The organism is Microbispora triticiradicis (assembly GCF_005864065.1).
GTDB classification, from domain to species: Bacteria; Actinomycetota; Actinomycetes; order Streptosporangiales; family Streptosporangiaceae; genus Microbispora; species Microbispora triticiradicis.
Genome location: NZ_VANP01000004.1, coordinates 1 through 57,070, shown reverse-complemented (window position 1 = coordinate 57,070; position 57,070 = coordinate 1). Strand labels below are relative to the sequence as shown.

At 73.6% G+C, this 57,070-nt stretch carries 49 protein-coding genes (1 of these 49 cut by a window edge); 21 read left to right on the top strand and 28 right to left on the bottom strand.

Annotated features, from left to right (window positions below; translation table 11 throughout):
* Nucleotides 1-334, top strand: partial view of a pyridoxamine 5'-phosphate oxidase family protein gene (locus FED44_RS11560; protein WP_138460650.1) — the end only. The gene continues 671 nt to the left of window position 1, outside the view; 334 of the gene's 1,005 nt are visible here — the last part of the coding sequence; its start codon lies off the left edge, out of view; it ends in the stop codon at nt 332-334.
* Nucleotides 335-359: 25 nt separating this feature from the next.
* Here the strand turns inward: FED44_RS11560 and FED44_RS11555 are convergent, their stop codons facing one another.
* Nucleotides 360-1,112 (bottom strand): hypothetical protein, encoded by a 753-nt coding sequence (locus FED44_RS11555; RefSeq protein ID WP_244301846.1) that lies wholly within the window; start codon nt 1,110-1,112, stop codon nt 360-362.
* Between the two features lie 124 nt (nt 1,113-1,236).
* Between FED44_RS11555 and FED44_RS11550 the strand changes: the two genes are divergently transcribed.
* From FED44_RS11550 to FED44_RS11540, 3 genes are read left to right on the top strand one after another with little or no spacing between them, the layout of a single operon-like run.
* Entirely contained in the window at nt 1,237-2,280 is a 1,044-nt protein-coding gene (locus FED44_RS11550) for an AAA family ATPase (protein WP_138460648.1), read from the top strand.
* Nucleotides 2,277-3,197, top strand: a complete 921-nt coding sequence (locus FED44_RS11545) for a DUF58 domain-containing protein (protein ID WP_111697567.1) — start codon at nt 2,277-2,279, stop codon at nt 3,195-3,197. Before FED44_RS11550 ends, FED44_RS11545 begins: the two co-directional genes overlap by 4 nt.
* Nucleotides 3,194-4,141, top strand: coding sequence for a VWA domain-containing protein (locus FED44_RS11540; protein ID WP_111697566.1), 948 nt, complete (start codon nt 3,194-3,196; stop codon nt 4,139-4,141). Before FED44_RS11545 ends, FED44_RS11540 begins: the two co-directional genes overlap by 4 nt.
* Before the next feature lie 5 nt (nt 4,142-4,146).
* Here FED44_RS11540 and FED44_RS11535 read toward each other — a convergent pair whose 3' ends face one another.
* From FED44_RS11535 to FED44_RS11525, 3 genes are all read right to left on the bottom strand, one after another.
* Nucleotides 4,147-5,562, bottom strand: coding sequence for a hypothetical protein (locus tag FED44_RS11535; RefSeq protein WP_244301845.1), 1,416 nt, complete (start codon nt 5,560-5,562; stop codon nt 4,147-4,149).
* A 137-nt stretch (nt 5,563-5,699) separates the two neighbouring features.
* Nucleotides 5,700-6,647 carry a hypothetical protein gene (locus FED44_RS11530; RefSeq protein WP_187406058.1) on the bottom strand — a complete coding sequence of 316 codons (948 nt, stop codon included), beginning with the start codon at nt 6,645-6,647 and terminating at the stop codon, nt 5,700-5,702.
* A complete protein-coding gene (locus tag FED44_RS11525) occupies nt 6,647-7,207 on the bottom strand; it encodes an RNA polymerase sigma factor (RefSeq protein ID WP_138460647.1) in 561 nt (186 codons plus the stop codon). The genes FED44_RS11530 and FED44_RS11525 overlap by 1 nt, the downstream gene beginning before the upstream one ends.
* 144 nt (nt 7,208-7,351) lie before the next feature.
* On the opposite strand from FED44_RS11525, the gene FED44_RS11520 reads away from it, so the two are divergent.
* From FED44_RS11520 to FED44_RS11495, 6 genes are all read left to right on the top strand, one after another.
* Nucleotides 7,352-8,002: a class I SAM-dependent methyltransferase gene (locus tag FED44_RS11520; protein WP_111697563.1), complete on the top strand. Its 651-nt coding sequence runs from the start codon at nt 7,352-7,354 to the stop codon at nt 8,000-8,002.
* Nucleotides 7,999-8,580: a TrmH family RNA methyltransferase gene (locus FED44_RS11515; protein ID WP_244301844.1), complete on the top strand. Its 582-nt coding sequence runs from the start codon at nt 7,999-8,001 to the stop codon at nt 8,578-8,580. The genes FED44_RS11520 and FED44_RS11515 overlap by 4 nt, the downstream gene beginning before the upstream one ends.
* A 57-nt stretch (nt 8,581-8,637) precedes the next feature.
* Nucleotides 8,638-9,435 (top strand): glycerophosphodiester phosphodiesterase, encoded by a 798-nt coding sequence (locus tag FED44_RS11510; RefSeq protein WP_111697561.1) that lies wholly within the window; start codon nt 8,638-8,640, stop codon nt 9,433-9,435.
* 46 nt (nt 9,436-9,481) lie between these two features.
* Nucleotides 9,482-10,831, top strand: coding sequence for an MFS transporter (locus FED44_RS11505; protein WP_111697560.1), 1,350 nt, complete (start codon nt 9,482-9,484; stop codon nt 10,829-10,831).
* Nucleotides 10,832-11,394: 563 nt separating this feature from the next.
* A complete protein-coding gene (locus FED44_RS11500; protein ID WP_138460646.1) occupies nt 11,395-11,622 on the top strand; it encodes a hypothetical protein in 228 nt (75 codons plus the stop codon).
* A 192-nt stretch (nt 11,623-11,814) separates the two neighbouring features.
* Nucleotides 11,815-12,159 (top strand): RNA polymerase-binding protein RbpA, encoded by a 345-nt coding sequence (locus tag FED44_RS11495; protein ID WP_030509898.1) that lies wholly within the window; start codon nt 11,815-11,817, stop codon nt 12,157-12,159.
* Nucleotides 12,160-12,249: 90 nt separating this feature from the next.
* Here FED44_RS11495 and FED44_RS11490 read toward each other — a convergent pair whose 3' ends face one another.
* The 3 genes from FED44_RS11490 to FED44_RS11480 all read right to left on the bottom strand — a co-directional run bounded on the left by FED44_RS11490 (nt 12,250) and on the right by FED44_RS11480 (nt 16,094).
* Nucleotides 12,250-14,406: an MMPL family transporter gene (locus FED44_RS11490; protein ID WP_138460645.1), complete on the bottom strand. Its 2,157-nt coding sequence runs from the start codon at nt 14,404-14,406 to the stop codon at nt 12,250-12,252.
* Nucleotides 14,407-14,430: 24 nt separating this feature from the next.
* The gene (locus FED44_RS11485) at nt 14,431-14,976 is read right to left on the bottom strand and encodes a TetR/AcrR family transcriptional regulator (protein WP_138460644.1); all 546 of its coding nucleotides are present in this window, start codon (nt 14,974-14,976) and stop codon (nt 14,431-14,433) included.
* 95 nt (nt 14,977-15,071) lie between these two features.
* Entirely contained in the window at nt 15,072-16,094 is a 1,023-nt protein-coding gene (locus FED44_RS11480) for a zinc-dependent alcohol dehydrogenase family protein (protein ID WP_111697556.1), read from the bottom strand.
* A 328-nt stretch (nt 16,095-16,422) separates the two neighbouring features.
* On the opposite strand from FED44_RS11480, the gene FED44_RS11475 reads away from it, so the two are divergent.
* Nucleotides 16,423-17,418: an AraC-like ligand-binding domain-containing protein gene (locus FED44_RS11475; protein ID WP_138460643.1), complete on the top strand. Its 996-nt coding sequence runs from the start codon at nt 16,423-16,425 to the stop codon at nt 17,416-17,418.
* Here FED44_RS11475 and FED44_RS11470 read toward each other — a convergent pair.
* Nucleotides 17,415-18,371, bottom strand: coding sequence for an SDR family NAD(P)-dependent oxidoreductase (locus tag FED44_RS11470; RefSeq protein ID WP_138460642.1), 957 nt, complete (start codon nt 18,369-18,371; stop codon nt 17,415-17,417). The genes FED44_RS11475 and FED44_RS11470 overlap by 4 nt on opposite strands.
* A 141-nt stretch (nt 18,372-18,512) precedes the next feature.
* Here FED44_RS11470 and FED44_RS11465 point away from each other — a divergent pair, with 141 nt between their 5' ends.
* A complete protein-coding gene (locus FED44_RS11465; RefSeq protein ID WP_138460641.1) occupies nt 18,513-19,097 on the top strand; it encodes a TetR/AcrR family transcriptional regulator in 585 nt (194 codons plus the stop codon).
* A 75-nt stretch (nt 19,098-19,172) separates the two neighbouring features.
* Here the strand turns inward: FED44_RS11465 and FED44_RS11460 are convergent, their stop codons facing one another.
* Nucleotides 19,173-22,019, bottom strand: coding sequence for a BTAD domain-containing putative transcriptional regulator (locus FED44_RS11460; RefSeq protein ID WP_138460640.1), 2,847 nt, complete (start codon nt 22,017-22,019; stop codon nt 19,173-19,175).
* Nucleotides 22,020-22,203: 184 nt separating this feature from the next.
* Here FED44_RS11460 and FED44_RS11455 point away from each other — a divergent pair, with 184 nt between their 5' ends.
* Genes FED44_RS11455 through FED44_RS11445 form a run of 3 tightly spaced genes read left to right on the top strand, consistent with a single transcriptional unit; the run spans nt 22,204 to nt 23,948 of the window.
* On the top strand, nt 22,204-22,710 hold the full coding sequence (locus FED44_RS11455) for a hypothetical protein (protein ID WP_138460639.1): 507 nt from the start codon (nt 22,204-22,206) through the stop codon (nt 22,708-22,710).
* Between the two features lie 53 nt (nt 22,711-22,763).
* Entirely contained in the window at nt 22,764-23,468 is a 705-nt protein-coding gene (locus tag FED44_RS11450; RefSeq protein ID WP_138460638.1) for a hypothetical protein, read from the top strand.
* A gap of 57 nt (nt 23,469-23,525) precedes the next feature.
* The gene (locus tag FED44_RS11445; RefSeq protein WP_167521450.1) at nt 23,526-23,948 is read left to right on the top strand and encodes a hypothetical protein; all 423 of its coding nucleotides are present in this window, start codon (nt 23,526-23,528) and stop codon (nt 23,946-23,948) included.
* 101 nt (nt 23,949-24,049) lie between these two features.
* Here FED44_RS11445 and FED44_RS11440 read toward each other — a convergent pair whose 3' ends face one another.
* The 3 genes from FED44_RS11440 to murQ all read right to left on the bottom strand — a co-directional run bounded on the left by FED44_RS11440 (nt 24,050) and on the right by murQ (nt 26,929).
* Nucleotides 24,050-24,862, bottom strand: coding sequence for a DUF1206 domain-containing protein (locus FED44_RS11440; RefSeq protein ID WP_111697549.1), 813 nt, complete (start codon nt 24,860-24,862; stop codon nt 24,050-24,052).
* Nucleotides 24,863-24,936: 74 nt separating this feature from the next.
* On the bottom strand, nt 24,937-25,998 hold the full coding sequence (locus FED44_RS11435) for a serine hydrolase domain-containing protein (RefSeq protein ID WP_167521449.1): 1,062 nt from the start codon (nt 25,996-25,998) through the stop codon (nt 24,937-24,939).
* A gap of 28 nt (nt 25,999-26,026) precedes the next feature.
* A complete protein-coding gene (murQ, locus tag FED44_RS11430; protein ID WP_111697547.1) occupies nt 26,027-26,929 on the bottom strand; it encodes an N-acetylmuramic acid 6-phosphate etherase in 903 nt (300 codons plus the stop codon).
* 30 nt (nt 26,930-26,959) lie between these two features.
* On the opposite strand from murQ, the gene FED44_RS11425 reads away from it, so the two are divergent.
* Nucleotides 26,960-28,066, top strand: coding sequence for an exo-beta-N-acetylmuramidase NamZ family protein (locus tag FED44_RS11425; protein ID WP_138460636.1), 1,107 nt, complete (start codon nt 26,960-26,962; stop codon nt 28,064-28,066).
* A gap of 38 nt (nt 28,067-28,104) precedes the next feature.
* On the opposite strand, the gene FED44_RS11420 is transcribed toward FED44_RS11425, so the two are convergent.
* The 9 genes from FED44_RS11420 to FED44_RS11380 form a co-directional block, all read right to left on the bottom strand.
* Nucleotides 28,105-29,082 (bottom strand): GNAT family N-acetyltransferase, encoded by a 978-nt coding sequence (locus tag FED44_RS11420; protein WP_244301843.1) that lies wholly within the window; start codon nt 29,080-29,082, stop codon nt 28,105-28,107.
* Entirely contained in the window at nt 29,079-30,107 is a 1,029-nt protein-coding gene (locus FED44_RS11415) for an ABC transporter ATP-binding protein (protein WP_138460635.1), read from the bottom strand. Before FED44_RS11415 ends, FED44_RS11420 begins: the two co-directional genes overlap by 4 nt.
* Complete coding sequence (locus FED44_RS11410) at nt 30,104-31,147, bottom strand: ABC transporter ATP-binding protein (RefSeq protein ID WP_244301842.1); 1,044 nt, start codon at nt 31,145-31,147, stop codon at nt 30,104-30,106. The genes FED44_RS11415 and FED44_RS11410 overlap by 4 nt, the downstream gene beginning before the upstream one ends.
* A gap of 5 nt (nt 31,148-31,152) precedes the next feature.
* Nucleotides 31,153-32,076, bottom strand: a complete 924-nt coding sequence (locus FED44_RS11405; protein WP_111697544.1) for an ABC transporter permease — start codon at nt 32,074-32,076, stop codon at nt 31,153-31,155.
* Entirely contained in the window at nt 32,073-33,107 is a 1,035-nt protein-coding gene (locus FED44_RS11400) for an ABC transporter permease (RefSeq protein WP_111697543.1), read from the bottom strand. Before FED44_RS11400 ends, FED44_RS11405 begins: the two co-directional genes overlap by 4 nt.
* The gene (locus FED44_RS11395; protein ID WP_111697542.1) at nt 33,104-34,924 is read right to left on the bottom strand and encodes an ABC transporter substrate-binding protein; all 1,821 of its coding nucleotides are present in this window, start codon (nt 34,922-34,924) and stop codon (nt 33,104-33,106) included. The genes FED44_RS11400 and FED44_RS11395 overlap by 4 nt, the downstream gene beginning before the upstream one ends.
* Before the next feature lie 137 nt (nt 34,925-35,061).
* A complete protein-coding gene (locus FED44_RS11390; protein ID WP_262367365.1) occupies nt 35,062-36,702 on the bottom strand; it encodes a glycoside hydrolase family 3 protein in 1,641 nt (546 codons plus the stop codon).
* Nucleotides 36,699-37,703, bottom strand: a complete 1,005-nt coding sequence (locus FED44_RS11385) for an N-acetylglucosamine kinase (RefSeq protein ID WP_244301841.1) — start codon at nt 37,701-37,703, stop codon at nt 36,699-36,701. Before FED44_RS11385 ends, FED44_RS11390 begins: the two co-directional genes overlap by 4 nt.
* A gap of 87 nt (nt 37,704-37,790) precedes the next feature.
* Entirely contained in the window at nt 37,791-38,009 is a 219-nt protein-coding gene (locus tag FED44_RS11380) for a hypothetical protein (RefSeq protein ID WP_208758927.1), read from the bottom strand.
* A 156-nt stretch (nt 38,010-38,165) separates the two neighbouring features.
* Between FED44_RS11380 and FED44_RS11375 the strand changes: the two genes are divergently transcribed.
* Complete coding sequence (locus FED44_RS11375) at nt 38,166-38,378, top strand: hypothetical protein (protein WP_138460634.1); 213 nt, start codon at nt 38,166-38,168, stop codon at nt 38,376-38,378.
* A gap of 127 nt (nt 38,379-38,505) precedes the next feature.
* Here the strand turns inward: FED44_RS11375 and FED44_RS11370 are convergent, their stop codons facing one another.
* The 4 genes from FED44_RS11370 to FED44_RS11355 form a co-directional block, all read right to left on the bottom strand.
* Nucleotides 38,506-39,255 carry an ABC transporter permease gene (locus FED44_RS11370; RefSeq protein ID WP_111701471.1) on the bottom strand — a complete coding sequence of 250 codons (750 nt, stop codon included), beginning with the start codon at nt 39,253-39,255 and terminating at the stop codon, nt 38,506-38,508.
* A 17-nt stretch (nt 39,256-39,272) separates the two neighbouring features.
* Nucleotides 39,273-40,232, bottom strand: coding sequence for an ATP-binding cassette domain-containing protein (locus tag FED44_RS11365; RefSeq protein ID WP_111701470.1), 960 nt, complete (start codon nt 40,230-40,232; stop codon nt 39,273-39,275).
* A gap of 180 nt (nt 40,233-40,412) precedes the next feature.
* Nucleotides 40,413-41,162 carry a YcnI family copper-binding membrane protein gene (locus FED44_RS11360; RefSeq protein WP_138460633.1) on the bottom strand — a complete coding sequence of 250 codons (750 nt, stop codon included), beginning with the start codon at nt 41,160-41,162 and terminating at the stop codon, nt 40,413-40,415.
* A 214-nt stretch (nt 41,163-41,376) separates the two neighbouring features.
* Nucleotides 41,377-41,958 carry an MFS transporter gene (locus tag FED44_RS11355; protein ID WP_138460632.1) on the bottom strand — a complete coding sequence of 194 codons (582 nt, stop codon included), beginning with the start codon at nt 41,956-41,958 and terminating at the stop codon, nt 41,377-41,379.
* A gap of 359 nt (nt 41,959-42,317) precedes the next feature.
* Here FED44_RS11355 and FED44_RS11350 point away from each other — a divergent pair, with 359 nt between their 5' ends.
* Entirely contained in the window at nt 42,318-44,246 is a 1,929-nt protein-coding gene (locus tag FED44_RS11350; protein ID WP_138460631.1) for a bifunctional copper resistance protein CopD/cytochrome c oxidase assembly protein, read from the top strand.
* A gap of 41 nt (nt 44,247-44,287) precedes the next feature.
* Here FED44_RS11350 and FED44_RS11345 read toward each other — a convergent pair whose 3' ends face one another.
* On the bottom strand, nt 44,288-46,012 hold the full coding sequence (locus FED44_RS11345; protein WP_111701466.1) for a DEAD/DEAH box helicase: 1,725 nt from the start codon (nt 46,010-46,012) through the stop codon (nt 44,288-44,290).
* 153 nt (nt 46,013-46,165) lie between these two features.
* Between FED44_RS11345 and FED44_RS11340 the strand changes: the two genes are divergently transcribed.
* Nucleotides 46,166-47,350 carry an MFS transporter gene (locus tag FED44_RS11340; protein WP_111701465.1) on the top strand — a complete coding sequence of 395 codons (1,185 nt, stop codon included), beginning with the start codon at nt 46,166-46,168 and terminating at the stop codon, nt 47,348-47,350.
* On the opposite strand, the gene FED44_RS11335 is transcribed toward FED44_RS11340, so the two are convergent.
* Nucleotides 47,317-48,159 (bottom strand): SAM-dependent methyltransferase, encoded by an 843-nt coding sequence (locus tag FED44_RS11335; protein ID WP_111701464.1) that lies wholly within the window; start codon nt 48,157-48,159, stop codon nt 47,317-47,319. The two genes, FED44_RS11340 and FED44_RS11335, sit on opposite strands and share 34 nt — an antisense overlap.
* A gap of 129 nt (nt 48,160-48,288) precedes the next feature.
* Here FED44_RS11335 and FED44_RS11330 point away from each other — a divergent pair, with 129 nt between their 5' ends.
* Nucleotides 48,289-49,692, top strand: coding sequence for an MFS transporter (locus tag FED44_RS11330; protein ID WP_138460630.1), 1,404 nt, complete (start codon nt 48,289-48,291; stop codon nt 49,690-49,692).
* A 127-nt stretch (nt 49,693-49,819) separates the two neighbouring features.
* Here the strand turns inward: FED44_RS11330 and FED44_RS11325 are convergent, their stop codons facing one another.
* Nucleotides 49,820-51,274 (bottom strand): acyl-CoA carboxylase subunit beta, encoded by a 1,455-nt coding sequence (locus tag FED44_RS11325; protein ID WP_138460629.1) that lies wholly within the window; start codon nt 51,272-51,274, stop codon nt 49,820-49,822.
* Nucleotides 51,275-51,734: 460 nt separating this feature from the next.
* Between FED44_RS11325 and FED44_RS37230 the strand changes: the two genes are divergently transcribed.
* Nucleotides 51,735-57,070, top strand: a 5,336-nt coding sequence (locus tag FED44_RS37230) for a type I polyketide synthase (RefSeq protein ID WP_138460628.1), incomplete at its 3' end; no start/stop codon positions are given.

The following is a 57,070-nucleotide window of genomic DNA, read 5'->3' as shown; positions in this document are numbered from 1 at the left end:
CCGCTCGGCCGTACGCACCGAGGCCGGTTTCGACCTGCGCCTGCCCGCGGGGGTCCAGGCGGCCGAGGGGCCGGTGTGCCTGACCTTCCACCGGCACGGCCCGGCCATGGAGTGGCAGGAGAACGTGGTGCTCGTCGGGACCGCGACCGGAGTGGGCGACCGGCTCGGCGTGCGGGTCGAGCGGGCCCTGAACGACTGGAGCCTCTCCGGGAACCGCCGCGAGCGGAACCGCTCGTTCCTCGGCCAGGGCAGGCTGCTCAGGAAGCGCCTGAAGGCCGAGGCCGCCCGCCGCGGCCAGCCCGTCCCCCGCGTCCGCCGCCCCCAGCCTGACTGACACGTCGGCCGGACGTACGCGGGGCTCAGATGGGACCGCGTCCGTCGTCGAGGTCCATCGGCCACGGCGACTCGCTGCCGCTCCCGGACGGGCCGGGGGTGGGCCGCTGCGGCACCGGCGAGGCGGGCTCGGGCGGCGGGCTGGGCACGAACTGCGTGTTCGGCAGCGGCCGGGCCGGTTCCTGCTCGTCCTCGCCGCGGAACAGCAGCAGCCAGGCGGCCACGAGGAGCACGAGCACCAGGGTGGCGAGCAGCGTCGAGGCGAGCACGACCGAGCGGCGGGTGGCGACCGCCGGGGGCGGCGGGGCCGGCGGGCCGGGCACCGCGGGGGTGGCGTCGCCCTGCCAGTAGTGCAGGAAGTCGGGCCCGTGCCGCTGCCCGATGAGCGTGCCGGACACCGTGACGGGGTCGAGGAACCGCTCGGCCCCCGGGGCGTTCGGCACGTACGGCACGGCGACCCAGGGGGCGGGACCGTCGTGCATGGCCAGGACGGTCGGCGTGTCGGGGGCGCCCCGGCCGCGCATCCGGTCCACCAGGGAGGCGCCCCACCCGAGCACGCCCGTACGGCCCTGCCGCTCGGCCTCTCTGATCGCGGTGACGAACCGGTCCCGGGCCGCGGCGTCGAGGGCGGCGCCGCTGCTGAGGACCGCCACCGACACCACCCGGCCGTCGGGTGCCCGACCCAGGTAGACGAGGCCGGCCTGGGCCGTGCGCAGGCGTGCCTGCAACGCGATCGGTCCCACGTGGGACGGGTCGCCGTACTGCAGAGGGGTCACCATCTCCTCCACATCAAAACACACAAGCACGACAACACACGGGCGCGACAGGGGGTGTGGCGCGCGCCGGGACGGGCAAATGGGAGAGAAATGGATTCTCCCGCCGAGTCACGGTTGAATAACGAGCATGACCGTTGCCGATGAACGCAGTGACCCCGAGCCCGGCGAGGGCGTCGCGGAGCAGGAGGACGGGGAGGCTCGGCTGGATTCCCTGATGGACGCGCTGGCCGAGGTCCGCCGTGTGATCGTCGGGCAGGACCACATGGTGGAGCGGCTGCTGGTGGCGCTGCTCGCCCGGGGGCACTGCCTGCTGGAAGGCGTGCCGGGGGTGGCCAAGACCCTCGCGGCCTCCACGCTGGCCACCGTGACCGGCGGATCGTTCGCCCGGATCCAGTTCACCCCCGACCTCGTGCCAAGCGACATCGTCGGCACCCGCGTCTACCATCCCGGCTCCGAGAGCTTCGACGTCGAGCTCGGGCCGGTGTTCGTGAACTTCCTGCTGGCCGACGAGATCAACCGCGCCCCGGCGAAGGTCCAGTCGGCGCTGCTGGAGGTGATGGCCGAGCGGCAGGTCACGCTCGCCGGGCGGACCCACCCGCTGCCCCGCCCGTTCGTCGTGCTCGCCACGCAGAACCCGATCGAGTCCGAGGGCGTCTACCCGCTGCCCGAGGTGCAGCGCGACCGGTTCCTGTTCCGGGTGCTGGTGTCCCACCCGAGCGCCCACGAGGAGCTGGAGATCCTCCAGCGGATGAGCGTCCGGCCGCCGGTGCCGAGGCCGGTGCTGGACCCGGCCACCCTGCTGCGGTTGCAGGACATGGCCGAGGAGGTCTCGGTGCACCAGCTCGTGGCCGACTACGTCGTACGGCTGGTCATGGCGACGCGGACCCCGTCGGAGTACGGTCTGCCCGACCTGGAGGACACGATCGAGATCGGGGTGAGCCCGCGGGCGACGCTGGGCCTGGTCTCCGCCGGGCGGGCGCTGGCTTTGCTGCGCGGCCGCGACTACCTGCTGCCCGACGACATCCGCGACGTCGCCGTGGACGTGATGGCGCACCGGCTGATGCTCACCTTCGACGCGCTGGCCGACGAGGTGGACCCCGCCGAGGTCGTCGGGCGCATCCTGCGGGCCGTGCCGCCGCCCCTCGTGGTGTGGAACCAGGGCATGCGATGAGCGGCGGCAACCCCGACCAGGCGCTCCGGCGGCTGGAGCTCACGGTGGTGCGGCGGCTGGACGGGCTGCTGCAGGGCCGCCACCAGGGGCTGATCCCCGGGCCGGGCAGCGAGCACGGCGACAGCCGGGTGTACGTGCCCGGCGAGGACGACGTGCGCCGCATGGACTGGGCGGTGACCGCCCGCACGACGGTCCCGCACGTGCGGGACCTGATCGCCGACCGGGAGCTGGAGACCTGGGCGCTGGCCGACCTGTCGGCCAGCATGGAGTTCGGCACCGCCGAGGTCTCCAAACGCGACCTGGTCATCTCCGCCGTGGGGGCGATCGGGATCCTCGCCGGACGGGTGGGCGACCGGTTCGGCGCCTACATCCTGTACGGCGACGACGTGCACCGGTATCCGGCCCGGCAGGGCAGGCCCCGGCTCTACGCGTTACTGCACTCGCTGCTCGGCGCGCCGCCCGCGCAGGGCTCGGTCGATCTCGGGGAGGGGCTGGAGATGATGGCGGCGGCGCACCGCAAACGAGGGCTGCGGGTGGTCGTCTCCGACTTCCTCGACCCGGCGGACTCCTGGGAGCCGCCGCTCCGCCGCCTGGCCGCGCGGCACCAGGTGCTGGCCGTCGAGGTGGTCGATCCGCGCGAGCTGGAGCTTCCCGACGTCGGTTTCGTCACCCTCACCGACCCGGAGACCGGTCGTTCGCGCGGCGTCCACCTGTCGCGCGGGATCAGGGAGCGGTACGCCGAGGCGGCGGCCGAGCAGCGCTGGGAGATCCGTACGGCGCTGCGCCGGGCCGGGGCCGCGCACCTGGTCCTGCGCACCGACCGCGACTGGGTGTTCGACCTCGCCGGGTTCGTGCTGCGGCAGCGGCGCACGGCCCATCTGATGCGGCGGGCCGCGGGCAGGAGGGCGGGCGCGTGACCTTCCTGTCCCCCGGCTGGCTCTGGCTGTTCGTCCTGGTCGCCGCGATGATCGCGGCGTACGTGGCGCTGCAGTTCGCCCGCCGCCGCTACACGCTGCGCTTCACGAACCTGGCGCTGCTGTCGCTGGTTGCGCCGGAGCGGCCCTCGTGGCGGCGGCACGTGCCGGCCGTGTTGTTCCTGATCATGATGGCCCTGCTGGTCATGGGCGCGGCCAGGCCCGCGGGCGCGGTCAAGGTGCCCAGGGACCGGGCCACCATCATGATCGCCGTGGACGTGTCGCTGTCGATGGATTCCAACGACGTCGAGCCCACCCGGCTCGTCGCGGCCAAACAGGCCGCCCAGCAGTTCGTACGGGACCTGCCGGACCGGTTCAACGTCGGCGTGGTGGCCTTCGCCCGGTCGGCGGCCGTGGTGATCTCCCCCACGACCGACCACGCGGCCGTGACCACCGCCATCTCCAGCCTGACCACCCGGGCCGGCACGGCGATCGGCGAGGCGGTGTTCAACTCGCTCGACTCGATCAGGTCGTTCGACCAGCGGGCGGTGACCGACCCGCCGCCCGCGGCCATCGTGCTGCTGTCGGACGGCGACAACACCTCCGGCCGGTCGGTCAACGAGGCCGTGGAGGCGGCCGTCGGCGCCAAGGTGCCGGTGTCCACGATCGCGTACGGCACGCCGGAGGGCACCGTGACGATCGACAACCGGGCGGTGCAGGTGCCGGTCAACAAGGCCACGCTGCAGTCGTTGTCGGACGGCACCGGGGGGCGGGCGTACACCGCCGAGTCGGGCAGCGAACTACGGGACGTCTACGCGCAGATCGGCACCTCGCTCGGGTTCAAGGTGGTGCACCAGGAGATCACCCAGCGGTTCCTCGTCGCCGCGATCATCGCCGCGATGCTCGCCGCCGCCGCGGCCATGCTGCTCGGCGCCCGCATCCCCTGACCGGATCACGCCCGCGTCCCGGCGAACGGCGCCTCGCGGGCCGCGCCGCCGGGCACCGCCGGACGACGAGGGGCCCGGCCGAAGGCCAGTCCGGCCGCCAGGCACGCCACGGGCACGACGGGAAGCACATACCGGTGGTCGAAGTCGAGCACGGCCACCGGCGCGACCAGCAGCGTCACGGCGACCGCCCACGGCAGCGCCGCCGTCCGGGGTCGCCGCACCGCGCCCGCGGCGCCCAGCAGCAGGACGGCGGCCAGCAGCGGCCCGCGCAGGTAGGCCGGGTACTGGTAGGCGACGAGCAGGTCCGCGTACGGCCGGACCGACCGCATGCCGGTGAGATCCGGGTCGTACTCCCTTCTGGCCTGCCCGGCGAGCGGCTGATCGGCGGGCAGCGGCCAGGTGCCGCGGGCGAAACCGAACGCGGGGACGGTGCGCGCCGGGTGGGCGACGGGGGTCCAGGCGAACGCGAGCGCGGTGTCCGTCGCCACGTCGCGCAGGTAGTCCATCGGCTGGGCGGCGATGGCGCGCAGCGCGAAGGCGCGGGCCCGTTCGTTGAGCGCGGCGTGCCCGCCGGGGAGCCGGTTGAGGGAGGACTCCCCCGCCCACACGTACTCGCTCGCCGCGTCGAGCGCGAGGCCGTTCGGGCACAGCGGCGCGAGGTCCGGCGGAGGCCGGACGAGCGCGCAGTCCGCGAAGGTCATGGTGCGGGCCCACAGCGCGACCCCGTCCCCGCCGCCGATCGCGAACCTGCCGTGGACCCCGGCGTACCATCCCGCGTACGCGGCGACCGGCAGCAGCCCGGACAGGGCGAGCACGGCCAGGCGGCGCCAGGGGACGCGGCGTACGGCGAGCACCAGCACGGCGAGCAGGATCAGCGGCAGCGCGATCGTCCGCGTGAGGGCGGCTCCCGCGAGGAGCAGGCCGGCGGCCCCGGCGGCGCGCGCGGACGGCACCGGGCGGCGGACCAGCAGGGCCGTGGCCGCCACGACCAGCAGGATGAACAGCGAGTCGGACAGCACCGCGTGCTCCAGGCGGAGGAACGACGCGTCGAACAGCACCGGTGCCGCGGTGGCCACGGCGGCCCAGCCGGGCGCTCCCCTGCCGCGCAGCGCCGCGTAGACGACGACGCCGGTCGCCAGTCCCATCGCGTGCTGCACGGCGACGACCACCTCGACGCTGTGGAAGGGCAGGAGGGCACGCAGCAGCAGGGGGTATCCGATCGGGTGGAACCCCTGCTCGGGCCGCAGGTGGACGGCGTTGTGCAGGTAGGTGAACGAGTCGTACCAGTACAGCCGGGCGGGCGGGTAGCCGAGCATGGTGACCGTCCGGAGCGCGGCCGCGATCGTCAGCGTGACCGTGAAGGCGCGGTGCCGCCCGGCCCGGGCGAGGACCGGGAGCAGGCGGTGAGCGTACGCGAGCATGGCGAATCCGATCGGGGAGGGGAGACGGGCAGGCGTCATCCGCGCACGGCGCCGAGTGGCCGGGTTCCGTGATCGCGGCGGGAGGTCGGTCGCCTCGCCGAGCCGCGTGGTTCAGCGCGACCCGGCGGCTCGGCGGCTCAGGGGTGGGACGGTGACCCGGCGGCCGCCGGGCAGTAGGCGTCCCTGGCGCGTGGCCGGGGGTTGGGGGCGGGGCCGACCAGCAGGAGCGCCTGTCCGTCGGCGACCATGATCCCCTCGTGGACGTACCAGCCGGCGGGGGCGGTCAGCCGGGCGCCGTGGGCGGCGTAGGAGGTGAACTCCGCTCGCACGCCGTGCTCCCGCAGCAGCGGCAGGACCTCGGCGACGGTCCTGTTGAGGAAGTCCACGCAGTGGAAGGGCCGGCCCTCCATGTCGATGTGCTCCATGAGGCCGTACCGCTCCCCCGGCCGGGCGGCGCGGCCGATCAGCACCTCGGCGTGCCCGCGGAAGTCCACCGGGATGCGGAACCCGGCCGGGCAGCCGGCGAGGCGCGCGCACAGGCCCGACGCCGGGATCGCGGTGATGGCGCTGTTGTCGCGGGTGCCGTCGACGTAGAGCGCCCGTCCCGCCGAAGCGGGCGCCGTGGGCACGATCCGCACCTCCACGTCCAGGCCGCGCTGGCGCAGTTCGCGCTGGTACGTCGCGGGATCGGCGAACAGGTCCCGCACCATGACGACGTAGTGGCCGCCCTCCCGCCTGATGTCGAGCGCGGCGGAGGCGGGATCGGGGCCGAGTCCGGCAGCCCCGGGGACGATCCACGACACTGCGAGCATGACGGCGGCGAGCGGGAGGACGACCGCCGCCAGGCGGAGCCGGAGACTCCGGACGGCCCCGCCGGCCGCGCGCCGGAACCGGTTCCCGCGACCGTGCGCCGGAAGCGGCTCCGAGACGATCTCGTCCAGCAACTCCATGGCCGGCGGTGTCAGCCCCGGCCCGGGATCGGGGGCGATGCCGGCGATCAGGCGGCGCAGGTCGTGGTCGCGCGCGGGGTCCTGAGCGTGACCATGTGCGCGGCCGTACGTGCCGCCGTGAGCGTTGTGGTCCATCACGCCTCTCCTCCCGCCAGTGCCGCCATCCGGACCCCGTACCGGGCCATGTCCACTCCCGCGGAGCTCAATTCCGCGGCGAGGCGTTTGCGGGCCCGGTGCAGCCGGAGGCGGGCGGCCCCGCGCGAGCAGCCGAGCACGGTGGCGATCTCCGCCGACGCCAGCCCTTCCCAGCTCGCCAGCGCCAGCACCTCGCGGTCGTCGGCGCCGAGCCGCCGGAACGCCCGGCGTACGGCGTCGAGCTCCCCGTGGTCCGGCGGCCAGGGCGGCTCTTCCCGCCGCCGCGCGTCCCACAGGGCGAGCTCCGCTCCGAGCCGCTCGACGAGCGCGCTCCTGCGGGTCTCGGCCCTGCGGCCGTTGGCCAGCACCCGCCGGGCCACGCCGTACAGCCACAGGCGGGCCGCCGGACCGGCGGGGACGTCGCCGATGCGCCGCCAGGCCGTGGCGAAGGTCTCGGCGAGGGCGTCGGCGGCGTCCTCGGGGGACGTGGTGCGGCGCCGGACGTAGGCGAGGAGATCCGCGTAGTGCGCCACGTAGATCTCCTCGAAACGGCGCCTCATGTCCCCGCGGCCCACCGCTGCTCCCCCTTCACCGTTTTTTCCCGCCATCTCGTACGTGTCCGGAAGGCCGGAAGTGTTTCACCCCCGTCTCCGCGGAGCCGTCCGTGGAGATCACCGCTCCGCGGCGTTGGTACGTTTGGGCACGTGGCCCATTACTTCGAGGAGCGTCCCGAGGCGGACAGCCGGCCGGGGACGGTCACCCTGGTCCTCCCGGATCTGCACCTGCGCCTGGAGACCGACAGCGGGGTGTTCTCCCCCGAGCGGATCGACGCCGGGACCCGGGTGCTGCTGGAGACCGTGCCTCCGCCGCCCCCGGAGGGCGACCTGCTCGACCTGGGCTGCGGCTACGGCCCGATCGCGCTGACCATGGCGTCCCGGGCGCCGGGGGCGACGGTGTGGGCCGTCGACGTGAACCGCCGTTCGGTGGAACTGTGCCGCAGGAACGCCGCGAGCGCCCGCCTTGACAAAGTAAGGTCGGCGCACGCCGACGAGGTGCCGGAGGACGTCAGGTTCCGGGCGATCTGGTCGAACCCGGCCATCCGGATCGGCAAGGCCGCCCTCCACGCCATGCTCACGCGGTGGCTCGACCGGCTCACCCCCGACGGCAGCGCGTACCTCGTCGTGCAGAAACACCTGGGCTCCGACTCGCTGCAGCGCTGGCTGACCGAGCAGGGCTGGCCCGCCTCGCGGCTGGCCTCCCGGTCCGCCTACCGCGTCCTGCGGGTGGACGCCCGCCCCGCACCCTCCCCCGCGCCCTCCACTGTGCGCGGCTCTTCCGGCGACCAGGAGCGATGAGCGCCCCGATGAACACGACCAGGACGACCACGACCAACCCGCGCAGGCAGCTCAAGCCGACCGACGTCAAGCGGCTCAACCGCACCTGGCGCCGCAACACCGAGGGCCGGCTGGCGCTGATCCTCGAATCCGTCACGGGCCCCTTCAACATCGGCTCGATCTTCCGCACCGCCGCCGCGTTCGGCGTGGAGACGATCTGGCTGGCCGGCAACGCCACGCCGCCCACCAACCCCAAGGCGCAGAAGACCGCGCTCGGCACCGAGCGGCTGGTCGAGTGGCACGAGCCGGTCCCGGTGACCGACGCCGTACGCGCCGCCAGGCAGGAGGGCTACCGGGTCGTCGCCGTCGAGCTGACCGGCGACGCCGCGCCGCTGCACGAGGCCGCGCTGGACGGGGACGTCTGCCTGGTGCTGGGCAGCGAGGACCACGGCTGCTCCCCCGCCTGCCTGGAGGCCGCCGACGCCGTGGCCTACATCCCGCAGGTCGGCAGGGTCGGGTCGGTGAACGTGGCGGTGGCCGCGGCGATCGCGATGGCCGAGGCCAGGCGGCGGGAATGGGCGTCGTTGGGCGCCTCGTGACCCAAATGTTCATGTCCGTGCGCTGACGCACTCTCCGAGACCCGGCATACTCCTTTCGTGCACCGCCGTTTCGCGTTCCTCGACCATCCCGGCCCGCTCGCCTTCGCGCACCGCGGCGGTGCCGCCGAGGGCCGGGAGAACACCATGGAGGCCTTCTCCAGGGCCGTCGGCCTCGGCTACACCTACCTGGAGACCGACGCCCACGCGACCTCTGACGGCGTCCTGCTCGCGTTCCACGACCACACGCTCGACCGTGTCACCGACCGCGCCGGACGTGTCTCCCGCCTCCCCTACCGCGAGGTGCGGACGGCCAGGATCGGCGGGCGGCACGAGATCCCCCTGATCGAGGACCTGCTCGGCACCTGGCCGGACGTACGGTTCAACATCGACGTCAAGGAGAGCGCCGCGATCGCGCCGCTGGCCCGGGCGATCCGCCGCACCGGCGCCCACGACCGGGTCTGCCTGACGTCGTTCTCCGACGCCCGGCTGTCGCGCGCCCTGCGCGCGGTCGACGGGGAGGTCTGCTTCTCACTCGGCCCGCGCGGGCTGGCCGCCCTGCGCACCGCCGCGATGGGCGGCGGGTACGGCCGCCTGCTGTCGGGGCTGGCCCGGGCGGGGGTGCCGTGCGCGCAGGCGCCCATCGGGTTCCGCGGCCTGCGGGTGACCACCCGCGCCCTCGTACGGACCGCGCACGCGATCGGCATGCAGGTGCACGTGTGGACGGTCAACGACCCGGTGACGATGGCCCACCTGCTCGACCTCGGCGTGGACGGCATCATGACCGACAACATCAGCGGCCTGCGCGACGTCCTCAAGTCGCGCGGGCAGTGGCACCCCCGCCCGGCGGTCCCGTAACCCGCGGGACCGCCCGGCACGACCGCTCCACAGGCGAGGAGAGACGATGACCGCCCCCCAGGTCGTTCAGGAGGAGCTTCCCGGCGCGCGACGGCGGGAGCAGCGCGGCTGGTACTGGTACGACTGGGCCGACTCGGCGTTCCAGACGACCGTCCTGACCGTCTTCCTCGGGCCGTACCTGACCTCGGTCGCCACGACGGCGGCGGGCGGCCCGGACGGCTTCGTGTCGTTCCTCGGCCTGGACCTGCGGCCGAAGGCGTACTTCACCGCGATGGTGACGATCTCGGTGCTGCTCCAGATCGTGGTCATGCCGGTCGTCGGCGCCGTGGCCGACCACACCGGGCGCAAGAGGCGCATCCTCGGGTCGCTCGCCTTCACCGGCGCGGTGGCGACCTTGGGGTTCTACCTCGTCTCCGGCGACGCGTACCTGCTGGGCGGCGCGCTGTTCCTGCTCGCCAACGTCACCTTCGGCTCGGCGCGGGTCGTGTACGACTCCTTCCTGCCCCAGATCGCCGGGGCGGAGGAACGCGACACGATCTCCAGCAGGGGGTGGGGCTTCGGCTACCTCGGCGGCGGCCTGCTGCTCGCGCTCAACCTGGTGGTCTACCTGTTCGCCGACATCGACGAGGGCCTGGCGGTGCGGATCAGCCTGGCCTCGGCGGGCCTGTGGTGGGGCGCCTTCACGATCATCCCGATGCTGCGCCTGCGCGACCGGCGGGTGCCGGTCCACGAGGCGACCGCGGCGCGGGCGGTCGCCGGCAGCGTGCGCCAGCTCGGCCGCACGATCGCCGAGGCGCGCCGCTATCCCCGCACGCTGCTGTTCCTGGCGGCCTACCTGGTCTACAACGACGGCGTGCAGACCGTCATCGGGTTCTCCGCGACGTACGCCGACCAGGAGCTGGGGCTGGGGCAGACCCACCAGATCGGCGCGATCCTGATGGTGCAGTTCATCGCGGTCGGCGGCGCCCTCGGGCTGGGGCGGCTCGCGGCGGTGTTCGGGACCAAGCGCACGGTCCTCGCCAGCCTGGTGGTGTGGACCGTGGTGGTGGGGGTGGCCTACTTCCTGCAGAAGGGCGCGGCCCTGCAGTTCTACGCGATCGCCTTCGCCATCGCGATCGTCATGGGCGGCACGCAGGCGCTGTCACGGTCGCTGTACTCGCTGGTGATCCCGCCGGGGCGGGAGGCGGAGTACTTCAGCCTGTACCAGGTGAGCGACAAGGGGTCGGCGTTCCTCGGCTCACTGGTGCTCACGCTGGCGCTCCAGCTCACCGACAGCTACCGCACCGCGATCGTCTCGCTGATCGTGTTCTTCGTTCTCGGATTCGTGCTGCTCACGACCGTCAACCTGCCCCGGGCCATCCGCGACGCGGGCAACGAGGTCCCCGACCACATCTGAGAGGACGCGTTCTGGGAGGGATCGTCCGTGCTGCCTGGAGGCATGACCCCCCGACGGGCGGTGTGGCTCGTGCTGACCCATCGCGCCAGGGCCTTCGTTCCCGCCTGGGTGAGGGCCGGCTGGTGGCCACCGCTGCCCGGAGGGTGGGGAGTGCGGCGCTGGACCCGCGTCCCGGGCTGGGTGGACAACGGGCTCGCGCCCGCGCTGGCCGCCGCGATCTCCACGGTGATCGCCTGGCGCCTCGGCCGGCAGGGTGAAGAGCTGATCGTCGTCGCCGGCGTGGTGCTGGTCGCCGTCCGGCTGGTGCCCGTCGTCTGGCCCGCACCGGTGCGAGATCGGCACGTCGCGCGGCGCGCGGACCACCCGGTCCTGCTGGCGGCCGTCGCCGAGGTCGCCGACGCACTCGGAGTCCGACGCCCGTCATCCGCGGACCGCGGCGAACGCGGTTCTGCGCGGCGCGCTCATGAGCGCGTCATTCGACTGGTTCGTGCACCGCTACGCCGCGGATCTGCCCGCCCACCGATACCTACCGCTGGACCTCTACCAGGCATGGCGCTGGAAAGGTGCACCAGGACGACCTTCTGGCCCGGCTCATGCCGCGCTACCTCGAACTCTCCGCGACCGGCTCACTCGGCCTGGACGCGGCCAGCCGCATGGCGGAGCTGGGGATCGTCCTCGACCAGGCGCCCAGGCCGGCCGCGGACCCGATCCTGTCCACGCCTGGTCTCACCGTCGAGGCGCGGTTCGGCTCGCCGAGGCGATCGAGCAGGGCCACCCGTTACCCGAGATGATGCCTGTCCGGTATCGGTCAGCGGTGTGACTCGATCTTGAAGGCGCGGTTTCTACCGCACAGCTGGGACCGGTGGGACGGAAAAAGCGCGATTGGATCAGGTCTCGGCTGGGAATCCCTTCACGGTATCAGGCGTTGTACGCGGTGGCGAACGAACCCCCTCGAAGGCGGGGACCTCAGGAGGCTTAAGAACATGGGCGAGCGTGCACTTCGCGGTACCCGGCTCGGCGCGACCAGCTACGAGAACGACCGCAACACCGACCTGGCCCCGCGCCAGGAGGTGTCCTACACGTGCCCCAAGGGTCATCTCACCACCGTCCCGCTCGCCGTCGAGGCCGAGATCCCGACGACCTGGGAGTGCCGTCACTGCGGCAGCCCGGCGCTGCGGGTGGACGCGGAGCAGCCGCAGCAGAAGAAGGCGAAGCCGCCGCGGACCCACTGGGACATGCTTCTCGAGCGCCGCTCGATCGAGGACCTGGAGGAGGTGCTCAACGAGCGGCTGGCCATTCTGAGGGAGCAGCGGCGCAAGAGCGCGTAGGACGCCTGTGACGCCCCCGGCGGCCCTGGTCTCCAGGGCCGCCGGGGGCGTTTCGCGTGTGCCGGCCTGTCCGCGGGTGCGGGCGAGGCGTCAGGACACCCCGGCCCGCTCCGAGGGCTCGGCGACGGTGAGGTGGTGGCGCAGGCGCTCGCCCTCGACGTCGAGGTCGGGCAGCGCCCGGTCCAGGGCGCGGGGCAGCCACCAGGCGGCGCGGCCGAGCATGGACATCACGGCGGGGACGAGGGTCATCCGGACCACGAAGGCGTCGACGAGCACGCCGACGGCCAGCGCGAAGCCCATCGACTTGATGATGGGGTCGTTCATGAACACGAACCCGCCGAACACGGCCGTCATGATCAGCGCCGCGGCGGTGACGACCCGCGCGTTGTGCCCCATGCCGTTGATCGTCGCCTGGCGGGGAGCGTCGCCGCGCACGTAGTCCTCGCGCATCCGCGAGACCAGGAACACCTCGTAGTCCATGGCCAGGCCGAACAGGATGCCGATGAGCAGGATCGGCAGGAAGCTGACCAGCGGGCCCGGCACGTCCACGCCCAGCAGACCGGCCAGGTGACCCTGCTGGAAGATCGCCACCGTGATGCCGAAGGTCGAGCCGACGGTGAGCAGGAAGCCCAGCGCGGCCTTGACGGGGACCAGGATCGAGCGGAAGACGAGCATCAGCAGCAGCACCGACAGGCCGACCACCAGCAGCAGGTACACCGGCATGGCGTCGGCGAGCTTGTCGGAGACGTCGATGCCCACGGCCGTGGCGCCGGTGACGGCGATCTCGGCGCCGCCGATGGCGGCGACCTTGGCGCGGATGGCGTGGACGGCGTCCTCGGTGGCCGCGTCGGTGGGCCCGGCCTTGGGGATGATGGTCAGCAGCGCGGTGGTGCCCGCGGCGTTCGGCTGCGGCGGGGCCACGGCCAGCACGCCGGGGGTCCGCTGGATCAGCTGGGCGGCCTGCCCGGCGGCGGCGGTCGTGGCCGCGCGGTCGGCGGCGGAGACCACGGCGATCAGGCGGGCGTTGAAGCCCTCGCCGAATCCCTCGCTGGTCAGGTCGTACGCCTCGCGGGCCGGAGTGCCGGGGGCGGCGGTGCCGGCGTCGGGCAGGGCCAGCCGCAGATCCTGGGCCGGTAGCGTGAGCGCGCCCAGGGCCAGCACGCCGGCCACGAGGATCGGCACGCGCAGCCGGGTGACCACCCGTCCCCAGGTGTAGCCGAAGCCGCGGCCCTCCGCGCCGGCGTCGTCTCCGGTGCGCTGCCTGCGGGGCAGAACGCGGGCCCCGGCGTACGACAGGAAGGCCGGCAGCAGCGTGAGGGCGACCAGGACGGCGACGGCCACGGTGCCCGCGGCGGCCAGGCCCATCACGCTGAGGAAGGGGATGCCGACCACCGACAGGCCAGCGAGCGCGATGACCACGGTCGCCCCGGCGAACACGACCGCCGATCCGGCGGTGCCGACAGCCCGGCCGGCGGCCTCCTCCGGCGCCACGCCCTCGGCGAGGAACTGGCGGTAGCGCGAGGTGATGAACAACGAGTAGTCGATGCCGACGGCGAGGCCCAGCATCAGTGCCAGCACCGGCGTGACGGAGGTCAGCTCGACGACGCCGCTGAGCGCGAACAGCCCGCCCATGCCGGCGCCCACGCCGATCAGCGCGTTCAGCAGGGTCATGCCGGCGGCCACCAGCGAGCCGAAGGTGACGATCAGCACCACGGCGGCGATCAGGACGCCGAGCCCTTCCGACCCGCCTACCTCCGGCGCGGCGTTCAGGACCTCGCCGCCGTGCTCGACCCGCAGCCCCGGCGCCGAGGAGCCGGCTTTGAGGTACGCCGCGCGCTGGGCGTCGGTCACGTCCTTGGCCGCATGGGCGAACTGCACCTGGACCAGGGCGTAGCGGCCGTCGGGAGAGACGGCGCCGGTCTTGAACGGGTTGAGGGCGGCGACGACGCCGGGAACGGCGGCGGCCTCCTTGACCACGGGCGCGACCGCGGCGGGCTCCAGCTTCCGGCCCTGCGGAGCGGCCACCACGATGGCCCCGGTGGCACCGCTGGCCTGCGGGAACTCCTTGGCCAGGGCGTCCAGCGCCCGCTGTGACTCGGTGCCGGGCATCGAGAACTTGTCGCCGGCCGGGCCGTGGAAGGCCGCGGCGGCCAGGCCCAGGACCACCAGCAGGAGCAGCCACAGGGCGGCGACGCGCCCGCGCCTGCGGAAGGAGAACCGGCCCAGCCGGTACAGCAGGGTTGCCACAGCAGATCTCTTTCTCGGGGAGGGTCAGCCGGTCGGCAGACCGAGCGTCCGCAACGCGCCGCGGGTGAGTTCCGCGCGCAGTGTCTCTTCGGGGATCACGCATTCACTGGCGCTGGTCAGGATGATCCCGAGCATCGCCATCCAGGCCCAGACGCGGGCCTCGGGGGCGTCCGAACGGCCCGACAGGGCTTCGGTGAGCCGTTCGACGATGTGGTCGGCGTCGGGCAGCTCCGGCCGGTTGATCAGCGCGTCGACGTCCTGAAGGAGGATCTTCACCTGGAGCCGGAAGCGCAGGGACAGGTCGACGAGCCCGGTGACGGCGGCACGGGCGGCCTCCTCACCGCGCAGCCCGGCGAGCCGCCCTTCCAGCTCGGCGAACTCCGGGCCGACGGGCGCAAGCAGCTCGGTGAGGATCGCGTCCTTGTTCGTGAAGTGGTACAGCAAGGACGCCTTGGAGCAGCCCGCGTCCGTGGCGATGTCCTGCAGCGAGGTGCCGCGGAAGCCGTGGGCGGCGAACAGCCGCACGGCCGAGTCGAGGATGTCCGCGCGCGTCGTGGTTGCGCGTGCCATGCGGAACACAATAGCTGACCGATCGGCCAGTATTTGACCGATCGGCCAGCTATGTGATGGATCTAACGGTGGGCGCCTTGCGCGAAGAGGCGGCGTCAGGGGCGCAGCAGGACCTTGACGGCCCGGCGCTCGTCCATGGCCCTGTAGGCCTCGGCGGCCTCCTCCAGCGGCAGTTCAAGGTCGAAGACCTTACCGGGGTCGATCTCGCGGTCCCAGATCAGCCGGATCAGCTCCGGCAGGAAGCGGCGCACCGGGGCCGGGCCGCCGTGCAGGTGCACGGCGGAGAAGAACAGCTCGATGCCGGGCAGCTCGACTTCGTGGGTGACCCCGACGTAGCCGACGTGCCCGCCGGGACGAGTGGAGCGGATGGCCTGCATCATCGACTCCTGGGTGCCGACCGCCTCGATGACCGAGTGCGCGCCCAGCCCACCGGTCAGGTCCTTGAGCCTGGCCACGCCCTCGTCGCCGCGCTCGGTGATGATGTCGGTGGCGCCGAACTCGACGGCGAGCTTCTGCCGGTCGGCGTGCCGGCTGAAGACGACGATCCGCTCGGCGCCCAGCCTGCCGGCCGCCAGCACACCGAGCAGGCCGACGGCGCCGTCACCGACGACCGCGACGGTCCTGCCGGGACCGGCCTCCGCGGCGACCGCGGCGAACCAGCCGGTGCCCAGCACGTCGGAGGCGGCCAGCAGGCTCGGAATCAGGTCCGCGTCGGGCATGCCGGGGGTGGCGACCAGGGTGCCGTCGGCCAGGGGCACACGGGCCCGCTGCGCCTGGGTGCCGATCGCGCCCATCGGCACGGCGCGCACACAGCGGGACTGGTAGCCGGCCCGGCAGATCTCACACGTGTTGTCGGAGGCGAAGAACGAGCCGACCACGAACTGGCCGGGCCTGAGATCGCGGACCTCGCTGCCGACCTCCTCGACGACGCCGACGTACTCGTGGCCCATCGGCGCCGGCCCGTCCTGCCTGGTCACGCCCCGGTAGGGCCACAGGTCCGAGCCGCAGACACAGGCCGCGGACACCCGGATGATCGCGTCGGTCTGTTCGAGGATCCTGGGGTCCTCGCGCTGCTCCACCCGGACGTCGCCGGGGGCGTGCATCACTACGGCTCGCATCTCATCCACTCCTTGAAGCGTCTCTCAGCGGCCTGCCTGCCGGCCGCCGGTCAAACCATCGGGTCGGGGCGTGGTCATGACCCAGTGAACACGCTGGTCAGAGGGCACGAACCGCCGCGGCGAGATCCGCGAGTTCCCGGCCTCCCGCCCGCTCCGCGGCGTGCGGCACCGCGGCTTCCCTGTAAACAGACGCGATCTTGACTACATGTCGCCGCCAAGTCATCATCCTGCTGTTTCCGGTGCAAATTTGATCGTATTCACAGCGTATGGCGGAGGTGCTTCGCGGTGAAGAAAGCCGCCATTCCATGACAACGACCGCCGAGGACACATGAAAATCGCGTGGAACACCAGAGACATGGCCGTCCCGGATCGGTTCACCTTCTGGAACGACACCATGTCGAGAACTCTTATGCCGGTGCGGCTGGCCACCGACCATCCCGCCCGCTTCGACGGATCAGCGCAGGTGTTCGGCCTCGGCGCACTGCAGATGTCGCTGACGAACCACTGCCTGCTGCAGGCGAGCCGGCCTGTGAAGCTCATCCGCCAGTCGGATCCGGAAGTCTTCCAGTTGCATCTCATTCTCCGCGGCCGTGGCCGCGTGACGCAGGCGGGACGGGACGCCGCCTTCCAGGCGGGACAGCTGCTCCTCATCGACTCCTCCCGGCCGTTCGGGGGGTGGCGGGGATCCGCCGACGATCCGGCCAGGTCACTGATCGTCCAGTTCCCCCGGGCCGCGCTCGGCCTGCGGTCCGACATGGTCGGGCAGCTCACCGCCGCGCCGATTCCCGTGCGGAACGGCATCACCGGCGTCCTGGCCGGGCATCTCAAGCACCTGGCGGAGAACGCCGACGGTCTCACATCTCGTGACGCGGAGACGGTGGCCGCCGTCACCTTCGACCTGGTCGCGGCCGCCTGCGCCGACCGGCTGGAGGCCACCGCCCTGCTGTCACCGGAATCGCGACGCCAGGCCCTGCTGTCGCTGATCCACGACTTCGTCCGGCAGCGGCTCGGCGACCCCGGCCTCACTCCTCAGACGATCGCCGCGGCACACCAGATCTCCGTCCGGCACCTGTACAAGCTCTTCGAGGAGCAGGGCGTCACGGTGGCGGCCTGGATCCGCCGATGCCGGCTGGAACAGTGCCATCGCGATCTCGCCGATCCCCGGCAGCGTTCCCGTCAGATCCAGGCCATCGCCACTCGCTGGGGCTTCGCCGATGCCGCCACCTTCAGCCGGGCCTTCCGCTCCGCGTACGGCATGTCACCCCGCGATCACCGCAAGCTGGCGGCGGGCGACGACTCTTCGGAGAATCCCGGGATCGGTTAGAGGTCGAGCAGGTCGGCCGACACCTGCCAGAGCAGGGTGGCCGCCTCCGGGTCGAGTGCGTACTCGGCGACGCCGCGGCGGGTGCCCGGGCGATGCGGCCCGGCCTCCTGGCAGTCCTCGAAGTAGCGACCGGTGACGCCCTCGACCAGCGGCGAGGCCGCGAGCAGCACGGAGGTGGCCGCGCCCTGCTCGACCGTCTTCCAGGCGGGGCCGTCGCCGCCCATCTGCGTGCGCATGCGCTCAAGCTCCTCCTCGGTGACGTGCCGCTGGAGGTTGGTCGGGATCGCGCCGGGCATGAGCGCGTTGACCACGATGCCGTCGCCGGCCCAGCGCCTGCCCGCCTCGACCGCGAACAGCACGTTGGCAGTCTTGGACTGCCCGTACGCCAGCCACGGGTCGTACGGGCGCTCCCGGAACTGGATGTCGTCGAAGACGACCGGCGAGCGCAGGTGGGCGCTGGAGCTCACCGACACGACGCGGGCGCCTCCGGCCGCCGCGAGCGCCGGGTGCAGGCCGACGGCCAGCGCGAAGTGCCCGAGGTGGTTGGTGGCGAACTGCGACTCCCAGCCCTCGGGCGTGCGTGCCTCGGGCGAGGCCATCACGCCGGCGTTGTTGACCAGGATGTGCAGCGGCCCCTCCCAGGTCGCGGTGAACGACGCGACGGACGCCCGGTCCATCAGGTCGAGCGGCGCCACGCGCACCCGCGCGTTGCCGGTGTCGAGGGCGAGGTCGTCGGCGACCCGCTTGCCCGCGCCGAGGTCGCGGACCGCGATCGTCACCTCGGCCCCCGCGGCGGCCAGCGCCCGCGCGGTCTCGACGCCGATGCCGGACGCGCCGCCGGTCACGACGGCCCGCCGCCCGCGCAGGTCGACGCCCTCGATCACCTCGGCGGCGGTGGACCCGGCGGTGAACGGCGTGGTGACGCGCGTGGTCTGAGTCGTGTTCCGAGTCATGTTCGTTCCCCGTCCCGTACGGCGGCGCGGGCCCCTGGGAGTCCGGGCCGCTACAATCAGAACAAACCGGAGGAACCTCCGGTACGCTTGCGACTCTAACCGGAGCTTCCTCCGGTTAGCAACCCGTGCCGTGGAGGAGCCGTGTCCACCCCCGGACCCAAGCCGTTGCGCGCCGACGCCCGGCGCAACCGCGAGCGGCTGCTCGACGTCGCCGTACGGGCGTTCTCCCAGGATGGGCCGGACGTCACGCTCGACGCGATCGCGAAGGAGGCGGGCGTCGGCATCGGCACGCTCTACCGCCACTTCCCCACCAGGGAGGCGCTGATCGAGGCGGCCTACCGCAACGAACTGGCGAAGCTGTGCGACGCGGCGGCCGGACTGCTGGAGGAGATGCCGCCCGACGTGGCGCTGCGCACCTGGATGGACCGCTTCGTCGACTACCTGGCGACCAAGCGGGGCATGGCGGACGCGCTCCGCGCGGTGATCGCCGCCGGCGCCAACCCGTACGCGCACAGCCGCGACCGGCTGGTCGGCGCGATCGGCACGCTGATCGAGGCGGGGGCCGCCGCAGGGGTGTTCCGGCGGGACGTGGCGGCCGAGGATCTGCTCACCGGCATGAACGGCGCCTGCCTCGCCGCGGGTGAGCCCGCGCAGCGCGAGCAGGCCGGGCGGGTGATCGACCTGCTCGTGGACGGCCTGCGCCACGGCGCCGACGGTGCCGGCTGACGCGCGAAGCGGGCCCGGCGGAGCCGGTGAAGGCCCGTCGGCCGTCTCCGGCGCCGTGGCTCGCCTCCGTCCCGGTCATGCGTGACCGCTCCTGCCGACCAGGTGATCCCGCAGCCGGGCGTGCCGGAACTCGTACACCCCTCCCGTCTGCCGCAGAACGCCCCGCCGATGGGCGTCGTCGAGGAACCGGATCAGGCGCAGCGGTGTCCGTCCGGTCAGGGCCAGCCAGATCCGGACGACGGTGAACGCCCCCCAGGCTCTGGACGACGCCACGGTCAGCCCGACCGCGAGTCCGAAGACACCCCCTGCCGCGAGCCCGGTGGCGAGGGTGCCGGCCGGCGTCATCACCTGGCCGCCCATCACGGCGGCCGCGAGCCCGTAGGTCACGCTGCCCAGACGGCCGAACAAGGAGCGGCCCAGTATCGCCGCCGCGATTCCGGCGGGCACGGCGAGTTCGAGGTCGAAGACGCCGCCGAGGACCGGAACCGCCCGGATGTCCCGGCTGAAGGTGTAGGCCGTCGCGTAGAACAGGCCCAGTGTCACCGCGATGGACAGCGCGAACCACAGGGTGGCGACGCGATCCTGTCTCAGGATGGCCGACGGGCTGGACGCCCGGGTCGCGTCAGCCGGGATGTCCAGCCACACATGCGACCCTGTCGCCAGGCCGAAGACCACGCAGAGCATGAGCGTCAGGACCGACGGCAGCGCCCAGCCGAGCCCGAGCGCCACACCGATCGTGAGGCCGATGACGAACCGGCTCAGGAAGCGTCTCGCGGTGCCGCGGAACCGGACCTCGACGCGTACCGGCCCCGGCCGCCCGCCACGTGCGTTCGCGACGACGCCCGCCAGCCCGAACGACAGCCCGTAGACGAGCCCGATCACGGGCCCGGCCGCGAGGCCGCCGGTGAGTGCGCACAGGACCGCGGGTGGAAGTCCGAACACCACCCCTCTGGTGCGGTGCGGAACGGTGTCGGCCAGCCGCCACCACTCGAAGTCGTGGGTGTGCCTGCGCCCCAGGTGACCGGCGAGGAAGGTGAGCCACCGCAGGGCGTGTTCGCTCCGGTACCGGGGGGACGGGTGCGGCCTGGTGCCCGGCGCCGGCGGATGGTGCCGGTAGACGGCGGGCAGGAACGCGTCGAGAAGGTGGTCTTCGATCTCGGCCGGGCCGGGGAAGCGGGCGACGTCCAGCAGCTCGGTGGGGTCGGCGGCGGCGTCGGCGTAGGCGGTGCGCGTGAGGTCCACCATGAGAGGGGTGGACAGCGCGGAGGCCAGCGGTCCCCGAGGGTGTGCCCGCAGATGCTCCGCGACGGGGTCCCAGCGGTCCTCGCCGAGCCGCCGGCGTGCGGTGAGGTAGGCGATGGCGTCCTCGGCCTCCACGGGCTCGATCTCGACGACGGCCGCCCTGGCCAGGATGGCGCCTCCGCGCCGCACCGCTTTCTCGTACTCGGTGCTGCGGCAGGTGACCACGAGAGGGCGGCCACCGGCGACGGCCTCGTCGAGGGCGTCGATCGCGGCCGCGTGCAGGCCGGGCGGGGTTTCGTCGAGGCCGTCGAGAACCGGCAGCACCCGTCCCGTGCTCACCAGGCGCGCCGCGGCGTCCGGTCCGTACGCCGCCTTGTTGGCCAGCCCCGGGTATTCCTCGACCAGCTTGCGGGCGAACCAGGTGTGCAGGTGCTCACGTCGCGGGCTCCAGGACGAGAGCGGCACCAGCACCGGTGTGGGCTCGCCTGGCCGGGCGGTGCGGAGCAGCCCGAGAGTGAGCAGGATCGCCAGCACCGTCTTACCCGCGCCCGGCTCGCCGAGAATGACCAGCTGACGTGCCGGGAGCCGCCGGAACGCGTCGACCAGGTCGTCCAGGTCGCCGCGGAGGTCCACGCGATCGTCGCGGCCGGTCGCGTCGTCGTCACCCAGCACCGCGGACGCCGTGGCGGCGATCGACCGGCCCGTGCTGGACCAGCGCAGCCGGACGGGTGCCGGACGGTGCAGGTACCGGGCCGCGGCCTCCGCCGTCCACTGCTGGGCGACCCCCAGCGCGAGTTCGAGCGCCGCCCGGTCCAGGCGATGCGCGCCGTCCGGGCCGACGGGCTCCGGGCCGCCGCCCGGTCCCTGGGCGAGGGGCCGCACCGTCATGGGCGCGGGCCCGTCCAGCTCCTTGTCTCCGCGCAGGATCCGCTCATGCAGGTCCCGCAGTTCCGGCCCGGGATCGATGCCCAGCTCCTCCGCGAGCAGCCGGCGGACGTCGTGGAACGCCGTCAGGGCGTCCGCCTGACGGCCCGCCCGGTACAGCGCGAGCATCAACAGCCCGCGAAGGCGTTCCCGCAGCGGGAACTCGTCGATCAGCCGCGTCAGCTCGGCGATGGCCGCCGTGTTCTGGCCGAGTTCGACTCTGATCGTCGCCCGCAGTTCCCCGGCGAAACCGTGTCGCTCATGCAGTCTCCGTCGCTCGGCCTCCAGCCGGGGGCCCTGAAGGCCGCCGAAGGGCTCACCCCGCCACAGGGCCAGCGCCGCGTCGACCTTCCCGGCAGCCGCCGCGAGGTCTCCCTGTGCCCGCAGGTCCTCCGCCGCCGTGAGATGCCGCTCGAAAATCGCGACGTCCAGTTCCGACGGGTCGCCGCGCACCTGGTAGCCGGCGTCGGAGGAAACCAGCACCGCGTTCCGCGCGGTCGACGCCCGGCCCGGTTCCACGACACGACGCAACCGGCTGACATATGTCTGCACGGTGCTGCGGGCGTTACGCGGCGGATCGGCGCCCCACACCGCGTCGACGAGCGCCGTGACGGACACCGGCCGATTCATCTCCAGCAGCAGCACCGCCAGAACCGCCTGCTGCCTGGCCCAGCCCAAATCCAGTTCCTCCCCGTCCCGCCACGCTTTCATCGGGCCGAGCAGCGAATACCGGACCCTTCCAACGGCTTCCGTCACGCCACCTCCCAGGGCATGCCCCTGCGAAACATACGCTAGCCCGTCCACCCGACGCGCGATCGCCGCAGATCACACAAACAGCCCTGACCAGCCACTAAGGCGTCATGAAAGCGGCACTAACGCAGCGGTTTGCACACTCGGACCAGTTCCGTAAATGGACAACCCGCGAAGAAGGGGAAGCGAAATGGCACGCACGAGAATCATCGCGGTCGCGACGACGGCGGGGCTGCTGGCCGCTCTGGCCGGACTCACCGCGCCGGCCCAGGCAGGCACCGGCGCGGCCTCGGGAGTGAACGCCGCCACCGCCCGCGCCGCGTCGACGAGCGGCTCCTGCAGCAACAAGGGCGCCTTCATCAACTTCAACGCCTACTACCACAACAGCAGCCGCTACCACGTCTTCACCTCCTTCGACTGGAGCATCGGCGGCAGCGGCGTCCGCAACAAGAACAACGTGGAGCTGCGGGTCAAGCACCACAACACGGCGGGGCACGACACCATCCACTGGACCTGGATCTCGCTGGACAACACCCGCAAGGGCTACTCGAAGCTGACGTCCGCGAACGCATACCGCCCGGTGCCGAAGAGCGGCGTCAAGGTGGCGAAGAACAAGAAGGCCTACGTCGAGTTCAAGGCCGTCTTCGACAAGAAGGGCACCGACCCCCGCTGCGGCAGCCACACCCAGAACATCTGACCACGGGCCGCCCCGCCCCGGGCGGGGCGCCGAACCTCCTGGAGGGCCGATTCGTGTTCCCGCGCCACGCGACGCTCGCCCTGGGCACGGCCGCGGCGGTGATGCTGGCCGCCTGCTCCGGCCGCGGTCCCGCGCCCTCAGCGGCTCCGGCCACACCGTCCCGGGAAGCGTCGGCCTTGGGCGTGCCGCGGGGGCACGCGCCCGTGGCACCGGGCCTCGAAGCGGGCCTCGAACCGGGCCTCGAACCGGGCGCGGCGCCGGGCGCGGTGGTCCTGGCCGCGTCGTCCAGCGGGGCCGTCGTCGCCGATCCGGCCACGAGGTCCTACCGCGGTTACACCTCCGCCGGCGAACTCTCCTGGATCGACCGGGACGCCTACCGGAACGACGCCGAAGTGGTCTGCGCCGCCCGGTGCCCGGACGCGGTGATCACCGCCGCCGGGCGGGACGGGACGAACCGCGTCCGGCTGCGGACCGGGACGCGGGCCCGCCTGATGGCCCCGGCCCGGGCGCCCGTGCAGCGCGTACTGGCCGTACGGGGACCTTCCGACGCGGTCCTCGTCGAGGACGGCCGCGGTGGGCGGGACGCCCGCATCCGGGTGGACCGCACCGACCGCACCCGGGTGCGTGTCGACGTGGCCGACACGGCCGGCGTGCTGTGGGTGGAGGACGCCGGCCGCTCGGCGGCCCTGGCCGTCTACCGGGGACCGGGCCACGCCGGAACGAGCGTGCTGGCGTTCCGCCGGGACGGCCGTGGGTGACGTCCCGGCGGTCCGCCCCGGCCGGTGGCGGAGGCCTGGGGCGGCTGCCTGGGTGGCGTGCGAGGTCCGGCGATCCTGGCCGGTCCGCGCGGAACGCTGCTGGCCCACGGCACACCGGCGCCGCTGACCTCGGACCTGCCGCAGGTGGGGGAGTGCGCCGCGGGCCGGGACGGCGCCGTGCTGCTGGCCCGATGGATCGACGCCGGCGGCACGGCGCACACGGCCCTGCGGGGCGTCGACGCCACCGGGCGGGAGACGTGGGCACGTGACGTTCCGGCAGAGGTGGAGGTGGCGGCTCATCCGTCCGGACGGCAGTTCGCGCTTTCCGGCCAGGCGGGCCTGGAGATCGTCGACCAGGCCGGGCGCACCCTGGTGCGCGCCGCCGGAGTGTCGTCCGCACGCTACACGGAGACGGGACGCCTCGTGGTCGTCGACGGCGCCGGGACGCCTCGGTGGGCGGAACCGCCCCGCGACGGGTGATCGGCCGGCCAAGGGCGCCGCCCGTCACCTGCGGCTACGGCAGAGGCCGGCCGCGCGCTTCGCCGCGCGCGGCCGGCCCCAGGGTGTTCCGGCGAATCCGCTCACACCCGGTGCCAGCGGGCCTCCGCGAAGCAGTAGACGGCGAACAGCACCAGGCCGATCGCGACCACGACCAGCAGCCACGGACCGGCCGGGGTGTCGGCGAGCGCCTTGAGCGCGTCGTCGATGCCGGCCGCCTTGTCCGGGTCGTACGTGAGGGCCGCCTGGCCGATCAGGGCGCCGGCGGCCAGGGCGATGACGCCGCGGGCGATGTAGCCGGCCTTGCCGAGCTTCACCACGACACCGCGGGTGCGGGGCTCGGTCACGTGCATGTCGCGCATGAACTTCTCGGTCCAGCCCTCGTAGATCCAGTACACGCCGAGGGCGATCACGCCGAGAGCCATCAGGCCGACCAGGAACTGCCCGGCGGGCAGGTCGAACAGCGCCTTGGTGGCGTCCTCCGACTGGCTGTCGGACGAGGAGGCGCCCTTGTTCCGCGTGAGCAGCGCCACCATCGAGTACACGAGGGCGGCGTAGACGACGGCCCTGGAGACGGCCTCCACGCGCTCCCTGGCCTCGGGCCGGCCCCAGACGGCTTCGGAGACCTGCCAGATCACCAGCGCGGCCAGGCCGACGGCCATGATCCACAGCAGGGGGTCGCCCAGGGGCGAGTCGCGCACGATCTGGAGCGCGCTGCTCTTGTCGGCCTCCCCGCCGCCGCCGAAGGCGATCTGCAGCGCGACCAGTCCGATGATCGCGTAAAGGACGCCCCGGGCGGCGAAGCCGACCTTGGCGAGTTTCTCAAGAGCGGGATGGTCAGCCGCCCTCCGGGCCGCGCCTTCCAATCGCCGGCCGGTCTGATGCGCGGTCGTCATCACATTACCTCTCCCTCTGGAGGCGGATCGATCTTCCCGCTGACCCAGACGAGGAGGATTAAACGTCCGCCTGCTCAGCCGGACAGGCGCAGGGCCTCGGCGGCGACGGCGTGCCGCAGGTCGCGGATGCCGGGCCGCCCCCGCAGAGGATGGACGTTGTTGGTGAGCAGCACGACGGTCAGGCGGCGGGCGGGGTCGACCACCAGCGACGTGCCGGTGAAGCCCGAATGGCCGAACGCGCCGGTGAGCGGGCCCACGATGGCCGGGTCATCGATCCGCACCCCGAGCCCCTGCCGGAAGGCGGCGCCCGGAACGCCCTGGTCGCGCAGCATCTCGGCGGTCCACTCGGGCGAGAGGATCGGGCCGCCGCCGGTGCGGAGCGCCTCGCCGAAGCGCACGAGGTCGGCGGCCGTGGAGAACAGCCCGGCGTGGCCGGTCACGCCGCCCAGCGCGTGGGCCGTCTCGTCGTGCACCTCACCTCTGACGCAGCCTCCGGCACACCGCTCCCGCTTGAACTCGGTCGCGACGGCCCGCCCCGGCTCGACCGGCCCGTACGTCGTGGCGCCGAGCCCGAGCGGCCCGGTGACCCGTTCACGCACGAGCACGTCCAGCGGCGCGCCGCCGGCGGCCTCCGCCACCCGTCCGGCCGTGATCATGCCGACGTCCGAGTAGAGATGCGTGCCCGGCGGCCCCTGCGCGGGGGTGGACAGCACCAGGTCCCAGCGGGCCTCCTCCGGCTCCCTCTCCACCCGGCGGCTCGCGGGCAGGCCGGCCGAATGCGTCAGCAGGTGCCGTACGGTGATCTCGGGCCGGTGCCCGTAGAACCGGGGCAGCCGCGCGGCCACCGGCTCGTCGAGGCCGAGCGCGCCCTCCTGGGCCAGCGAGACCACCACCGCGGCCGTGAACATCTTGGTCAGCGAGGCGATGTCGAAGAGCGCGTCCGTCACCACGGCCGGCCGCTCGGGTAGCGGTTCTCCGGAGGGTCCGGCGTACCGCACCGCCTCCCCCACGGCGGCCGCGGCGACCGTGCGCCCGTCCAGGGTGATCACGGCGACGGTTGCCGAGGCGACCTCGGGCACGGCCGCGCGCAGGACCTCTTCCAGCACCGAGCCACGCGCCTTTACAAAGTAAGACATCGGGTCGCTTCCGGATCCGCCGGGTTCCTCAGGCGCCGCGCAGCGCCGGGCCGAGCCGGTTGCCGTGCGCGGCGAGCAGCGCCCTTGCGTCGTCGGCCCCGACTCGGCGCTCGATCATCACCACGGCCGTCTTCACGTCGCGTCCGGCGTCCTCCAGGACCTCCCGCGCGTCCGGCACGTCCGCGCCGGTGATGTCGGAGACGATGCGGGCCGCCCGGTCGACGAGCTTGGAGTTGCTGGCCACGACGTCGACCATGAAGTTCCCGTACGTGCGGCCCGACCTGATCATGGTGATCGTGGAGATCATGTTGAGCACCAGCTTCTGGGCCGTGCCCGCCTTGAGCCGGGTCGAGCCGGTGACGACCTCCGGCCCCACGATGACCTCGATCTCCCGTTCGGCGGCCCGGGCGAGCGGGGTGCCGGTGTTGCAGGCCAGGCCCACCGTCAGCGCGCCGCGCCGCCGGGCCTCCTCGACCGCCCCGACGACGTACGGCGCGCGCCCGCTGGCGGAGATCCCGACGACGGAGTCGAGCGGGCCGACCTGCTTGTCGCGGATCACGGCGGCGCCCGCCCCGGCGTCGTCCTCGGCACCCTCGACGGAGCGCACCAGCGCGGCCTCACCGCCCGCGATGATGCCCTGCACCAGGTCGGGGTGGGTGCCGAAGGTCGGCGGGCACTCCGAGGCGTCGAGCACCGCGAGCCGCCCCGAGGTGCCCGCGCCGACGTAGAGCAGCCTGCCTCCGCCGGCCATCCGGGCTGCGATCGCGTCGACGGCCGCGGAGATCGCCGGGACCGCCCGGCCCACCGCGGCCGGGACGGCGGCGTCGGCGGCGTTCATCAGGCGCGCGATCTCCTCCGTCGGCAGGGTGTCGATTCCGCTGTAGCGGGGATCGCTCTGTTCGGTGGCGAGAGCGGCGAGTGAGTGCGTCATGATTCCTCAGCTTCGGAGTGCCTTGTACTGATGGATCGCGTGCGTACGGGACTGGAACGGCTGACGGCCACGCCGCGGCCCGGGCGGGAGCGGGTGGGTCTCGTCACCAACCCCACCGGAGTTCTGCCCGATCTGACCCCCGCCGCACCGGCCCTGCTGGCCGCGGGAACGCGCGTGACCACGCTTTTCGGCCCCGAACACGGGTTGCGCGGCACGGCGCAGGCGGGCGGCGGCGAGGCCGCCGCCGTCGATCCCGTCACCGGCCTGCCCGTGGCCGACACCTACGGCCGTACGGGCGCCGAGCTGGACGCGCTCGTCGCGGCGTCCGGCGTGCAGGAGCTGGTCTTCGACATGGGCGACGTGGGCGCCCGGTTCTACACCTACGTGTGGACGATGTGCGACCTGATGGGGTCGGCGGCCCGCCTCGGGCTGCGGTTCACCGTGCTCGACCGGCCCAACCCGATCGGCGGCGCGGTGGCCGAGGGCCCAGTGCTCGACCCCGCCTTCGCGAGCTTCGTCGGCCGCGCCGCGCTGCCGCTCCGGCACGGGCTCACGGCGGGCGAGATCGCGCTGTCCGTCAACCGCGCGGCCGGCGCCGCGCTGGAGGTCGTGCCGATGGAGGGCTGGCGCCGGGAGTGGCACTTCGACCGGACCGGGCTGCCCTGGGTGATGCCGTCGGCGAACATGCCAACCCTCGACACCGCGCTGGTCTACCCCGGCACCGGGCTGCTGGAGGGCGTGAACGCCGCGGAGGGCCGCGGCACGACCCGGCCGTTCGAGCTGGTCGGCGCGCCGTACGCGGACGGGCGGCTCGCCGCCGCGCTGAGCGATCTCGGCCTGCCGGGCGTGCGCTTCCGCGACACGTCGTTCACCCCCGCGTCCGGCAGGCACGCGGACGTGCCGGTGCGGGGGGTCCAGCTGCACGTGACCGACCGGGAGACCTTCCCGCCGGTGCTGACCGGGGTGTCCCTGCTGCACGTGCTGCGCACCCTGTATCCGGGTGACTTCGCCTGCGACCCGTTCCTCGACCTGCTGTGGGGCTCGGACTCGCTGCGCGCGCACCTGGAGGCCGGACGCGACCCCCGCGGGCTGTGCCCGCCGCCGGGGCCGCCGGAGGGAGACCTGCTGTACGGCTGACCCCGCCCCGGCGATCGGTCCGGGCATCGGCGCTGACATCAGCCGAGGCGGCGGCGGTAGAGCCAGAAGACCCGCTCGGCGCGGGCGGCCACCGCCCGGGAGTAGAACCGCAGCGGGCCCACCCAGCCGATCTGCGCCGAGGTCAGCCCGGCGGCGGCCTGCTCGGCCAGGCAGCGGCGCAGCAGCACCCGGCCGACGCCGAGCCCGCGGGCGGCCTCCGCCGTCCCCATCGGGCCGAACCACGACGGCCTAGCGCCCCAGGCGGCGAAGCCGAGGATCTCCCCGGCGCGGGTGGCGTAGTGCAGCCCGGTCGCCTGCTCGGCCTCCCAGGCCCACGCGTCGTTCCACTGCTCGCGGACGAAGGCCACGACGTCGCCCCGCTCCCCCGCGGGCGCCGCCGCGACCGTCACCCCGGCGTCGGCGAGCCTCGCCAGGTCGGCCTCATGCTCGGCGAGGTCGAACCGCGCCGGCAGGTCTGCCGTCATGTTCCAGGCGACGCGGTAGCGCTCGTAGCCCAGGCTCTCGGCCAGGCAGGCCGCGGGGGTGTACCGCACGTCGATGCCCGGCCAGGCGTAGCAGGGCGGATTGCCGGCGAACCTCGCCTCGGCGGCGCCCTTCTCCCGCATCCACTCCTCGGCGGCGGCCACCAGCGCCCGGCCGATCCCCCGGCCCCGCGCGGCGGGGTCGACGGCGATCAGGTCGACGTGCCCGGCGCCGTCCGCACCGATCGACGCGAACACCGCCCCCCGCGGACCCGCATCCTGCGGAGCCTCACCCTCCAGACCCGTGCCCTCAAGACCTGCGCTCTGGGGACCGGCCGGCTCAGAGCCGTTCCCCTCGCGGCCGGACCCTTCGATGCCCGGCACGGCCAGGACGGTCCACTCACGGCCCGGCGGCGGGTCGGCGAGCCGCCGTACGAGCAGCGCGGCGTCCCCGGCGTCGGCCCACAGCGCGGCGGCGGCCAGGCGCTCCAGCCGCTCGTCCACCTCGACCGCCTCCACCTGGGCCCGCGTCACTCACCCACCCCCACCGGGATCACGCTACGCCGCCTCGGGTGGAAACAGGCGTGCTCCTGCTCGGTCTCCTGATCGGGCCCGCCGTCGCGGCCGAGCACGGGCGTCTCCCGCTCGCAGCGTTCGGTGCTGAACGGGCACCGCGGGACGAAAAGGCACCCGCCCGTCCGGCCCTCCCCCTGAGACTCGCCTCGCGGCTCCTTCGGCACGACCCGCTCGGCCCCGGGCCGCTCCAGGCCGTGCAGGACCGGGATCGCCGACAGCAGCGACTGCGTGTACGGGTGGACGGGGTCGGCGATGATCTTCTCGGTGGCGCCACGCTCCACCACCTGCCCCCGGTAGAGCACGTACAACTCGCCGTCGTCGCCGATGTAGCGGGCGGTGGCGATGTCGTGGGTGATGAACAGCACGCCGACGCCGACCCGCTCGCGCAGGTCCTTGAGCAGCGCGAGGATGCCCAGCCGCAGCGACACGTCGATCATCGAGACGGCCTCGTCGGCGACCAGGACCTCGGGGTCCATGGTGAGCGCGCGGGCGATCACGACGCGCTGGCGCATGCCGCCGGACAGCTGGTGCGGATAACGCGGCAGGACGTAGCCGGGGTCGATCCCGACCATCGACAGCAGCTCCTGCGCCCGGCTGTCGATCCACGACCTCGGGCGGCCGGTCTGGCGCGCGCGCAGCGCCAGCGGGGCCTCCAGTGCCTGGTGGACGGTCCGCGTGGGGTTGAGCGCCGAGTAGGGGTCCTGGTGGATGAGCTGGACCCGGCGGAAGTACGGCTGGCGCCGCCGGTGGCTCAGCGACGACATCGGCACACCGTCGATGACGATCTCGCCGGCGTCGTGGGTCTCCAGGCCGGCGATGATCCGCCCGAGGGTGGTCTTGCCGCTGCCCGACTCGCCGATGAACGAGACGGCTCCGCCCCTTTCGACGGCGAAGTCGACGTCGCGCAGCGCGGGCACCTCGCGGGCGCCGAGCACGCCGCCGCGCTGGCGGAAGGTCTTGGAGATCCCGGTTCCCGTGATCACACCAGCTCCTCTCGTCCGACCAGCTCCAGGGGGCGGCCGGTGGCGTGGCAGGCGACCGTACGGCCGTCCCGGGTGACGGCGGCGGGGTCGTCCGTCTCGCAGACGTCCATGCGCCGCTCGCAGCGCTCGCGGAACACGCAGCCCTGCGCGGGCAGCGTGCCGAGCGTCGGCGGGCGGCCGGGCAGCGCCCGGGCGAGGGACAGGTCGCCCGTGAGGCGCGGGATCGCCCGGATCAGGCCCCGCGTGTACGGGTGACGGGCGTCGCCGAGCACCTCGGTCACCGGCCCGTGCTCGACGACCCGCCCGCCGTACATGACGGCGAGGTCGTCGGCGACCTCGGCGACCGCGCCGACGTCGTGGGTGATGACGAGGGTGGTGAGCGCCCGCTCCTCGTGGACCTCGCGGATGATCCGCAGGATCGTCGCCTGCGTGATCATGTCGAGGGCGGTGGTCGGCTCGTCCAGAACGACGACTTTGGCGTTCAGGACGAGCGCGAGCATGATGCCGACCCGCTGGCGCATGCCGCCGGACAGCTCGTGCTGGTAGGAGTCGAGCACCCGGGCGCCGTCCATGCCCATGCGGGCCAGCAGGTCCCTGGCGTCGCGCACCAGCGCCCGCAGGTCCTCCACGTCGTGGGAGCGGCCGAGGTCGAGCAACTGCTTGCCGATGGTCTTGAGCGGGTTCAGCGAGTTCTGCGCGGCCTGGAAGACGTAGCCGACCTCGCGGCCGCGGGCGCGGCGCAGGTCCTCGCCGCGGAGCGCCAGCACGTCGCCGAGCCCGTCGATCTCGACGCTGCCCGCCGCGATCCTGCCGGGCGGCTGCACGGCGTTGAGCAGCGAGAACGCGAGCGTCGACTTGCCCGAGCCCGACTCGCCGACGACACCGGTGATCGTGCCGGGGGCGAGGGTGAGGTCGACGCCGCGGACGGCGGGCAGCTCGCCCGCCGGCGTCTTGTAGACGACCGTGAGGTCCCGGATGCGGACCCCCGGTGCTTCCATGTCACGTGCTGCCGTGTGACGTGCGGCCGTGTGAGCGGTCATAGGGGCTATTCCTCCCGCAGACGGGGATTGAAGATCTCGTCCATCGCGTCGACGATCAGCACGATGCCGAGCGTGAGCAGCAGGATCGCGATCAGCGGGGCCATCAGGTACGGCAGCGCGGCCGGGGTGGTGAGCGCCCCGCCGTTGAAGACGGCGAGGTTCAGCATCACGCCCCAGTTGTTGGACTCGAACGGCAGCACGCCGAGGAAGAACAGGCCGACCTGGGCGTACACCGCGCCGGTGACGGCGATGAGCATGTTCATCGCGATGTACGGCGCCATGCTCGGCAGCAGCTCGCGGCCGATGATGTGCCGGGTCGGCAGGCCGAGCCCGCGGGCGGCCTCGATGAAGCCGCGCTCGCGCAGCGACAGCGTCTGCGAGCGCACGGCGCGGGCGATGCCGCCCCAGCCGAGCACGCCGAGCACCAGGCCCATCTCCAGCGGGCTCTCGAACTTCCACACGGTGGACAGCACGAGCAGCAGCGGCAGGCCGGGGATGGCGAGGTTCATGTCGGTCAGCCGCATGAGCACGGTGTCCCACCGGCCTCGGTGGAAGCCCGCGAACAGCCCGATGGCGGTGCCGAGCGCGACCGTGATGACGGCCGTGGCGAGACCGGTCAGCAGCACGTACCGCGCGCCGGTGATCACGAGGGCGAGCACGTCGGTGCCCTCGAAGTCGGTGCCGAAGGGGTGGGCGAGGCTCGGCGGCGCGTACAGCGCGTTGTCGTCGCGCGGCAGCTGGGCGGGGTAGAGCAGCGGCCCGGCCACGCCCATGAGCGCGAACAGGGCGACGATGACCACTCCGGCCATCCGGCTGGGCTTGCGCCGCAGCACCCGCCACACGCCGCGCCAGAAGTTGCGCCGCAGCGTGGCCCGGGTGGTCTCCGGGGGTGCCGCCGGAGGCCCGGCGGGATCGACGATGACGGTCATGCCGCGCCTCCGCTCCTGACCCGGGGGTCGATCACCGTGTACAGCAGGTCGGCGACGATGTTGGCGACGACGATGCCCACCGTGATCACCAGGAACGTGCCGCCCATGAGGGCGTAGTCACGGCTGCTGATGCTGTTGACGAGCAGCAGGCCGAGGCCCGGGTAGTTGAAGATCTGTTCGATGAAGATCGAGCCGCCGAAGAGCATGCCGATCGACAGGGCGAGGATCGTGAACAGCGGCAGGATCGCGTTGCGCGCCAGGTAACGGAACACGATGCCGCGCCGCAGGCCGCGCAGTTCGGCCGCGAGGATGAAGTCGTCGCCGAGCACGGCGACCACGTTCGACTTCATGGCGAGGATCCACCCGCCGTAGCTGGCCAGGGTGTACGTCACCACCGGCAGCACGGCGTGGTGCACCAGCGATCCGATGTATCCGGGGTTGAGGCCGGGGACGAACTCGACGTCCACCGGCCCGCCGGACGGCATGATCGGCCACAGCGTGGCGAAGATCGCGGTGAGCAGCAGGCCGATGACGTACACGGGCACGCCGTGCAGCAGCGAGCCGGACAGGGCGAGCGCGTCGCCGAGCCTGCCGGACCGCTTGATCGCGGCGTACACGCCCATGGTCACGCCGAGCAGGAAGCTGAGCAGCGTGCCGGCGAGGACCGGCAGCACGGTCCAGCGGGCCGCGTGGCCGATCAGCGTGGTCACCTCGACGCCGGGTGTGCTGAGCGAACGCCCGAGGTCGAAGTGGAGCAGCGAGCCCAGGTAGCCCACGTACTGCTGCCACAGGCTGCCGGTGGGCAGGAAGCCGTACAGGACGGCGGTGGCCCGCTCGGCCTGCTCGGGCGACATGCCCTTCTGGATCAGGCTCTCGTACTGCCCGAGCACCGGGTTGCCGGGAATCTCCCGGATGATGACGAAGCTGATCGTGGCCACGGCCCAGATCATGACCAGGCCGCGTACGACATGGCCCGCGACCTTCCTGGCGATGGCGGCGGCCCGGTGCCGCCCGGGGACCGTTTGCGTCATACCCGCCCCTTCTCCGCTTTCCTGATCATCCCGAGCTGCATCCACACGCCGGACGACAGCCGCAGGGCCTGGTCGTCGTCGGGCGGGAACGCGGTGTAGCGGGAGGTGTTGACGAACTGCGTGTTGACGTAGTCCCAGAGCTGGACGACCGGCAGCTGCTCGTTGGCGACCTTGGCCAGGATGCCGACGATGCGCTTCTGCTCGTCCTGCGAGGCGTAGTTCAGCTTGCCGGTCAGCTCGCCCGGGTCGACGACCCCGGCCGCGCCGGCGTCGACCTTCTCCGGGCCGCCCATCCAGTTGCCCTCGGTGCCGGGCGCGACGTGCCGCAGCCGCCCGCCGAACATCTGCCAGCCGTTCGCCTGGCCGAACAGCCGCTGGAAGATGTTGTACGGCGACGGGCCGAGGCCGATCAGCCACAGTCCCAGGTCGTACTTCCCGTCGGCCAGCTCGCCCAGGTAGAGCGTGTAGTCGGCGGCGGTGACCACGCTCGCGTCGACGCCGTGGTCGGCGAGCTGGCTGCTGATCGACTTGGCCGCGGCGACCCAGTCGGAGAACGACGCGGGCACGTGGATGCGCACCTTCCAGGGGCTGCCGTCCGGCATGGCCCACCGGCCGTTGCGCTTGGTCATGCCCGCCGCCTTGAGCTCGGCGTCGGCCTTGGCGGGGTCCATCCGGTACTGCTCCAGTCCGTCGAACCCGGAGCCGAGCCAGGCGCGGGCGGCCTGGGCGTGGATGCCGGAGGTGGTGGCGGCGGGGGTGCCGCCCTCCGGGGAGGCGATCCTCGTCACCTGGGCGCGGTCGATCAGGTAGGCCAGCGCCCGCCGCACGTGCACGTTGTCGTACGGCTTGTGCGCCTGGTTGAACGCGAGCGAGACGGCGACCGGCGAGTAGCCCTTGATCACCTTGCTGCCCCGGGCCTCGCGGATCCGGTTCATGACGGCGGTGGGCACGGAGGTGAAGGGGGCGTTGTCCAGCCGGCCGGCGATCAGGTAGTTCCAGATCTGCTCGTTGCCGGTGTAGTTGAGGATCTTCACCTTGTCCGGCGCGATCTTCTGCCGGTCGTAGAAGTAGGGGTTGCGGGTGAGCAGCGCCGCGCCCGGGTTGACCCGCTCCAGCACGAAGGGCCCGGCCGACACGTCGTGGCCCGGGTCGAAGGCGATGACCTTCTCCGCCAGCCCGGTGATCGTGTTCTTCGCCTTGTCGGCCGCCGCGCCCTGACCGTGCTGGGCGGTCTTGAGCAGCTGCCAGAAGTCCGCCGGGAGGAGCTTGCCGAAGACGTGCGCGGGCACGACCACGGTCGACAGCAGGTTGGCGAGGAACGTCGAACTGCGGTTGGCCCCCTGCGTGATCCGCACCGTCGTGGGGTCGACGACCTGGATGTCGGCGGCGGCGCCGGCCGCCTTCGGGTCCAGCGCGTACGCCGTGCCGCCCTGGGTGTAGGCGAGACCGATCGAGACCCGCACGTCCTCGCTGGTCACGGGCACGCCGTCGGACCACTTGGCGTCCGGGCGCAGGTGGATGTCGACCTGCGACCGGTCGGGGGACGTCGTCCAGCTTCCGGCGATGGCCGGGTAGAACTGGTTGGGATCGGTGGGGTCGTTCTTGGGCCACGCCAGCGCCATGCCGTTGTATCCCGAGAAGACCGATCCGACGGGGTTGAACGGGTTGATCGGCGCGCTCGCGTTGATCTGCTTGCTGCCGTCGATCGTGGTGAACACGCCGCCGCCCGTGCGGGCGGTCTCCGTCGTCCCGGTAGTGCCGCAGGCGGTGGCCGTGGCGATCGACGCCACTGCCATGATCGCTGCGAGTCGCTTCATGGGCTGCTCCTGGTTCCCGATTGCCTGGACAATACGGGCGCACTCGCGACCCGTCAATTTTTTCCATGCCTGGACACCGCTATGGAGTTAATTTTTACCGACACCCGTGACCTGCGGGAACACCCTTCCGGTTACGGTCACTGCGACCGGCCGGCGAGCCAGCGGGCCGCCGCCCGCGCCGACGCCGTCGAGTTGCCGTGGGTGGCGAGGTACAGCCGCCCGGCGGGCGTCCCGGGCACCCCCGTCTCGACCACCACGGCGTCCGGCCGGGCCCGCAGCGCCTCCTCCAGCAGGCGCCGCATCCAGGCGTGCCGTACGGCGTCGTGGACGGCGATCACCAGCGGGCGCCCGGTGTCGCCCAGCGTGGCGAGCAGGCCCGGCGCATCCTCCTCGTCGTTCACCTCGGCCGTCGTGGTCCCCGGCAGGATCTCCGCCAGCGCCTGGCCCAGGGTGAGGGGGGTGACGCGGCCCACGGCCTGGCTGGGGCGCGCCGTCATGCTCACCACCAGCGGCGCCCGGGTCAGCACGCCCGGCCCCACCGCCGCAGGTCCTGTGGGTCCTGGGGTCACCCGCAGCGCGGCGGCGGCCGCCGCGAGCCCGAGGCCCTCGTCGGCGTCCCCGGCCGCCGCCGCCCTGGCGTCCGCCCGCGCGTCGTACCAGGCGGCCAGGTCCCGGACCCGGCCCGCCGCCTCGGCGAGGCGGTCCTCCTTCAGCCGCCCCTCGCGGACCGCCGCGGTGATCGCGTCGCGCAGCGCGTACACGCTCTCTCCTCTGGCCGAGGAAACCCCGACGCAGATCGCGTCCGCCCCGGCGGCCAGCGCGCGCACCGCGATCTCGCCGGGGTCGTGCAGGGCGGCGACCGCGCGCATCTCTATGGCGTCGGTGACCACGAGCCCGCCGAACCCCATCTCCTCGCGCAGCAGACCGGTCAGCACGGCCCGGCTCAGCGTCGCCGGGAGCGCGTCGACGGCGGGGACGAGCAGGTGCCCGCACATCACCGCGCGCACCCCGGCCGCGATCGCGGCCCGGAAGGGCGGCAGATCGCGCCGTTCGATCACCTCCCGCGCGGCCCGTACGGCGGGCAGCGCGAGATGGGAGTCGGTCACGGTGTCGCCGTGACCGGGGAAGTGCTTGGCGCAGGCGGCCACGCCCGCGCTCTGCAGGCCCTCGATCCACGCCGCGCCGTGGCGGCCGACCGCCTCGGGATCGGAGCCGAACGAGCGCACGCCGATGACGGGGTTGCGGGGGTCGGCGTTGACGTCGACGACCGGGGCGTAGTCGAGCGTGACACCGGCGGCGGCGACCATCCTGCCGATCTGCCGCCCGACCCGCCGGGTCAGCGACTCGTCGTCCGCGACGCCCAGCGCGAGGTTGCCCGGCCAGGAGCTTCCCGTCGCGGCCTCCAGCCGGGTGACGGAGCCGCCCTCCTCGTCCACCGCCACGACCACGTCCGGCCGCTCCCGGCGCAGCGCGGCGACCAGCGCACTCGTCCCGTCCCCTGCGCCGTCCCCTGCGCCGCCCACTGGACGGTCCACTGGGCCGGGGCCGCCCGCTGCCCCGGCGCCGGCGTCGCGGGGCGCGGTGCCGGCGCCGTCGCCGTCGCCGGCGTCGCGGGGAGCGGCGCGGGTGACGTTGCGGGCGAAGAGCACCACGCCGCCGAGGCCGTCCGCGAGCGCGCGGAGCAGCCAGTCGGGCGGTTCGGTGCCGTCGAACCCGGGCTGGAGCACGGCCATCGCCAGCCGGTCCAGGCTGTCGCGGCTCGCCCGGCCCGCGGTCACCGGACGGCCTGCCCGATCAGCGCGCGGTGCGCCGCGGCGGCCCGGGGATCGTCTCCGAGGGCGGCCCGCAGCGCGAGCGCCGCGGCGCCCGCCGCGGCGTCCCGCGCGGGCACCAGTTCGGCCCACCTGCCGAGCTCCGCCCAGACCAGGTGGGCGAGCTCGGTCGGCTCGGTCAGCAGCGAACCCGCCAGCACCAGCGGACCTCCGCCTCCCCTCGCCCACGCCCCGCCCCACGTGACGCCCTCTCCGCACACCACCCGTGCCGTACGGCACAGCCTGCGCGCCGCCTCCCGGACGACGCCGCGCGCCACCTCGTCGCCCTCGCGGGCGGCGGCGTCCACGACCGGCGCCAGCGTGCCGAGCCAGGCGGGCCCCTGCTCGGCGACCCGCGCGTACACGGCCGCCACCAGTTCCCCGGCGAGCGCGGGCCCGTCGTCCTCCCCGGCCGAGCCCGGCCCGAGAACGGTCTCGGCCACCCGGGCGACCAGGAGGGTCGGGGCGCCCCGGCCGTCGATCGCGTTCAGCGCCGCGGCGGCGCCCCTACGGCCCAGCCACACGCCCGATCCCTCGTCGCCCAGCAGCCAGCCGAGCCCGTCGGCCCGCCGTACGACGCGGCGGGCGCGGACGCGGGCGCCGATCGCGCCGGTGCCGGCCACCAGCACCGCGCCGTCCGGCTCGGCGGTCGCTCCGGTGAAGGCCACGAGCACGTCGGAGACCACCACCGGGCGTCCCGCGAGCCCCGCCTCCCGCCAGGCCCGCTCGGCCGGCTCGGCCGCGCCGGCGACTCCGGCGAGGCCGAACACGCCTCCGGCGACCCGGGCCGGGTCGACGCCCGTCAGCGCGCCGGCCAGCGCGGCGCGCAGGTTGGCCGCCGGGTCGGGAACCGAGATCGCGTTGGCGCCGCCGGCTCGTCCCCGTCCGGCGATCTCGCCCGACTCCCCGGCCACGACGCAGCGCGTGCTGGTGCCTCCCCCGTCCACGCCGATGAACAGAGCCCCCACGACCGCTCCCTATGGAGATGCCTTCCATCAACCTATAAGTCGGTGGAAATCTTCTACAACGGTGGCCGGAGCGGCCGGGGGGCCGGACTACTTCTGGCTGTCGGTGAGGTCCACCATCGCGGTGGCCGCCCGGAAGAACTTGTTGCGGCCGAGGTCACCGATGGTCTTGATGTGGAACGCCTTCTTCAGCATCTCCGCGTCCTCCGCGGTCACACCCGAGAGCGCCTCCACCGGCGCCTTGACGATCTCCTCCAGGCTCTTGTCCTCGTACTCGCGATCGAGCAGCTTGGCAAGGTCCGCTGTCACAGCCATGACTCCCCCAATCACCAGGCCCCGATACCTGGTGAAATGCCCCAAGCACCCATTTCCTATGCGGGTGCGGGCGGTGCGGGGCCGCGAGGTCGTTCTTCCCCGGGGCCTGGGGATCGCCGCACTCGCCGCCGCCCTGGTCATGGCGGCCTCGTGACCGCACGCCTCGGACTCGGCGACGTCCGCCTCACCCTGGCCGAGGGACACGCCACGCTGAACGGACCAGGTGTCTCCGGCACCTTCCAGGCCGACGACGGCCTGACGGCCCTCGTCCCGGGTGAGATCCCCTGGACCGACGGATCAGGCACAGTTCACCAGGGGGACGGCCCGCGTGCCTGTGGGACCGGGACCCGTCGGACGGCATGAACCGCAGCACGGGAGCCCGCGTGCAGGCGGGATACCGGTGGGTGGAGACCCCCGCCGGGACCTCCTATCCCCTGGTCATGTGGCTCCGCTGTCCTTGACGCGCTCCCCGGGCCGGTCCGTCTCGTGGTCAGCCGGCCAGGTTGCGCAGGGAGCGCACCGACCAGACCAGGGTGAGCGCGGTGAGCGCGGCGAAGAGGGCGAAGGCGACCGGGATGGTCTCGGCGCTCAGGTCGCCGCGGAACAGCGACCGGCCCGCCTCGACGGCGTAGTAGAGCGGGTTGAACTTCGCCAGCGTCTGCAGCCACTGGGGCCCGAGCGAGACCGGCAGGAACAGCCCGGCGATCAGGGTCAGCGGCATGGCGAAGAACTGCACCAGCTGCGACATGCCGTTCTCGTCCCGCAGCGTCAGCGCCAGGCCGTAGGACAGGCTGGCCGCGAACAGGCCGGTCGCGGCCATGAGCAGCAGCACGAGGAGCATCTCGGGCAGCCCGATCCGCAGGCCCATCAGTGCGGCGATGCCGATCACCAGGATCGCCTGCAGGACCAGGACGATCACGTCCTTGACGAGCCGGCCCAGGATGATCGCGGGGCGCCACGCCTGGCTGACCGCGAGCCGCTCCAGCATGCCGTTGCGGGTCTCGTTGATCATTCCGAAGCCCGCGAACATGGAGCCGAACAAGGCGATCATCATCATGGAGCCCGGCGTGAACATCGCGAGCACGTCCGTCATCTTCCCGCCGGGGACCGTGCTCCTCAGCAGCGGCGCGAAGAACACCAGGTAGAGCACCGGCTGCATGATCCCGAACAACGGCCAGACCGGGTTGGCGAAGAGTTTCCTGAGCTCGTAGCCGAGGAAGAGCATCGTGTGTCGAGTCATCGTGGAGTCCCGGGAGGTCAGGCGGCGTCGCGCAGCGAGCGGCCGGTGTGCTTGAGGAACACGTCGTCGAGGGTGGCGCGTTCGAGGGAGACCGACCGGATGCCCAGGCCGTTCTCCTCCAGGGTGCGCAGCATGTGCATCAGGCCGTGCTCCCCGTCGTCGAGGTACGCGCGGACCACGCCGGGCTCGGCGCGGACCTCCTTGACGTACGGCTGCGCGTCGAGGAGTTGCCGGGCGCCGTCCGTGTCCTCCAGCCGGAGCGTCACGACGTCGCCCGCGACCTCCTTCTTGAGCTCCTCCGGCGTTCCCCTGGCGACGATCCTGCCGTGGTCGACGATGACCAGCCGGTCGCAGAGCGCGTCGGCCTCGTCGAGGTAGTGCGTGGTGAGCAGCACGCTGGTGCCCTGCTCACGCAACTTGCGGACCTCGTCCCAGAGGTTGGCCCGGTTCTGGGGGTCGAGGCCGGTGGTCGGCTCGTCCAGGAAGATCAGCGGCGGCGCGTTCACCAGTCCGACGGCGATCGCGAAGCGCCGCTTCTGACCCCCCGAGAGGGTCTTCGCCGGGCGGTTGGCGATCTCGGTGAGGCTGAACGCGGCGAGCAGCTCGTCCGCCCTGGCCTGGGCCTGCCGGCGGGACATCCCGCTGATCCGGGCCGCGAGGAGCAGGCTCTCGATGCCGGGGGCGGTGTCGTCGACGCCGCCCGCCTGGCTGACGTAGCCGATGTTCTCCCGGACCTTGGCGGCCTCCCTGGCGACGTCGAAACCCGCCACCCGGGCGCTGCCCGAGGTGGGCAGGGTGAAGGTGGCGAGCATCCGGACGGTGGTGGTCTTGCCCGCGCCGTTCGGGCCGAGGACCGCGAAGACCTCGCCCCGCTCGACCTGGAGGTCGATGCCGCGTACGGCCTCGACCTCCTCCTTCTTGCCTCGTCCTCGTTTCGCGTGGAAGGTCTTGCGCAGGTCGTGCGCTTCGATGATCATTTGCTCTCCGGTGATCAGGGGGACACCAGCCTGACGGCTCCCCTGGGGCGAGAGTCAACACCTTTTCACGGCGCCCCGCCGCCCCCGCCGCGAGATCGTGACGGGGGGTCGTGGAAGGCGCGAGCCCCCTTCCCGGAGGTGCCGGAAAGAGGGCTCGTTCGAATCGGACGGAAGGACCGCTCAGCCGCGGGAACGGCGCAGCGCCGTGATGCCCGCGCCGGCCCCGACCAGGCCGGCCAGCAGACCGAGACCGCCGAGCACCAGGGCCGCGGTGCCGCTGCCGCCTTCGTCGTCGTCCTCCGCCACCGCGGCCACGGACGGCGCCACGTCAGGGCCGGCGGCCGCGGCGGCGGACGGAGAGGCCGGGGCGGCCTCGCCGCCACCCTCTTCCGCCTTCGGCGCGACGAGCTTGAGCGTGGGCGCCGGGTGCTCGGCCTCGGACCCGTCGGCCTTCGGCGGGTCCGCCCACTTGACCACCTCGCCGTTCGAGTACGTCTGCTCGGTGGGGAACTCCAGCGCGTCCACGTTCTTGGGCAGCGGGCCGACCGAGGCCTCGAACTCCTGGAACTGGCCGGACTCGATCTTCCCACCGGTCCAGGTGATCTTCAGCACCGATTCGGTGATCTTGTCGCCGTCGTCGGACACGACGGGCTGGGGCAGCTTGCCCTGGGTGACCTTGACCTTCCACCCCGACACCGGGCGGACCGAGACGAACGGCAGCGGATGGTCGGTGGGGAACGCCACCTCCACCTTGGTGGTGGAGGCGTTGTCGCGCTCGTTGGGCACCCGGAACGCGATCTTGGTCCAGCCGCCCTGCTCGGCGGTGCCGGGGTTGACGGTGACGTGGGCGAGGGCGGGCATGGCGAGACCGAGGGTGACGGCGAGGGCACCCGCGGAGACCGCCGACACACGGCGGACGGTTGAAGTCATGGGGGTTCTCCAGTCTCTGTACTGAAATGCCGGGAACGCGCGAGCAGGGGGTGCCGCCAGAGGACGGCCGGAAGGCAGCGCCGGCGGGCGGCACGAGGCCTCCTGGCGCCGCTGTTCTCCGCAGGGCACGCCTCCGCAGGGCACGTCTCTCCGTGCCGGGGGACGACGGAGGAGAGGCCTCCGCCGGGAGATACGCGCCGCTCGCGCGGGAAGCTCAGAAGACGGGAGAAACGGGTGGCCCGCGACGGACGACCGCGTGCCGCAGCACCCATGCCGGGCGCGGCGCGCGAGGCCGTCCCGGCGCGGCGCGCACGCGCGGACGGATGATCCCCGCGAGACCGGCCCGCAGCAGCGCCACCAGCGTGGCGAGCATCGTGAGCCAGTGGGCCGCCCCGGCGCCGATCCGGCGCAGGACCGACCACAGCGCCTCCTCGCCGCGCGACAGCCACAATCCGGTGAGCAGCGCGGCGGTGAGGTGGGCGGTGAGCATGCCGGTCTGCGTGGTGAGGCCGCCGTGCCACGTGAGGTGGCCGGGCTCACCCGTGGAGGCCGTGACGTCGAACAGCAGGTGCAGGAACGCCTGCGCGCCGACCAGCAGCCCGACGATCACCTGGGGAGACCGTTCCCGGCCCGCCGCGACGGCCGCGCCCGCCGTGACGGCGAGCACGCCGGTGAGCAGCGCCCCGGTCGTGGGCCCGCCTCCCCCGGCGAACCAGTGCGCGCCCATGGCGAGGAGCACGCTGACGGCCGCGAAGGCGGCCGACCGCGCGAGCCGGAAGGAGAGCGTGGCGCGCATGACGCGGGGATTATCGCATATCGCCGTGATCTCGGCCCTGAGTCGTGTGCAGCGATTCCCTGCCTGCTCCGCGTGCCCCGGCCTCGGCCTCGCCGCGCCGGTCACGAAGATTCCTCCCGGGCACCGCGATCTCCGCGGTGCCCGGAAGCCGCCGCCCACAGCTCACGCCTGCGGCGCGCGCCCGGGACAGACCGCATCCTCCCGGTCGCCCGCGCCCGGGCACCGAACTGCGCCGGCGGCGTTGAAGTTTTCACCGGGACGCCGAGACGGCGGCCGGCGAGTGCGGCAGGACTCCCCTATCGGCCACATACCGGTCATACTCATGACCGATCAACGGTGCCGAACCGAGGGACCCCCCGATGACCTCTCCCCCGCGCCGTGGCGGCTTCATCACCGCCGGGCCGGTCACCGCCGTCGTGGCGACGGCGGCGGCCGTGCTGGTGCTCGCCCTGTGGTTCGGCGGCGCCGGGCCACGCCCGGCCATCGAAGGGCTGCCCTCACCCGGAGCGCTGACCACCTGGGGCCTGCCCGTCGCCCGCCTCGTGCTCGACGTGTGCGCCGCCGCGACGGTCGGCGTGCTGCTCGCGTCCGTCGTCCTGGTCCCCGCCGGTTCCTCGGGCACCGGCCGTGCGGACGCCGGGGCCACAGACGCCGGGACCACCCGGTCACTCGCCCGGGCCGCCGCCGCGTGGGCGGCCGGGTGGGCGCTGAGCGCGATGGTCACCGAGGTCCTGACCCTGTCGGACTTCCTGGGGCTGCCCGCGGGCCAGGCGATGCGCTCCGGCGCGCTCACCGTCTTCCTGCTGAACATCCCGCAGGGCCAGGCCTTCGCGGTGGTGGCGGCGGCGGCCGTGGCCCTCGCCGCCGGGTCCCTCCTGCCGTGGGGACGCGCCTGGCGGGCGGTGCTGCTGGCGGTGGCGATCCTCGCGGTGCTGCCCCCGGCGTATGTGGGGCACTCGGCCTCGGCGGCCGACCACAACCTCGCCGTCCTCAGCCTGATGGCGCACGTCGCGGCCGTCGTGCTGTGGACCGGCGGCCTCTACGCCCTCGTCGCGCACCTGCGCGCCGCGCCCGGCCTGGCCGTCGCGGTGGGCCGGTTCAGCACGCTCGCCCTGGGCTGCTTCGCCGCCGCCGCGGCGTCCGGCGCGCTCAACGCCTGGGTCCGGCTCGGCGCGCTCCCCCCGCTGTGGCAGTCCAGGTACGGTCTGCTCGTGCTGGCCAAGATCGCCGCGCTCGCCGCGCTGGGCTGGTTCGGGTGGCGGCACCGGCGCGCCACGATCGAGGCGCTGCGGACCGGCGTGTCCCGCGCGCCGTTCGTCCGGCTGGCCGCCGGGGAGATCACGGTCATGGCCGGCACGCTGGCGCTGGCGGTGGCGCTGGGGCGCAGCGCGCCGCCCGCCGGCGAGGCCGAGCACCAGCACGACGCCCTGGGATACGCCCTCCCGCCGTTCACCCCCGGCGCGCTCGCCACGGACGTGCGGCCCGACCCGATCGCGCTGCTCCTGCTCGCGGCGGCCGCGGCGGCCTACCTGGCCGGCGTGCGACGGCTGCGGGCGGACGGCGCGGGGTGGCCGGCCGGGCGGACCGTCTCCTGGCTGGCGGGCCTGCTGATCCTCGCCTACGCCACGTCGGGAGGGGTCGCGGCGTACGCGCCGGCGCTGTTCTCCGCCCACGCGGCGCAGTACGCGCTGCTCGGCGCGGTGGGGCCCGTCCTGCTCGCCGCCGGCGCCCCGCTCACGCTGTGGCGGCGCGCCCACCCCGGCCCGGACGCGCTCGACGGCCCTGCGGCCCGCACGCTGTCCCATCCGATGGTGGCACTGGCCCTGTACGCCCTGCCGTACCCGGCGCTGTATCTGACCGGGCTGTTCGCGTTCGCCCAGCCGAGCCTCGCCCTGCGGCTGGCCGCGCAGACCGTCGTGATCGTCACCGGAGTGCTCTTCTTCGTCGTCGCGGCCGGCGTCGACCCGCTCCCGTGGTCGATCCGGCCGCAGGTCCGCGCGTGGATGCTCGCCGCGGCGATCTCCGTACGGATCTGGACGGGCCTGGCGGTGCTCACCGGACCGGGACAGGCGCCGCAGTGGTACGCGGCGCTCGGGCTGTCCTGGGCCCCGGATCCGGCGGCGGACCAGCGGACCGGGGCGCTGCTCGGCACCGGGCTGAGCGTCGCCGTCCTGGCGGCCCTCCTCGTGCTGCTGCTCGGCCGGTGGCGGGCGGCCCTGCGCAGGATGGCGGCGCGAGACGCCACGGGAGAACGCGGAGAACGCGCCGCCAGCCCCACGGGCGGGTGACCACGGGCGGGTGATCGGAGCCGGCGGCCGTGCCGGGACCGTCAGCGGCGGCCGCGGGGGGCGCCGTCGCGGTCCCTGCGCACGGTGGGCCGCTTGCCCTTGATGGTGGTGTGGCGCAGCGCTTCGACCACCTCGTCCACGGCGGCGTCGGGGATCTCGACCAGCGTGAACCGGTCGGCGATCTCGATGGCGCCGATCTCCCGCCCGGTGACCCGGGTCTCTCCCGTGATCGCGCCGACGATGTCCTGGGGGCGCACCCCGGCGCTACGGCCTGCTCCCACGAACACCCGGCTCATCGGGCCGCCGCCGCGCCGCCCGCGCCGGTCGTCGCGTCCGTACCGGTCGTCACGGCCCTCGCGCGGCCCGCGCTCGGGGCGCGGCGCGCGCGGCGTCACCTCGGGGATCTCCTCCTCGTCGGCGGCGGCTCCGGTGGACTCGTGGGCGAGCTTGACCGCGGCGAGCGCGATGTCCACCAGGTCGAACTCGTCGGCGAGCGTCTCGACGACGACCCTGAAGCGGTCGAGGTCGCCGTCCTCCATCAGGCTCTCCTGCAGCGCGGCCCGGGTGAGCTCCAGGCGGCGGGCGCGCAGGTCGGCGACCGTCGGCACCTTCTCGACCGTGATCCTGCTGCGGGTGACCCGCTCGATGGTCTTCAGCATCCGGTGCTCACGGGGCTCGGCGAGCGTGATCGCGACGCCCTCGCGGCCGGCCCGGCCGACCCGGCCGATGCGGTGCACGTACGACTCCGGCGCGGACGGCACGTCGTAGTTGATGACGTGCGTGAGCTGCTCGATGTCGAGGCCGCGCGCGGCCACGTCGGTCGCCATCAGGAGGTCGGCGGTGCCGCTGCGCAGCCTGCCCATCACCCGGTCGCGCTGCTCCTGGCCCATGCCGCCGTGCAGGGCCTCGGCGCGGTAGCCGCGGCCGTTCATCGTCTCGGTGAGCTGGTCGACCTCCTCGCGGGTGCGGCAGAACACGATCGCCGCGGTCGGCGCCTCCACGTCGAGCACCCTGCCCAGCGCGGCCGGCTTGTACGCCCTGCTCACGATGTAGGCGCTCTGCCGGATGAGCGGCGCCTCCCCGGCGGCGGGCGCCTCCCGCTCGATCCTGATGCGGACGGGTTCACGCAGGTGGCGACGGGCGATCCCGTCGATGCGCGGCGGCATCGTCGCGGAGAACAGCACGGTCTGCCGTTCCTCGGGGATGTCCTGGAGGATGGCCTCGATGTCCTCGGCGAAGCCCATGTCGAGCATCTCGTCGGCCTCGTCGAGGACGACCATGCGCAGCCCCTTCAGCGGCAGCGTCCCCCGGCCGATGTGGTCGAGGGCGCGGCCCGGCGTGGCGACGACGACGTCCACCCCGCGCTCCAGCGCCCGCAGCTGCCGGCCGATCGGCTGGCCACCGTAGATGGGCAGCACCCGCGTGCCGAGGTCGCGGCCGTAGCGGTGCATCGCCTCCGACACCTGGACGGCGAGCTCGCGCGTGGGCACCAGCACCAGCCCGCCGGGCTCGCCGCCTTCCTCCCCGCCCGCCGCGCGGAGGACGCCGTGCAGCCGCTGCAGCATGGGCAGCGCGAACGCGGCCGTCTTGCCCGTCCCGGTGGCGGCCTGCCCGAGCAGGTCGCGGCCTTCCAGCAACGGCGGGATGGCCTCCCGCTGGATGGGGGTGGGCTCCTCGTAACCGAGGCCGGACAGCGCCTTGAGGAGCTCCGGGCCAAGCGCCAGGTCGGCGAAGCCGGGTCCGTCTTCGATCTCGTTCACGGACATGTCAAGCTCCTCATGGGGCGGATGTGCACGGGAAGACCCTAACGGTCTTTCCGCCCGTACCCCGAACGGCACCCCCCGCACGCGGCGGCGCACCCGGGGTGACCGCACGTGCCCGCGGCGACCGCACGGCCGGGCACGCAATAGCGTACGACCGTGGATCTTCGGGAACTGAGACGCGCCAGGTTCGCGGTGTCGGTCGTCTTCGCCCTGCACGGGGCGGTCACCGGTGGTTTTGCCTCCCGCATCCCCTGGATCCAGGATCACGTTGGTGTGGGGCCCGGCGGCCTCGGCCTGGCCCTGCTCGCGCCGGCCATGGGCTCGATCCTGGCGATGCCGACCGCGGGCCGGATCACGCACCGGTTCGGCGGGCGGGCCGTCACCCGGGTCTCGATCGGCCTGTGGTGCCTGGCCCTCGTCCTGCCCCCTCTGGCGCCCAACCTGCCGCTGCTGTGCGCGGCGCTCCTGCTGTACGGCGCGGTGGCCGGCGTCGGCGACGTCGCGATGAACGCCCAGGGGGTGGTGGCCGAGCAGCGGCTCGGCCGTCCGATCATGTCCGGCCTGCACGGGATGTGGAGCGTGGGCACGCTCGCGGGCGGCGCCGTCGGGACGCTGGCGGCCAACGCGGGGCTCGACGCCCGCGCGCATCTGGGCGGGGCCGCGGTCGTGCTGTTCCTCGTGGCCCTGGCGGTGGGGCCGCTGCTGCTCGACGTGCGGGCGGGCGAGGAGGAGGCGGCCCCGCCGCACTTCGTGCTGCCGTCGCGCGGCGTCGTGGTCATCGGGCTGGTCGGCTTCTGCGCGGTGTTCGGCGAGGCCGCGGCCCAGGACTGGTGCGCGGTCTACCTCGGGCAGGTGGCCGGCGCGTCCCAGGCCGTGGGCGCCGCCGCGTACACGGCCTTCGCCTGCACGATGGCGGCGGGCCGGCTGTGCGGCGACGCGGTGGTCCGCAGGCTGGGCCCGGTCGCGACCGTCAGGGGCGGCGGCGCGCTGGCGGCGCTCGGCGCGCTGCTCGTGGTGGCCGCGCGCTCCCCGGTCCCGGCCGCCACCGGGTTCATGCTGATCGGCCTGGGGATCGCGGTGGTCGTCCCGCTGGTGTTCGCGGCGGCGGGCCACGCCGGGCGCACGCCGAGCGAGGGCGTCGCGGGAGCGGCCACGGTCAGCTACGCGTCGGGCTTCGTCGCACCGAGCGCGATCGGCGGGATCGCCTCCCTGACCGGGCTGCCCGCCTCGTTCGGGCTGGTCGCCGTGCTGCTGCTGGCGGTCGCGCTCGGCGCGGGCAGGCTCGCGCCCTCCGCGCGGGAGGCACCTCAGCGGACGGCGCCGACCCCGCACAGGAAGTAGCTCTCGACGCCCAGCAGGCGCGGATCGAACGCGTCGTGCTCGGGCCGCCACTGGTGCAGGTTGACGATGCCGGGTTCGACCAGGTCGAGCCCTTCGAAGAAGGGCGTGATCTCGCTCGACCGGCGGGCGACGAACTGCGCGGAGGCGCCCTGGTAGACCCGCTCCACGTCCGGCGCGCTTTCCGGGCGCTCGTCGACCGCGACATGCGACATCGCCAGGTAGCTGCCGGGGGCGAGCGCGTCGCGGATCCGGCCGATCACGCGGCGGGGCTCGTCGGAGTCGGGCAGGAAGTGGACGATGGCGAGCAGCAGGACGGCGACCGGCCGCGTGAGGTCCAGGTGGTCGCGCAGGTCCGGATGGGCCAGGATCTCCTCCGGCCGCCGCAGGTCGCCCTGCACGACCCGCACCTCCGGGCTGTCCTGGAGCAGCGCGCGGGCGTGTGCGAGCACCTGCGGGTCGTTGTCGACGTACACCGTCCGCGCGCCGGGCGCGTGCTCGGCCGCCACCTGGTGGACGTTGCGCTGGGTGGGCAGGCCCGCGCCGATGTCGAGGAACTGCCGGATGCCCCGGCCGGCGAGGAACCGCACGGCGCGGACGAGGAAGTCCCGGTTCTCCCTGATGCCGAGGGGGATCTCCGGCACATGCTTCAGCACCTGCTCGGCCGCCGCGCGGTCGGCGGGGAAGTTGTCCTTACCGCCCAGGAAATAGTCGTACATCCGGGCCGCGTTGGGCACGTTCGGATCGAAACCAGCCCCGGCGCCCGATGCCACGACGGGCTCGCCACCGGTCCCGCTTTCCCCCGGATCCATGGAGATCTCCCCCCTCGCCAGTGGCGATCATCGTAGCCGGAGGCGGGAAAGTGAAGCCATCTCATCCGATCGCAATGAAGAACGCGATATTTCCCGAATAGTCGCATCGTCCGGTGTCATGATCGCCTCATGCCCGCACCCCCCGAGACCGCCCCAGGGGCCGGCCCCGCGCCTGGCCGCGAGCCCGGCGCCGAGTCCTCCCGGGCACGCCGCGTGCTGGGCGCGTGGCTCGCCGACGGCGTCACCAAGGGCAACATGTGGGCCCTGCTGGCGCTCGCCACGGCGGGGACGGCGGTGATCTCCTTCCTGCCGTCGGCCCAGCCGCACGTCCTCAGCGTGATCCTGGGTCTGCCCGAGTCCCGGCAGGGCACCGTCGTCGGCCTCCTCAACACGGCGGCCGAGATCGCGATGGTCGTGAGCCTCGCGTGGTACGGCGCGCTGGCCGACCGGTTCGGGCGGCGGGTGATCGTGGTCGCCGGGCTGGCCCTGTGCGCCGCCGGCACCGCGCTGTTCCCGTTCGCCGGGAACACGGCCGCGCTGGCCGGGCTGCGGGTGGTGTTCGGCCTGGGCGTCGCGGCGATCAACGCGATGCTGTCAACGATCGCGATCGACTATGTGCGCAGCAGGTCACGAGGCGCGTCGTACGGGCTGGTCGGCTTCTTCGGCGGGCTGGGCGCGCTGGTCGCCGTGCTGGTCCTGGTGCGGCTGCCGCAGACGCTGGAGTCGGGCGGCATGGAGCCGGTGCGGGCGGCCCGCACGGCGTTCCTGCTGATCGCCGCGGGCATCGTGGCCGCGGCGGGCCTGCTGTGGCTGACGCTGTCCGGGCGGCGGCCCGTCGCGGCGGCGCGGGTGCCGCTGGTCCGCCTGGTGCGCGAGGGCGTGGCCCTCGTCCGCGACCCGGGGGTGGCCCTGTCGTACGCGGCGTCGTTCGTGGCCCGCGCCGACCTCGCGATCGTGGTCGCCTTCATGTCCCTGTGGATCAAGAACTACGGCACGGAGCACGGCGGCCTCACCGGTGCGGCGGCGCTGGCCAAGGCGGGCGCGGTGGTGGGCGTGTCGCAGATGGTCGCGCTGCTGTGCGCGCCGCTGTTCGGGTGGCTGGGCGACCGCATGCGGCGTCAGGACCTGGTCGTCCTGGCGCAGGCCGTCGCCGCCGTCGCCTACCTGTCGACGCTGCTCGTCACCGATCCCCTCGGCCCGGGCATGATGCTGGTCGCCGTGCTGATCGGGGTCGGTGAGATCGCCGCCATCACCACGGCGGGCCCGCTGCTCGCGCAGCAGGCGCCCGCGGAGGTGCGGGGGTCGGCGTTCGGCGTCCACACGCTCTGCGGCGCGGCCGGCGTGATGATCGTCTCGGCGCTCGGCGGGGCGCTGTTCGACGCGTGGCGCCCCGCCGGGCCGTTCGTCGTGGCCGGAGCGTTCAGCCTGGCCGTCACGTGCTTCGGCCTGGCCGTACGGCGGCGGGTGACGCCCAGGACCGACGCCGACGTCGCCGGTGAGGCCGTCCCCGGCCCGCAGGCCCGGAACCACTGAGAACTCCGCAGCAGACCCGCCGGGACCCGGATCCGGGAGCCGCTGGGTCGAGGCCAGGAGCTACTCAGAGCGCCCCGTGTCCAGGCCGGGAGGCCGCTGAGCCGCGGGGCGGGCAAGGCGCGGGGTGTCAGAGCGGGATGTTGTTGTGCGCGCCGCGCGAGGCGGGCGCCGCGGCGAGGGCCTCGGCCACCCGCCGCCGGGTGGTCCTCGGGTCGATCACCTCGTCGACGACCCCGAGTTCGAGCGCCCGGCCGACCCCGCCCGAACGCTCCTCGTGCTCGCGGACCAGCTCGGCGAGCAGCCGTTCCCGCTCCTCCTCGGACCCGGCCGCGGCGAGGCGGCGCCGATGCAGGACGCCCACGGCCGCCTCGGCGCCCATGACCGCCACCTCCGCCCCGGGCCAGGCGAAGACCGCGGTCGCGCCGAGGGAGCGGGAGTTCATGGCGATGTACGCCCCTCCGTAGGACTTGCGGACGATCACCGTGACCCTGGGCACGGTTGCCTCGGCGAAGGCGTGCAGCAGCTTCGCCCCCCGGCGGACCACGCCGCCCCATTCCTGGTCGACGCCGGGGAGATAGCCCGGCACGTCCGCCAGCACGACGAGTGGGACGCCGTTGGCATCGCACATGCGGACGAACCGGGCCGCCTTCTCCGCCGACGCCGAGTCGAGGCAGCCGCCCATGCGCAGCGGGTTGTTGGCCACGACGCCCACCGGGTGCCCGGCCAGGCGGCCGAGGCCGACGACGACGTTCGGCGCCCAGCGAGGCTGGATCTCCACGAACGCGGGACCGTCCGCGCCGTCGTCGAGCAGCGCCCGGATCACCGGGCGGATGTCGTAGGCGCGGCGGGCCGACTCGGGCAGCAGGGCGGCGGGATCCCGGTCGTCGGTCAGGCGCTCCAGGTCGAACCGCCCGGTCCCGGTCAGCAGGCCGGCGATCACGCGGGTGCGCCGGAAGGCGTCCTGCTCGTCACCGGCGACCACGTGCACCACGCCGGAGCGGCGGCCGTGCGCGTCCGCGCCGCCGAGGCGTTCCATGTCGATGTCCTCGCCCGTCACGCGGCGGACCACGTCGGGACCGGTGACGAACACACGACCCTCACCGGACATCACGATCAGGTCGGTCAGGGCCGGGCCGTAGGCCGCCGCGCCCGCCGCGGGACCCACGATGACCGAGATCTGCGGCACGCGCCCGGAGGCGCGGGTGTTGGCCGCGAAGACCAGGCCCGCTCCGTGGAGCGACTCGACCCCGTCCGCGAGGCGGGCCCCGCCGCAGTGCCACACCCCGATGACCGGCACCCGCCGCCGCAGCGCCTCGTCCACGGCGGCGGCGATGTGCCGGGCCCCGGCCAGGCCCAGCGCCCCGCCCATGACGGTCGCGTCGGTGCAGAAGGCGACCACCGGTGACCCGCCGATCCGGCCCGTGACCGCCAGCACGCCGCTCGTGTCCCCAGGATGCAGCGGCGCCGCCGAGTCCGCGTCCAGCAGACGGGCGAGCCGGGCGGCGGGATCGCGATCGTCCCGATCCTCCCGGTCCTCCCCCACGGTTTCCGTCTGGGCAGTCTCCGTCTGCGCAGCGGTCATCGGCGCACCCCCTGCTCGCGTTTCCGCTCGGTCGTCCGGCCCGGCCTTTCCTCTCCGGAACGGTAGCCGCGAGCCATTCTCACGGTCTAATCAGAATATTTGATGAAATATCAAAAGAAATCCTTATGGATAGCCCGGAAGAAGCGTGTTCGCCATCACAGTTGACTATTTCACGAAATTCGTGCAAATGTCGATTGTGCCGGTCCCGGCCGGAGGGCGTCGCTCCGGCGAGAAAGTCCGCGGGCCGCTCACCTCCCTTTCCCGGCGTGTTCCGCCACGTGGGCGCGACCGGGCGGGCGTATTTCTCCTTTCCGGCGGAAGCGGCGTGAGCGGGTGGGCCGAGCGGCCGGGCGGCGCGGCGGGACGGTGACGGCCGGCCTTTTCAGGGCCGGCACGCCGGCCGGCCCGGGAGAACGCGGCGGGAAACGACGCAAGGCTCGACGAGGGGCGGATGCTCAGCATGGACGAAGCGGTCACCTATGGTGCGGGCGCGGTCGCGGTGGTCGGCCTCGCCTGCCGGCTGCCGGGCGCGGCGCACCCGCGCGCCCTGTGGGACCTGCTGCGCACCGGGCGCGACGCGGTCGGCGCGCCCCCGCGGAGCCGGCTGACGAGCGAGCCCCGGCTCGCCGGCCTGCGGGGCGGGTTCCTGGACCAGGTCGACGGGTTCGACGCGGGCTTCTTCGGCGTCTCGCCCAAGGAGGCGGCGGCGATGGACCCCCAGCAGCGGCTGGTGCTCGAGCTGGCCTGGGAGGCGCTGGAGGACGCGGGCATCCCGCCCGCCGGTCTCGCCGGCACGCCCGCGGGGGTGGTCATCGGGGCGATGGCCGCCGACTACGCCGCGCTCGTCTACGGGCGCGGCGGCGCGGCGATCACCCGGCACACGCTCGCCGGGCTCACCCGCGGCATCCTCGCCAACCGGATCTCGTACGCCCTGGACCTGCGGGGGCCGAGCCTCACCGTGGACACCGCCCAGTCGTCCGCGCTGGTCGCGGTGCACCTGGCGTGCGAGAGCCTGCGCTCGGGCGAGTCGGAGGTCGCCCTGGCGGGCGGGGTGAACCTGAACCTCGTCCCGGAGAGCACCGCGACCGCCGAACGGTTCGGGGGCCTGTCCCCCGACGGCCGGTGCTTCACCTTCGACGCCCGGGCCAACGGCTACGCGCGCGGGGAAGGCGGCGGGATCGTCGTGCTGAAGCCGCTGCGGCGCGCTCTGGCCGACGGAGACCACGTCTACGCCGTCATCCTGGGCAGCGCGGTCAACAACGACGGCGCGACCCCCGGCCTCACCGTTCCCGACGCCGCCGCGCAGCAGCGGGTCGTACGGCTCGCGGTGGAGAGGGCCGGTGTCGACCCCGGGGCCGTACAGGTCGTCGAGCTGCACGGCACGGGCACGAGGGTCGGCGACCCGATCGAGGCGGCCGCGCTCGGCGCGGCGCTCGGGGCGGCACGGCCCGCGACGCAGCCGCTCCTGGTGGGTTCGGTCAAGACGAACATCGGCCATCTCGAAGGCGCGGCCGGCATCGCCGGGCTCCTCAAGGCCGTGCTCGGCATCCACCACCGCGAGGTCCCGCCGAGCCTGAACTACGAGACGCCGAACCCCGCCATCGACCTGGACGCGCTCAACCTGCGGGTGGTCACCGAGCCGTCCCCCTGGCCTCGGCCCGGCCTGCCGCTCGTCGCGGGGGTCAGCTCGTTCGGCGTGGGCGGGGTGAACTGCCACGTCGTCCTCGCCGAGCCTCCGCAGGAACACACGTCCCCCGCCACCGGCCGTGGGGGGATCAGGGGCGGCGGCGAAGCCGCGCACCGAAGCGAAGCCCCGGACGGGAACGAAGCTCCGGCTGAGAGCGAGACCGAGAGCCCGGCCCAGAGCCAGGCCCAGAGCCAGGCCCAGAGCCGGGGCGAAAGCCGGGCCGAGAGCTGGAGTGCGGTGGAGGGCCGGGACGAGACCGGCGGGCCGGTGGCCGTGCCGCTCGTCCTCTCCGCCCGCGACCCGGACGCGCTTCGCGAACAGGCGGCCCGGCTGTCCGGCTCGCCCGCGCTCGACGGCGACCTGTCCGACGTCGCGCTCTCGCTCGCCACCGGCCGCACCTCCTTCGAGCACCGGGCGGTGGTGGTCGGCGCGGACCGCCACGAGCTGCGGGAACGCCTACAGGCGTTCGGCGTGGGCGACGTGGCGCCGGGAGTCGTACACGGCAGGGCACGTGCGCTCGGCGGCACCGTGCTCGTCTTCCCGGGGCAGGGCGGGCAGTGGGCGGGCATGGGCCGGGCCCTGGCCGACGCCTCCCCCGTCTTCGCCGGGCATCTCGCCGAGGCTGCCGAGGCGCTCCGCCCATACGTCGACTGGTCGCCCCGCGACGTGCTGTGGAACCTCCCAGGTGCGGCTCCGATCGATCGGGTGGACGTCGCGCAGCCCGCGTTGTTCGCCGTCACGGTGGCGCTGGCCCGGCTCTGGGAACACTTCGGCGTCCGGCCGGACGCCGTCGTCGGCCACTCCCAGGGGGAGATCGCCGCAGCGCACGTCGCGGGCGCCCTGTCGTTGGACGACGCCGCCGCGATCGCGGTCCTGTGCGGTCAGGCGCTCGCCGGGATCTCCGGCCGGGACGGCATCGAGACCGTGCGAGACCGCCTGGTGAGCTCCCTGGCCGGACGGCCCGCCCGGCGCGGCGAGGTGGCGTTCTACTCAGGGGTTACCGGCGGACGGTTCGACCCGGCGGAGCTGGACGCCGGGTACTGGTACCGCAATCTTCGGGACACCGTGCGGTTCCAGGAGGCCGTCGAGGCGGCGCTGGGCGACGGCCACACCGTGTTCGTGGAGGCCGGACCACACCCGGTCCTGACGCCGGACATCCGGAAGATCCTGGACGCCACCGGCCGCGACGGTCTGGTCACCGGCACGTTGCACCGCGACAGAGGGGATCTGGACGAGTTCCTCCGGGCGCTCGGCGTGCTCCACGTCAACGGCGGCGACGTCGACTGGAGCGGCACCGTGCGGCCCGGTGCGAGGCGGGTGCCCCTGCCCACCTACCCCTTCCGGCGACGCCGGTACTGGCTCGACGCGGTTCCCGCCGAGGAGGAGAGCGCCGCACCGGCCGGTGCGGCACCGTACGCGGGCAAACCCGCTCCATCGGTCGCCCCGGCGGCGCCAGGAGAGGCGCCCGGACAGGAGGCCGAGCGGGCAACCGGGTGGGCGGCCGAGCGGGAGGCCGCAGGGTCGGCGGCGCGGCACGAAGGGGCGGCACAGACCGAGCAGGAGCCACACGTCAAGCCGGAGGCCCAGCGCAAGCCGGAAACACAGCACGAACCGGAGGCGCAGAGCGGCCAGGAGGCGCCCGTCAAGCCGGAGGCCCAGCACGAGCGGGGAGCCCGACATGAGGGAGGGCCGGTGGAGGACGGCCGGTCATCGCTCGATGTAGTCCTGTCAGCCACGGCGGCCGTCCTGGGTCACGCCGACGCGGCGGGCGTCGAAGCCGAGCTCACGTTCAAGGAGCTGGGGCTCGACTCGCTGGGGGCGGTGGAACTGCGGGACGCTCTGGCCGCCGCCACCGGTCTGCCGCTTCCGGCGACCGTCACGTTCGACCACCCGTCACCGCTCTCGCTCTCCCGCCACCTGCGCGCTCTGTCCGAGGCCCGCACCCCGGGGAGCGGCACGAGCAACGGCACCACGGGCGGCACCACGGGTGGCGTGGCGACGGGCGGCACGTCGGCTCATGCAGTGGTGCCGTCCTTCACACCGCCGGCGGCCGGAGATCCGGCGTCGGACGAGCCGATCGCGCTGGTCGCGATGGCCGGGCGGTGGCCCGGAGGTGCCGACACCCCGGAAAAGCTCTGGGACCTGGTGCTCGACGGCACCGACGCCGTCACCACCTTCCCCGTCAACCGTGGCTGGGATGCGGAGGCGCTGCACGACCCGGCGGAGTCACATCGGGGCACGTCGGTCACCGGTGAGGGCGGCTTCCTCCACGACGCCGACCGTTTCGACGCGGAGTTCTTCGGCATCAGCCCCCGCGAGGCGGCGGCCATGGATCCGCAACAGCGGCTTCTGCTGGAAGTGGCGTGGGAGACCTTCGAGCGGGCCGGTCTGGTGCCGCGGTCGCTGGCCGGCAGCCGGACGGGCGTGTTCGTCGGCATGATGCCCCAGGACTACGGCCCCCGGCTGCACGAAACGGCCGAGGGCTCCGAGGGGTACGCCCTGACCGGCACCGCGGCCAGTGTCGCCTCCGGGCGGATCTCCTACACCTTCGGCTTCGAGGGCCCGGCGGTGACCGTCGACACGGCCTGCTCGTCGTCGCTGGTCGCGCTGCATCTCGCCGTACGGTCGCTGCGATCGGGCGAGTCGGACCTCGCGCTCGCGGGCGGAGTGACGGTGATGTCGTCGCCGGGGATGTTCACCGAGTTCTCGCGGCAGGGCGGGCTCGCGCCGGACGGACGCTGCAAGGCGTTCTCCGCGACCGCGGACGGCACCGGCTGGGCCGAGGGCGTCGGACTGCTGCTGGTGGAGCGTCTGTCGGACGCGCGGAGGAACGGGCATCCCGTGCTGGCCGTCGTCCGCGGCACCGCCGTCAACCAGGACGGCGCCTCCAACGGCCTGACCGCGCCCAACGGCCTGGCGCAGCAACGGGTGATCCTCCGGGCCCTTGAGGACGCCGGGCTGACGGGCGGCGAGGTGGACGCGGTCGAGGCCCACGGCACGGGCACGACGCTCGGCGATCCCATCGAGGCCCAGGCGTTGCTGGCCACCTACGGCCAGGACCGCGAACGCCCGCTGCTGCTCGGCTCCCTCAAGTCGAACATCGGGCACACCCAGGCGGCGGCGGGCGTGGCCGGTGTCATGAAGATGGTGCTCGCGATGCGGCACGGGGTGCTGCCCAGGACCCTGCACGCCGAGGAGGCCTCCCCGTACGTCGACTGGTCGTCGGGGCTCGCCCTGCTGACCGAGCCCGTGCCCTGGCCGGAGACCGGGCGGCCGAAGCGGGCCGGAGTGTCGTCCTTCGGGATCAGCGGCACCAACGCCCACGTCATCATCGAACAGGCACCAGAGCCGACTGGCACCATCGCTTCGGACGACGAGCCCGCACTCCCGTCTCCGGCGCGGACGCGGCCGACGGCCGCAGGCGGCGGGGAGCATGCGGCGCCGGCGAACAGCGCCCTCGCCCTGCCGCAAGGAGCGGATGTCCGCCAGGACGCCCCGAAACCGCTGCTCTCGGACGACCCTCAGGGCAGCGGGCGTGCGCTGCCGGTGGAGGTTTCCCAGGGGCGTGGGGTGCCGGTGGTGGGGTGGGTGGTCTCGGCACGGTCACCCGAAGCACTACGCGCCCAGGCCGCCCGCCTGGCCGACCACCTCGACCGCCACCCCAGCCTGGACGCGGTCGACATCGCCCACTCCCTGGCCACCACCCGCGCCCACTTCGACCACCGCGCCGTCATCACCGGCACCACCCGAAACGAACTCCTGGAGCGCACCCGCGCCCTCGCCGACGGCACCTCCAGCAGCGGCGTGATCACCGGGACCGCCCGTCCCGGCAAGGTCGCGTTCGTGTTCACCGGCCAAGGCAGCCAACGCCCCGGCATGGGACGCGGCCTGTACGCCGCCTACCCCACCTTCGCCACCGCATTCGACCACGTCATCCAGGCACTGGATGAGCACCTGGCCGGACACACACCCGTGCCGCTGCGGGAGGTCCTGCTCGGGGAGGCCGACCAGAGGCTGCTGGACCAGACGCTCTACACCCAGCCCGCCCTGTTCGCCCTGCAGACCGCCCTCACCCACCTGCTCGCCACCTGGGGCATCACCCCCCACAC

Excerpts from the sequence above, each read along its gene's own strand:
- FED44_RS11555 (WP_244301846.1), bottom strand. The coding sequence starts at position 1,112 with ATGGTGACCCCTCTGCAGTACGGCGACCCGTCCCACGTGGGACCGATC.
- FED44_RS11550 (WP_138460648.1), top strand. The coding sequence starts at position 1,237 with ATGACCGTTGCCGATGAACGCAGTGACCCCGAGCCCGGCGAGGGCGTC.
- FED44_RS11545 (WP_111697567.1), top strand. The coding sequence starts at position 2,277 with ATGAGCGGCGGCAACCCCGACCAGGCGCTCCGGCGGCTGGAGCTCACG.
- FED44_RS11535 (WP_244301845.1), bottom strand. The coding sequence starts at position 5,562 with ATGCTCGCGTACGCTCACCGCCTGCTCCCGGTCCTCGCCCGGGCCGGG.
- FED44_RS11530 (WP_187406058.1), bottom strand. The coding sequence starts at position 6,647 with ATGGACCACAACGCTCACGGCGGCACGTACGGCCGCGCACATGGTCAC.
- FED44_RS11525 (WP_138460647.1), bottom strand. The coding sequence starts at position 7,207 with ATGAGGCGCCGTTTCGAGGAGATCTACGTGGCGCACTACGCGGATCTC.
- FED44_RS11515 (WP_244301844.1), top strand. The coding sequence starts at position 7,999 with ATGAGCGCCCCGATGAACACGACCAGGACGACCACGACCAACCCGCGC.
- FED44_RS11505 (WP_111697560.1), top strand. The coding sequence starts at position 9,482 with ATGACCGCCCCCCAGGTCGTTCAGGAGGAGCTTCCCGGCGCGCGACGG.
- FED44_RS11495 (WP_030509898.1), top strand. The coding sequence starts at position 11,815 with ATGGGCGAGCGTGCACTTCGCGGTACCCGGCTCGGCGCGACCAGCTAC.
- FED44_RS11485 (WP_138460644.1), bottom strand. The coding sequence starts at position 14,976 with ATGGCACGCGCAACCACGACGCGCGCGGACATCCTCGACTCGGCCGTG.
- FED44_RS11480 (WP_111697556.1), bottom strand. The coding sequence starts at position 16,094 with ATGCGAGCCGTAGTGATGCACGCCCCCGGCGACGTCCGGGTGGAGCAG.
- FED44_RS11475 (WP_138460643.1), top strand. The coding sequence starts at position 16,423 with ATGAAAATCGCGTGGAACACCAGAGACATGGCCGTCCCGGATCGGTTC.
- FED44_RS11470 (WP_138460642.1), bottom strand. The coding sequence starts at position 18,371 with ATGACTCGGAACACGACTCAGACCACGCGCGTCACCACGCCGTTCACC.
- FED44_RS11455 (WP_138460639.1), top strand. The coding sequence starts at position 22,204 with ATGGCACGCACGAGAATCATCGCGGTCGCGACGACGGCGGGGCTGCTG.
- FED44_RS11440 (WP_111697549.1), bottom strand. The coding sequence starts at position 24,862 with ATGACGACCGCGCATCAGACCGGCCGGCGATTGGAAGGCGCGGCCCGG.
- FED44_RS11435 (WP_167521449.1), bottom strand. The coding sequence starts at position 25,998 with ATGTCTTACTTTGTAAAGGCGCGTGGCTCGGTGCTGGAAGAGGTCCTG.
- murQ (WP_111697547.1), bottom strand. The coding sequence starts at position 26,929 with ATGACGCACTCACTCGCCGCTCTCGCCACCGAACAGAGCGATCCCCGC.
- FED44_RS11425 (WP_138460636.1), top strand. The coding sequence starts at position 26,960 with ATGGATCGCGTGCGTACGGGACTGGAACGGCTGACGGCCACGCCGCGG.
- FED44_RS11410 (WP_244301842.1), bottom strand. The coding sequence starts at position 31,147 with ATGACCGCTCACACGGCCGCACGTCACACGGCAGCACGTGACATGGAA.
- FED44_RS11405 (WP_111697544.1), bottom strand. The coding sequence starts at position 32,076 with ATGACCGTCATCGTCGATCCCGCCGGGCCTCCGGCGGCACCCCCGGAG.
- FED44_RS11400 (WP_111697543.1), bottom strand. The coding sequence starts at position 33,107 with ATGACGCAAACGGTCCCCGGGCGGCACCGGGCCGCCGCCATCGCCAGG.
- FED44_RS11395 (WP_111697542.1), bottom strand. The coding sequence starts at position 34,924 with ATGAAGCGACTCGCAGCGATCATGGCAGTGGCGTCGATCGCCACGGCC.
- FED44_RS11370 (WP_111701471.1), bottom strand. The coding sequence starts at position 39,255 with ATGACTCGACACACGATGCTCTTCCTCGGCTACGAGCTCAGGAAACTC.
- FED44_RS11365 (WP_111701470.1), bottom strand. The coding sequence starts at position 40,232 with ATGATCATCGAAGCGCACGACCTGCGCAAGACCTTCCACGCGAAACGA.
- FED44_RS11360 (WP_138460633.1), bottom strand. The coding sequence starts at position 41,162 with ATGACTTCAACCGTCCGCCGTGTGTCGGCGGTCTCCGCGGGTGCCCTC.
- FED44_RS11355 (WP_138460632.1), bottom strand. The coding sequence starts at position 41,958 with ATGCGCGCCACGCTCTCCTTCCGGCTCGCGCGGTCGGCCGCCTTCGCG.
- FED44_RS11350 (WP_138460631.1), top strand. The coding sequence starts at position 42,318 with ATGACCTCTCCCCCGCGCCGTGGCGGCTTCATCACCGCCGGGCCGGTC.
- FED44_RS11345 (WP_111701466.1), bottom strand. The coding sequence starts at position 46,012 with ATGTCCGTGAACGAGATCGAAGACGGACCCGGCTTCGCCGACCTGGCG.
- FED44_RS11335 (WP_111701464.1), bottom strand. The coding sequence starts at position 48,159 with ATGGATCCGGGGGAAAGCGGGACCGGTGGCGAGCCCGTCGTGGCATCG.
- FED44_RS11330 (WP_138460630.1), top strand. The coding sequence starts at position 48,289 with ATGCCCGCACCCCCCGAGACCGCCCCAGGGGCCGGCCCCGCGCCTGGC.
- FED44_RS11325 (WP_138460629.1), bottom strand. The coding sequence starts at position 51,274 with ATGACCGCTGCGCAGACGGAGACTGCCCAGACGGAAACCGTGGGGGAG.